The organism is Nostoc sp. PCC 9305 (assembly GCF_963920915.1).
In the GTDB taxonomy this organism is placed as follows: Bacteria; Cyanobacteriota; Cyanobacteriia; order Cyanobacteriales; family Nostocaceae; genus Nostoc.
The window spans coordinates 57,672-115,342 of sequence record NZ_CAWUDN010000006.1; the positions used below are offsets into that span (position 1 = coordinate 57,672).

Below are 57,671 nucleotides of genomic sequence, written 5' to 3' on the forward strand. Positions count from 1 at the left end.
CAGCAAAATCACCACAGATCAAAAATCAAGCGATGATTTAGCCGTATAAATACGTAATTAAAGGCTATTAACTTCAAAAATTGAGTAAAAAATATACTTCAGACTACTCGCTACAGTCTGTAAATTTGATACACTTTATTTAGTAACTGCCAGATTACTACTGCTGTTTGCTAGCGGAGTTTATTTATACATCCGCATTACTTTGCGGCGTAAACAGGCAGTAGCTGATCGGAGCTTGTTTAAAAAGTTGTAAAGTATACTCAAAACCCCTATCCAAACTTCTCCCTGAATGGGAGAGAGGCTTTGAAATGCCCATTCTCTTCTAGGGAAGGGGCTGGGAAAGTTAGGTTTATAAGGCTACGAAAATACTTGTCAAACATCCTTTAAAAATCGCTTTTAACAGACTTTCCCGAACAGTCAAAGGTGAGAAAAAGATTAAGAATTATTAATAAAATTTAAGCTATTCTTGAGATAATCACGCTGCTGACTGGATATCACATTTAGATTTATTAAAAAAAGTTAATGAAACCTAGACATATTGATACAGAAGTAGCGAGGTTAGAAGCCCTCCGCCAGTATCAAATTCTTGACACAGAACCCGAAGAAGCCTATGACAATCTTGCTCAGTTAGCGGCCTTTATTTGTGGCACTCCCATATCCTTGGTAAATTTTATTGATGAAAACCGTCAATGGTTTAAGGCAAAAATAGGTTTAGACGTATCAGAAATGCCCCGGAGTGTTGGATTATCTTATCTTTGCCAAGAGCAGCGTAATGTTGTGGTGGTTCCTGATACCCTAGCTGATGAAAAGTTGGCAAGTAATCCGGTAGTAACTGGCTATCCATATATACGTTTTTATGCAGGTGTACCCTTAATTACTCCGAAGGGAGATATGTTGGGAACTCTGTGTGCAATTGACCAAGTTCCACGGCAACTAAGCCAAAAACAAGTGGAGGCGTTTGTGGGTTTGAGTCGCCTGGTAATCGACCAACTCGAACTCAGGCGTCATGTAAGTGAGGTATCTAAAGTAACTGAGAAACTAGTGGCGCACGAGCAAGCAGCCCGCGCCCAATCTGAAGCCGCCAAAACCCGCATCACCAATCTTCTCGAAAGTATCACTGATGGTTTTTTTGCCCTAGATCAAAAGTGGCAATTCACCTATATTAATGGTCAAGCAGAAAGGCTGTTGCAAAAAACTCACAATGAGCTTTTAGGTAAAAACATCTGGGAGGTGTTTCCAGAAATTATCGGCACAACATTTGATTGCGAATATCGCAGGGCAATCTTAGAACAGGTTAGTGTCGAATTTGAGGAGTTGTATCTGCCACAGCAGCAGTGGCTTAAAGTCCATGCCTATCCGGCAAAAGACGGCTTGTCTGTTTATTTTCAAAACGTTACTGAACGACGGAAAACAGCAGACGCACTACGAGAAAGTGAAGAACGTTGGCAATTAGCATTACATGGTAATAATGATGGTATTTGGGATTGGAACCTCAAGACTAATGAAGTGTTCTTCTCAACTCGATGGAAGGAAATGCTCGGCTATAAAGACTACGAAGTTTCCAACCATTGGGATGAATGGACAAAACGAATCCATCCCGATGAGCGAGATTTGGTACTTCAGGCTTTCCAAGACCACTTTGCCAAGAAAACACCGTTTTACGTCTGTGAATATCGAGTCCAGTGCCAAGATGGCAGCTATAAATGGATTCTAGATCGAGGACAGGCACTTTGGGACGCATTGGGTGATATAGTACGGATGGTTGGTTCTTATACTGATATCACAAATCGCAAGCGGGCAGATGAAGAATTAAAACGGCAAAATCTGCGATCGCAACTATTTGCCGAAATCACCCTAAAAATTCGAGAATCTTTACAAATAGATGAAATTCTTCAAACCACTGTCACAGAGGTACAAAAATTACTGCAAGCTGACCGGGTGTTAATTTTTCGACTGGAACCTGACGGTTCGGGAACAGTGGTACAAGAAGCAGTGCTGCCTGGTTGGCCGGTAATTCTAGGAGAAAATCTTTTTGACCCCTGCTTTAAAGAAGAATATATAGAAAGATATCGCCACGGAAGAGTAAGTGCCCTTGAAGACATTGAATCTGCTCATATCCAACCATGTCATCGAGAATTTCTTCAGCAGTTTGCTATCAGGGCTAATCTGGTAGTGCCGATTATTGTCAGGGACGATATTTGGGGCTTATTGCTAGCTCATCAGTGTGGCGCACCTCGACGGTGGAATCAGTTTGAGATGGATTTGTTACAGCAATTAGCGAACCAAATTGGAATTGCTTTATCTCAGGCAAAACTATTAGAAAAAGAAACCCAGCAAAGTCAGGAACTTGCTCGTTCTAATGCGGAATTAGAACAGTTTGCCTATGTGGCTTCCCATGATTTGCAAGAGCCATTGCGGATGGTAACTAGTTATTTACAACTGCTGGAGCGGAGATACAAAAACCAACTGGATGCCAATGCGGATCAGTTTATTGCCTACGCAGTAGATGGGGCCAGCCGGATGCAGACCCTAATCAATGATTTGTTAAACTATTCCCGCATCAGCACCCGTGGACAGCCTTTTGTGCCCGTTGATTGTAGTGTTGTCTTAGAACAGGTGCTTACTAATCTTCAAGTTGCGATCGCAGATCGAAAGGCAGTTGTCACCTACGATACTCTACCTCAAGTGATGGCTGATGCTACCCAATTGACACAAGTATTTCAAAACCTGATTGCCAACGCGATCAAATTTTGCGATCGTCAACAGTCATTAATTCACATTGGAGTAAGTAAGAGAGATGCAGATATATTAGATGGAAAAAATTTAAATTTTATCCCCTCGGAGGATGAATGGTTGTTCTGGGTGCGTGATAATGGGATTGGTTTAGAATCCCAGTATACCGAGCGTATATTTATAATTTTTCAGCGCTTGCACGGTAGAGACAAGTATCCAGGTACTGGAATTGGTCTGGCAATTTGTAAGAAAATTATCGAACGCCACGGCGGCCGGATCTGGGTTGAGTCGAAGCTGGGTCAAGGCTCGACTTTCTACTTTACAATTCCAGATAGAGTAGGTAAGCAATGGTCAACACCATAACAGCGATTATGCCTCTTGAGGTTTTGTTAGTAGAGGATAACCCTGGCGATGTCCAACTTACACGCATCGCCCTAGAAGATAGTAAAATCTCAATTCACTTGAACGTAGTCGAGGATGGTGTAGAGGCAATGGCTTTCTTGCGAAAACAGGGAAAATATGCTAAATTACCTCATCCAGATATTGTACTGCTCGATTTTAACCTTCCGAAAAAAGATGGACGAGAGGTATTAGCAGAAATAAAAGGAGATGAAAACCTCAAACGAATTCCTGTAGTAGTTTTGACGACTTCCCAAGCTGAAGAGGATATCCTCAAAGCCTATAACCTTTTTGCCAACTGTTATATAACCAAGCCAGTAGATTTCGATCAATTCGTGAAAATTGTCCAATCAATAGAAAATTTTTGGTTTGCGATCGTAAAACTGCCACCGGAGTAGGGGAAATGGCAGGTGAAAATATTATTAAAGTCTTGTTAGTAGAAGACAACCCTGGTGATGTCTTATTGTTACAAGAGTTATTTAAGGAAGTTAGCACAGTTGTAGTTGAGTTGATGCCCGTTGAACGGCTTTATGAAGCAGTCAACCACCTAACAAACGAAACTTTTGATGTTATTTTATTAGACCTCTCGCTGCCAGATAGCCAGGGATTACAAACCTTTGTCATTGCTCACAATCAGGCAAAAGCAACTCCAATCATTGTGCTGACGGGTATAAATGATGAAACCCTGGCAACTAGCGCAATGCAACAAGGAGCGCAAGATTATTTAGTGAAGGGGCAAGTAACTGGTGACTTACTGGTGCGATCTATGCGTTATGCCATCGAACGCCAACGGGCAGACAACGCACTGCGGCAGAGTGAGGAGCGATTTCGGGTTGCTCTCAAAAACTCTCCAATCTTTGTCTACAACCAGGATAAAGATTTACGGTACACCTGGGTTTACAATCCCCCATCTGGATTGACAGTTGAGAAAATATTAGGCAAACAAGACTTAGATATCATTCCAGTAGAAGATGCTCAACATCTGATCGCAATTAAACGTGGAGTCCTGACTACAGGCATAGGAACGCGAGAGGAAGTATCAATTACCCTCAAAGATACAACGCGATATTACGATTTAACTGTCGAGCCACTACGGAATGAAACCCAAGAAATTGTCGGGGTGACATGTGCCAGTATAGATATTAGCGAACGACAAGCTGCGCTACGCGAACGCAAATTGGCAGAAGAAAAAATTCGCGAACAAGCAGCATTACTAGATGTCACCACAGATGCCATTTGCGTCCGAGATTTAAACAATCAAATTATCTTCTGGAACAAAGGTGCAGAAACACTTTATGGCTGGCAAGCTACAGAGGCTTGGGGTAAAAATGCTAGCGAACTTTTGTATGACGAACCTTCACCGGAAATTGAAGCGGCTCTATTGCAAGCTATTAGTAAAGGTAAGTGGCAGGGCGAGTTAACAAAACTTACTAAAATGAACAAAGAAGTCCTTGTGGCTAGTCGCTGGACTCTGGTATGCGATGAACAAGGAAAACCCAAATCAATTCTCACCGTTGACACAGATATTACCGAGAAAAAGCACCTAGAAGCCCAATTATTTCGCGCTCAACGCCTGGAAAGTATTGGTACTTTAGCTAGTGGTATTGCTCACGACCTCAACAACATCCTGACACCGATTTTGGCAGGAGCGCAACTGCTACCGCTAAAATTTCCTAATGCAGATGAGCGAACTCGTCATCTCCTAGAAATTTTAGAAATTAACGCTAGACGCGGTGCTGATTTAGTCAAACAGGTACTGTCCTTTGCACGAGGTGTAGAAGGGAAGCACATCACTTTGCAACTCAGACATATAATTGTGGAAATTGCCAAGATTCTTAAAGAGACATTTCCCAAATCGATAGAAATCAGCACTAATGTACCGCAAGATTTGTGGATGGTTGCTGGAGATAGTACCCAACTGCATCAAGTGCTGATGAACCTCTGCGTTAACGCCCGTGATGCTATGTCCAATGGTGGTACTTTGAGTATCTCTGCCGAAAATATGTTGATTGACGCAAATTATGCCCGCATGAACCTAGAAGCCAAAGAGGGGCCTTACATAGTGATTACTGTCTCCGATAGTGGAGTTGGGATTCCTAAAGAAATGCTAGATAGAATTTTCGAGCCATTCTTTACTACAAAAGATGTCGGACAGGGCACGGGTTTAGGACTTTCCACAGTATTGGGAATCGTTAAAAGTCACGGAGGTTTTGTGAACGTGTATAGTGAACCGGAAAGTGGCACTAGCTTTAAGGTTTACTTGCCAGCAGTGGGGGGAATAGAAACACGTAGCCCCGAAAATTTGCCACCACAGACAGGACATGGAGAATTGATTTTGGTTGTGGATGATGAAGCCGCCATTCAAGAGATTACGACAACATCATTAGAAGCTCACAACTACAAAATCTTAGTTGCCAGTGATGGCATTGAAGCGATCGCGCTATATGCTCAAAATAGAGATAAAATTAGTGTCGTCCTCATGGATATTATGCTGCCCTCACTGGATGGTTTAACAGCCATGCGTACCTTGCAAAAAATCAACCCCCAAGTCAGAATTATCGCCAGCAGTGGACTCATGTCTGACAATAAGCTCAGTGCAGTAGCAGCTATTGGTGTCAATACATTTTTGTCGAAGCCCTATACTGTCAACGAATTATTGCTTTCTTTACAGAAAGTACTGTCGGAAGTAAACTAATTACGTAAATATACTGTCAAAGATGAGTGCAAAAAGCTGCCTTGACGAGAATTTGGGTTCTTATCTGTATATTGTGGGTGGAAGTAGCTACTAGATTTTGAGGATTGCTGGTTTATTTGCGATCGCCTTGCATATTTTTAAGCTCATTATAGAATATTTGTCAATTTATTTGGTGCGATGCCTACGGTGGGCAAAGCCTACGCAACTTAGTGTAGGTTGACCATTATCTTATCGATAACGGCCACCCATTAATTACCCCTACACATTAAATCGGAACAACATTACATCCCCTTCCTGCACAACATACTCTTTCCCTTCACTGCGAACCAATCCTTTTTCCTTCGCCGCATTCATCGAACCAGTTGTTACCAAATCTTTATAAGCAACAGTTTCAGCGCGAATAAATCCCCGCTCAAAATCACTGTGGATTACACCAGCAGCTTGAGGTGCAGACATTCCCGCATTAATTGTCCAAGCGCGGGTTTCTTTGGGGCCGCAGGTGAAATATGTCCGCAAGCCTAAAAGCGTGTAAGTTGCCCGAATCAATGATTTCAAACCGCCTTCTTCCACACCTAAAGATTCGAGGAAATCAGCTTTATCTGACTCTGGTAATTCCACTAATTCAGCTTCAACTTGAGCCGAAACTATCACAACTTGGGCATTTTCTGTCGATGCAATTTGCCGCACTGTTTCCACAAAATGATTACCCGTTGCCAACTCATCCTCAGAGACATTTGCAGCGTAGATAATCGGTTTATAAGTGAGCAGTTCTAATCCTTTAATAATTTCTGTTTCTTCTTCATTCAAGCTCACCTGACGCACCGACTTACCTTCATTTAAAGCCGCAGCTAATTTTTCTAAAACTGTGATTTCAAACTGTGCATCTTTGCTGGTACGAGCTAGTTTACGAGTACGGTCAATTCGCCGCTCAATTTGTGCTAAATCTGATAAACCCAGTTCTATATTAATGATTTCAATATCTCGTGCTGGGTCAACAGAACCAGCAACATGGATAATATCGTCATTTTCAAAACAACGTACCACATGGACGATCGCATCAACTTCCCGGATGTGGGACAGGAATTGATTCCCTAGTCCCTCACCCTGACTTGCACCTTTAACTAAACCGGCAATATCTACAAATTCAACCCGCGCCGGGATAATTTGTACCGAACTGGCAATCTTAGCAAGAACATTTAACCGTTCATCCGGTACTGCGACAACGCCGACATTCGGTTCAATCGTGCAAAAAGGGAAGTTAGCTGCTTCAGCTTTAGCATTAGCAACTACAGCATTAAATAAAGTAGATTTTCCGACGTTGGGAAGTCCGACAATTCCGGCTCTTAGCATTTTGGATTTTAGATTTGAGATTTTGGATTACATTACCAAGGTAATCTAAACAGGTTCCGGTATGGTTTGGGGAATCGGCCCTGGAACTGTTTGAGGAATGGGAGCAGGTACAGGTTCTGGTACAGGCCCCGGCAAGGGCTGAGGAATTGCTGGCCCCGGTACAGGTTCGGGACTAGGTAGCGGATTCGGCTCAGGATTGGGACTAGGTAGCGGACTGGGCCCAGGAGTAGGAATTTGTGGTTCTGGTATAGAAATCGCAGTAAGATTAATCATCGTAAGTCCAAATTAAATTATTCAACCTCCCCACGCTAGATGACAACCTCATCTGTTGACATCTCCCCAAATAGCTATACCCACGAACACATCCTTTAATAATTTACCCCTCTTCTCATACTCTGCGTCCCTCTGCGCTTCCCTCAGCGTCCCTTTGCGTTTAAACTCCAACCTCAATCCCCCCCATTTGCACAAAACTACTCCTCCTTCACCTTTTCCACCACCTCTGGCACTGGATCGTAACCACCTGGATGAAACGGATGACAGCGTAAAATTCGCCGAGTTGCCATCCAGGTACCACGTAACACTCCAAATCGTTCAATAGCTTCAATAGCATACATCGAACAAGTTGGTTGAAAGCGGCAAGTCGGGAGAAACAACGGCGAGATAAACATTCGGTAGCCCCGAATCAGCCAAATAAATAATAATTTCATTGCAGCTACCCAAATCTTATAAATTAGTAACAAGGGTAAAACTTTTCATTTTGTCGCATCTTTGTTAATTACATTTTCTGACTTCACCTCAATTCCGGTTTTATGGCTGCAAATTGCGTCGGCTGCAATTTGGGTGTTACTCATTCTCCTGATTGCATGGGTGGTAAACCGCTTTGCCGACAAGCCAGAAATCGTGCGGAAGATAGTTCATATTGGCACTGGTAACGTGATTTTAATCGCTTGGTGGCTAGATATTCCCGCCAGCGTAGGGATTACAGCTTCTATTTTAGCGAGTGCAATCACCTTATTATCCTACCGATTACCAATTCTTCCTGGTATTAATAGCGTCGGACGCCAAAGCTTAGGAACATTTTTTTACTCCGTCAGTTTCGGTATTTTAGTTGCCTGGTTCTGGTACTTACAACAACCTCAATACGCAGCACTTGGAATTTTGGTAATGACTTGGGGAGATGGATTAGCAGCCTTAATTGGGCAACGTTTTGGTAAACATAAGTATAAAGTTTTTGGTACGCAAAAAAGTTGGGAAGGCTCCCTAACTATGATGCTCGTTAGCTATGTCGTCAGTAGTTTGATTTTAGTTGGAACTCAAGGAAACAGTTGGCAAACTTGGGCGATATCGCTGATAGTGGCAGTTATAGCTACTGCTTTAGAGGCTGTTTCATTTTTGGGTATTGACAATTTGACAGTTCCTTTGGGCAGTGCAGCACTTGCCTTCTTTTTAAGTCAGTTAGTTTTGAATTTGTAATTGCCTTGAGTGCTGTTTCTAATTGAGCAAACAAGAGATAGTGCCAAAAATTCATCGTTAGTTAACAAATATAATGCTTCTCATCTGATTCCAATACGGGTAATACCAATTCTGTATAAAGATGCTCCAAATCAGATGAGGAACGAACCGCAAAGGGCGCAAAGTACACAAAGAAAGAAATAAAAAATATATGTGTTAGTTAATGTGAGGGTTGGGTTATGGATGCTGAAGAGTTGTACAGGCGCTATGCTGCTGGGGAGAGAGATTTCTCTGGTGTTGACTTGAGCGATGTCAACCTTAACATTGCTAGACTCGATGAATACGACCCCACTAGGAATAATCTTAGCGGCATTAATTTGAGTAGTGCTAATTTGACTAGAACCAACATGATATGCGTAAACTTGAGTGGTGCTAATCTCAGTGGTGCTTATCTGGGACGTGCTACCTTGACTTCTGCTAACCTCACTAATGCTGATTTGAGGGATGCCGATTTTGATTGTACTGATCTCGAAGGCGCTAAACTAATCAATGCCAATCTGCGTAGTGCCCATCTTGGTTCCGTCATATTGTATGGAGCTGACTTGACTAATGCCGACTTGACTGGTGGTAGTCTTACTGGTAACGTCAGATACCTGACTTTGTGCAACACTATCATGCCAGATGGTACTGTTAGAACTGAGTTCCTTGATACCGAGTGAGTAAGCTAATGATTCTGTATCAGCTAGGAGAGATGAACTGATTGGTATTGGAACAGGACTCGAATAATCTTCAATATGTTCTTGAATCTCTTCAGTAATATTTGAAAATAAATCTATTCCTGTCGAATTTTCAAGTTTATTCACAGTCAACCGCCAATTTTTCGTATCGGCTCAATTAACAAAAAATAAATCTTTTGAAATATATTTAATACCACCCATTACGTGAAAATTGAGCCGAGTCTATTACCGCGATCGCTCCAAAATCCAATCGAGTAAAATCGGATTGACTAACTCCGGTGCTTCATCCTGCGGACAATGCCCCACTCCCTCTAAAGGAATAAACTTTTCTACTTGCCCAAAGTTAGCTAATTCTCTCCCTAATTTAATTGGTTCCCACGGATCGGCCGTTCCCCACAAGATAATCGCCGGACACTGTAACAGTGGTAAAAGCTCTTCTGGTAATGGCCCTGTAGAATAAGAAGTAAAAGCAAGAAACACAGCACCAGCCCCCGGATCGCTCGCTGGTGAAGTGAGAATATCTACCAACTCATCTGTCACCATCTCAGCATTGGCATAAGCTTGCAGCAGAATTTTCCGCACAGTTTTCGGTTTGGCGAGTTGATTGAAAAAGAAATCGCCAACTGGTTTGATAGATAACAGGCGTTGCAGTAAAGGCGCTCCGAAACGACGAGACCAAGGTAAAGTTACCCGTTTGCGATCGTGTAACAGCCGTAAAGAACAGTTGAGCAAAGCAACTCCCAAGGCAATATCTGGGTTACTTACTGCTGCTTGCATCGCGACAATACAGCCAATGGAATTTCCCACTAAAAAAGCTGGCTCACCCACTACTTCACGGCAAAAATCTGCTACTTGCTGTCCCCAGGTTTCTAATGTGTAGGTAATTTTTTCACCAGGTTGAGGTTTTGCAGAAGCGCCAAAACCAATCAAATCAATAGTATAAACACGGCAATTTTCCGCTAATACAGGAATATTTTTTCGCCAGTGCCACCAAGAAGCACCAAATCCATGTACCAGGACAACAGCTGGCCCAGTGGTTCCTTGGGTTTGGTAACAGATCGGAAAATCTTGCCAAATCCAGGTTTTTGTAGAGTTAAGTGCTGTTTTTGAACTTGAGGTTGTCATGATAAATTTGATGTAAAGAATGCTAAAAGCTTTTTAGCAGCAAGGCACAAGTAAAATTGTTTTGAATTTGCATAAAATTTATCAGATTTTCAAAATAAATCCTTGACTCTAGTGATAGCCTATACATATACCACAAAAGCTTATAGGCCGATAATACTAGCATTAAGCTGATAAATTTATCCAGTGTAGAGAGTTTTCGTCTTCTTTATAGAGATAATTTACTCACAACTGAGATTATGTCAGTATTAGAAATCATAACTTCTCTAATGTGAGTAATATTTGGGCTATTTTTTAGATTTGAGTGAATTAGCATCAGTGCTAGATTCAGTAGTTTCACAATTTACGATCGCAAATTTGGTCTATAAGATTGGCGAATATGAGGCATCGGCTAAGGGGTGGTTTGCAACTGGAAACTGACGCTGAATTTAACAATATTTTTCTTGTTCCTAGTTCTGCGGGCCAGAAATCATGAATCTACTAGAAACAATTGATACTCCCGTTGGGAGCTACGCACCAGATTTTGAATTGCCAGGAATTGATGGTCAAGTACACCATCTCAGGCGTTATCTTGAGAAGTTCCGAGCAGTTGGCGTTATTTCCATGTGTAACCACTGCCCTTATGTCGATCGGTATTTAGGCAGACTAAAAAACATTCAAGCCGAATTTGCCCCAAAAGGCTTCACACTAATTGGACTGAATGGTAGTAATGTTGACTACGACACTAGGTCAAGCTTTGAAAATATGAAAGCTTTTGCCCTACGTCACCAGTTGAACTTCCCCTACCTGTGGGACTCAACGCAAGATGTGACCGGTAGTTTCGGCGCAACAAAAACACCAACGGCTTTTCTCATAGATACTAACGGTATAGTCCGCTATAAAGGTAAAATTGATAATCATCCCCAAGAGCCATTTTCAGTGGGAGAGGATTATTTGAGAAGTGCGATCGCTTCTCTGTTTAAAGGTGAAGAAATAGCCATACCACAAACAGAACCAGTAGGTACTACATTGATTTGGCGTAACTAGACATAGATAGTCCCTGTAACTGTTATCTTAAATTGGAGGCAATTGCAACTTTTTTGATAAAGCGTAACTTCATGGGAACGAATTACCGACGGGTTTTACTCAAACTGAGCGGTGAAGCCTTAATGGGCAACATGGGCTATGGCATTGATCCCGAAGTGGTCAAAGGCATAGCACAAGAATTAGCAGAGGTGATAGCCACTGGTACTCAAATCGCCATAGTTGTTGGCGGCGGCAATATTTTTCGTGGCGTCAAAGCAGCGTCGGCGGGGATGGACAGGGCAACCGCTGACTATATCGGGATGATTGCCACGGTAATGAATGCCATGACGCTGCAAGATTCGCTAGAACGCATAGGAGTACAGACGCGAGTGCAAACCGCGATCGCTATGCAAGAATTAGCAGAACCATATATTCGTCGTCGTGCCATCCGTCATCTTGAAAAAGGACGGGTGGTAATTTTTGGTGCTGGTTCTGGAAATCCCTTTTTTACTACAGATACGACTGCGGCATTAAGAGCAGCAGAAATCGATGCTGAGGTGATTTTTAAAGCCACCAAAGTAGATGGAGTATATGATGCCGATCCTCATATTTATCCTGACGCCAAGCGTTACAATAGCTTAACCTACGCGCACGTTTTAGCCCAAGATTTGCGGGTGATGGATAGTACTGCGATCGCCTTGTGTAAAGAAAATAATATCCCAATTCTGGTATTTGACCTAACGGTGCGAGGAAACATCCACCGAGCAGTCTTGGGAGAATCCATCGGCACCCTTGTGGGAGGTTCTTGTGAAATTAGCTGAAGCTGAAAGTACGATGCAAAAAACCGTTGAGGCAACTCAACGAGCTTTTAACTCGATTCGCACTGGTCGCGCCAATGCGAGTCTATTAGATAAGGTATTGGTGGACTATTACGGTTCGCCTACTTCCTTGAAATCACTGGCAAATATTAGCACGCCAGATGCTACGACAATCTTAATTCAACCCTACGAGCGCAACACCCTAAACATCGTTGAGAAGGCTATTTCCCTCTCAGATGTGGGTTTAACACCCAGTAACGACGGTTCTGTAATCCGGTTAAATATTCCGCCCTTAACCAGCGAACGCCGTAAAGAATTTGTCAAAATGGCATCCAAATATGCTGAAGAGGGTCGTGTTGCTATTCGTAACATTCGCCGCGATGCCATAGACGCCATTCGCAAACAGGAAAAAGCCTCTGAAATCTCCAAAGATGAATCAAAAGACCAACAAGACAACTTGCAAAAATTGACAAATGAGTATACTGCCAAAATAGACTCGCTGTTGGCAGAAAAAGAAAAAGACATCACGACTGTTTAAAGTCTCAAGTCTTAAGCATAAAGGCTGAAGGATAATGGATAAATTCTTCAGCCTTTATCATTTCTTAACTTATTGCATAAATCCTAGAAACATTGATCGAGTAAGTAAGTAGACATGAATAATTAAAGTAGGAACAATTCATAAATTGCCCCTACTCAATAGAAAATAAACTAATTTTGGAGCAAAAATTCAATATGTACGACTGCATCATCGTCGGCGCTGGGCCAGCTGGTGGAACAGCTGCATATCATTTAGCCAAACAAGGTCGCTCAGTATTAGTGTTGGAAAAAGAGTCTCTGCCAAGATATAAACCTTGTGGTGGTGGTGTATCTCCAGCGATCGCTCAATGGTTTGACTTTGATTTTAGCCCAGTAATTTCTGTAAAAGCCGACTCCCTTCGCTTTACCTGGAAATTAGGCGACCCTGTGGAGGCAAAAATCGCCACCAAAGAACCAGTCTGGATGGTGCGACGAGATATTTTTGACCATTTCCTAGTGCAGCAAGGACAGAAGCAAGGGGCTGAACTACGAGATAATACGGAAGTAACGGGTATTGAATTTAAAAGCGACTATTGGCAAGTTAACACAACTAATGGCCCAGTTACAAGTCGCTACTTAATTGCGGCTGATGGTGTTAAAGGGCCAATGGCAAAATGGCTCGGCTTCAAAGACCGCAAACGGCGTTTAGCAGCAGCTTTGGAAGCAGAAATTCCCGCAACTGTCAAGGACAAATCTACAATTCACTTCGAGTTTGGCTTGGTAAAAAATGGCTACATTTGGAACTTCCCGAAGGCAGACGGTTATTCCATTGGTGTTGGTACGTTTATTGGTGGTCAACCCCAGGACTTTAAGAAAATTTTAGATGAGTACGCGCGATCGTTTAATGTAGATATCAAAACTGGTAAGCAGTATGGTTATCCCCTTTGCTTGTGGGATGGCAACCAAAAGTTGCATACTCAAAATGCGGTTTTAGCTGGGGAAGCTGCTTGTATAGTCGATCCCATGACAGCAGAAGGTATTCGTCCGTCAATTTTTAGCGGTTTGATTGCAGCAGGAGCCATTAATGAGGCTCTTTCTGGTGATATCAACGCTTTAGAAAAATATAGCGAAGCTATTAATGAACAATGGGGTACTGAAATGGCTTGGGCGCAAAAATTAGGTGGAGCATTTTATCGCTTTCCTGGCATTGGCTACAAAGTTGGTGTTAAGCGTCCTTCTGGTGCGAAAATCATGGGTAAGATTCTGTGTGGAGAACTGCGCTATGGCGACGTTGCAGGTCGTGCCCTCAAGCGTTTAATTCCTGGTTTTGGGACTTGAGCAATTTGTTAAAGTAAGCAAACTTCCGCCGCAGTTTACTAGATATTTCTCAATATGGCAATTTACTTGACAAAACGGCTATCTGTGTTCGCTAATATTCTTGCTCTTGTCCTCTTCATGCCGGGAATTGCCTTAGCTGCACCCGTTCAAATCAATACTACTTCTGGTGTTCTTTTCGCCCAAACTACCAAAACTGCAAGCTACCCCACTTCGTCGGAGATTAACCTGACTCCCTTACAACGCCAGGAACTCCAGGCTGTGCGTCAGAGAAGAAATAGGGAAATTGCGGCAGTATTAAACTCATCTCAGCGTGACCAACTTAATCACAATCTCCGGGCTGGTAATAATATCAAGCAAGCCCTAGAAAAACTAAATTTGCAACCAGAACAGCAAGATTTGGTAAGGGCGATCGTGCAATTTACTAACTTGAAAATGAAGGCTGTTTCATCTAGACATTTGCTCAAAATAGGAAATAAGTAAAAGTTTGATTTGTAAAACTTATGAAAACATTTGATTAATCTAGACTTCATTTCTGGAAAGGCAATTAAGGATAACGTTGCATCCTCCTGCAAAAAAAATCCAAGATTGTAACCTTCCAAACCTAGTTCGCGGAAAACATACATCTGACGTTGATTCACATCCCAAATCCAGTAGTCAGCAATTCCTGCTGTAGCATATACAGTATTTACGATGCCTGCGGCGGGCTACGCCTACGCACCTGCGGACTGTGGGTTGAATAGTCAAAATCATTAACCAATCGAAAACCCTCTGAGAGGTGGTTACAGAATAGATGGTAGGTTATTACTAACAAGAATGTGTGATATAGAGGATAGCAAAGTGTCACTAAGGGGCAAATAAAGGCAAATCCCTCAATAGTTGCCTAGAGAGGGATTTAGTGTGGGCTAGAGAGAGATTTTGGGGTGAGTGTGGCGTTGATTTTTTGACTGCTAGTTTAAATTATTTGCTTTCTCAACTGCTTTCTTTAACTCTTCAAAGGTAATACTACCGTCTTTGTCTGAATCATAATTTACTAGTAATTCCTGGGGACTAGTGGTATTTGTTTCTGATGAGATGATTGCACTTAAGCCAGGACTTAAAAAAAGATCATTAATGGATACTTTGCCGTCTCGATCGCTATCTAAGGTATTAAAAAGAGATTGAAGCTCTTGCTCGGTTGCCATAAGTTTCTATCTGAATTGATTTTTCAATTTAATATCTCAAAATCTTGACAAACACGCAAGGATACTTAATAAAAAGATTTTATTGGGTGCGGGATGGCGATCGATATACTTTCGCAAATCGATGCGGACAACAGCGATATTTGGCTCAGGTTCGGAGTATTGGCTCAACTGAATGAGATTTTGCACCCGAAGTAAGGCAACTTCTACTAGCGATACCTACGGTGGGCTATGCCTACGCACATCACTTTTAGGCGATTATCTCTTACTCTCAACTTTGGCAGCATCTATAATTAATCTTGCCCTATTTAGTTCGTTACCATGTCGGAAGAAGATATCCGAGCCGCCAGGCTGGAGAAAGTAGAACAACTCAAGCAGCTAGGGACTAACCCTTATGCCTATCGTTGGGAATCTACCCATCATGCAGCACAGTTGCAAGAAAAATTTGCCGATTTATCCAGTGGCGAAGAAGTTGATTTGGAAGTTGCCATAGCCGGACGCATTATGGCGCGTCGCGTTTTTGGTAAATTGGCTTTCTTCACCTTGCAAGACGAAACCGGTACAATTCAGCTTTATCTAGATAAAAATCGCATTCAAGAAGGTATGGCAGATATTGATGCCGATGCCTTCAATCACCTGAAGCAACTTACAGATGCAGGCGACATTTTAGGAGCCAAAGGTACTATTAAACGGACTGAAAAGGGCGAGTTATCTGTCTACGTTAAACAATATACTATCCTCACGAAATCCCTGTTGCCCCTACCCGACAAGTGGCATGGATTAACGGATGTTGCCAAGCGCTATCGTCAGCGCTACGTTGACTTGATTGTTAACCCGGAAGTGCGGCAAACTTTCCGCCGTCGCGCTCAAATTACTGCCGGTATTCGCCGCTATTTGGAACAGCGAGATTTTCTGGAAATTGAAACGCCAGTTTTGCAAAGTGAGACTGGGGGTGCAGATGCGCGTCCATTTATCACCTACCACAACACTTTAGAAATGGAATTGTATCTGCGAATTGCTACAGAACTCCATCTCAAGCGGTTGATTGTGGGTGGTTTTGAAAAGGTGTTTGAATTGGGACGGGTTTTCCGCAATGAGGGAATTTCGACTCGACACAATCCCGAATTTACGACGATTGAAGTTTACCAAGCCTACGCCGACTACAACGATATGATGGCGTTGACTGAGGGGATTATTACTACTGTTGCCCAAGAGGTACTCGGCACGTTGGAAATCACCTACCAAGGGGAACCGATAAATTTGACACCACCTTGGCGACGGGTGACAATGCACGATTTAGTTAAAGAATTTACAGGCTTGGATTTTAATTCGTTCCAAAGTTTAGAAGAAGCAAAAACAGCAAGTAAAAATGCTGTTATCCCTGGTATAGATGAAGCCCAATCAATTGGTAAGTTACTAAATTTAGCCTTTGAAGAGAAAGTAGAAGCTAATTTAATTCAACCTACCTTTGTAATTGATTACCCTGTAGAAATTTCGCCCCTAGCAAAACCTCACCGTTCTGTGCCTGGTTTGGTAGAACGATTTGAGTTATTTATAGTCGGGCGAGAAACTGGGAATAGCTTCTCAGAACTTACCGATCCCATCGATCAAAGAGAACGTTTAGAAGCACAAGCGGCGCGGAAAGCTGCTGGTGACTTAGAAGCCCAAGGTGTGGATGAGGACTTTCTGACAGCTTTGGAATACGGGATGCCGCCTACAGGTGGTTTAGGGATTGGGATCGATCGATTGGTGATGTTATTAACCGATTGTGCCAGTATTCGGGATGCGATCGCCTTCCCTTTACTCAAACCTCCCAGCAGCCTGATTAAAGAATTTCGTTATGATCCAACAACTCAAACACTAACTATTGAATTTGACAATGGAAGTGTTTATGAGTATTTCAAAGTACCCCTTAGTGTAAAGGAAGGCTTAGAAAATGCACCGTCTGATGGTCAATACTTTAACAAGTTTATTAAAGGGAAATTTAAGTTTGAACAATTGAGTTGAGTTAGTAAAAATAAATGGGGCGATGACTTGCCCCATTCATCAACTTGATTCGGATTTGGTGAGAGTTTCGCCTGGAGTGTCTCTCGTTCCCATGCAGAGCATGGAAGTGACTGATTAGAGGACTCTGCTCTGCCTCCAATCAGACATTTTTAGGGCTTGTGCGTACACCGTAGACTAGAGAAGGAGGAGAATTCAAAGCCTCTCAAGAGCAGCAGCGAAAAGTCTGAGTGCGGACTTGTCTCCTCTTCTCCCTAATCCCCAATCTCTACACCACTACCTTTTCTAGGATCAGCTTAGAACGCTTGACTTGCTCAGGAATCGTCACGGGGTAATCTCCAGTGAAGCAGGCAGAACAGAAAGTATTGGTGTCTTCTCGTGTCGCTTCTAGCATTCCTTCCCAACTCAGATAGGCGAGGCTGTCTACTTCCAGTTGCTTGGCAATTTCTTCCACTGACTTGGTAGCAGCAATTAGCTGATCCTGAGAATCGGTATCGATACCATAGAAGCAGGGATGAGTTACAGGCGGAGAAGAAATTCGCATGTGTACCTCTACTGCACCTGCGTCACGTAAGGTTTTGACTAGTTTACGACTGGTAGTACCCCGTACAATCGAGTCATCTACAATAATTACTCGTTTACCTACCAGCACATCTTTGAGGGGGTTGAGTTTCATCCGCAGACCCGATTCCCGCATGGTTTGGGTTGGTTGAATGAAGGTTCGCCCAACATAGCGATTTTTAATCAATCCTTCGCCGTAAGTGACACCAGACGCTTGAGAAAATCCAATAGCAGCAGGTATACCAGAATCAGGAACACCAAAGACAATATCGGCATCTACAAAAGATTCTTTAGCGAGCTGGTGTCCTAATCGCATGCGATAGCTGTACAAACTCTCGTTGTGCATAACGCTATCAGGGCGGGCAAAGTAAATCATTTCAAAAATACACAATTTCCGCTCAGATTTTTGACTCCAATGATAAGAAGCTAAACCTTCTTCAGTAATCCAAACTAATTCACCTGGCTCTACGTCTCGCAGGTACTCGGCTCCAATGATGTCTAAACCACAAGTCTCGGAAGCCAAAACGTAACGGACTGGATTACCAGCCAAAGTGCCGATTACTAAGGGGCGGATTCCATTAGGGTCGCGGACACCCATAACGCCGACGGGAGTGCCAATAACTAAACTAAAGGCTCCTTGGCAACGTTGAAATGCCTGAATTCCACCTTCTAGCCAATCAGCGCCCGTATCTATGGCTTCGGCGATCGCAAAAGCGATCATTTCTGAGTCTGTTGTTGTAACTAAGTTACATTTATTCTCAAGCAACTCTTGACGTAGTTGCACAGTATTGACTAAATTACCATTGTGTGCAAGAGCTAATGAACCTAAACGGGTTTCTAGTACTGCGGGTTGGGCATTAACTTTGCGGCTAGAACCTGTGGTGGAATAACGAGTGTGACCAACAGCAAGACTACCGGGCAATTGATCCAAGACAGATTCATTGAAAACTTGAGACACCAAGCCCATGTCTTTGTGGAGATGTACTTGGGTTCCCTCAAAGGTGGCAATACCAGCTGATTCTTGACCCCGATGCTGGAGGGCATACAATCCAAAGTAGGTCAGTTTAGCAACGTTTTCTCCTGGGGCGTAGATCCCAAAAACACCGCAAGCTTCTTCTGGCTTGTCAGACTGATTTTCATGACTATTGATTGGGTTGTTGGTCTGGTCGGGGTATTCATCCGAAGTGACAGAATGAATAGAAATCATGCTAGCTTTGCTCCTGGTGGGGGGTCAATCAATTTTGGATTTGAGACTTCGGCTACGCTCACTCGAACGATTGACGATTTTGGATTGTTCGCACCGTAGTAAGGGTGCGGCTTGGGATTTGAGAATGGCGATTTTAGATTTTTTGCCCAGTAAGAGCAAGATATGAACTAGAAGCAACGCCCCTAATTCAAAATCTAAAATTCAAAATCTAAAATCGGTAGTCAAGTTACTGGGATTATATAAATGGTTGAGGATTTCTTAACAAATCTTTAACCATCCATTAAAACAGTACCGTAATTTTGCTCAGAGACGCTAACAAAAGAGTGAGGAATTAGGAGTGAGGGGTTAGGAGTTATACTTTTTATTCCTAACTCCTCACTTTCAACTCCTAACTTCTTCAGGGGTAGTGGTATGGATGGCGAGACGTTTTGCGATCGCATAGGAATAGCGATCGTTCATATCTTCGATACTAACTTTGATTAAGGTTTGGTTATCAGTGGTGAAAACCCCCAAACCCGTCTCAAAATTACCAACTACACCCAGTTGTTGCCAATCTTGACCCAAATGTTCCTGTAAATATGATTCCCAAATTTCTTGTTGTGCTGATGCTACAGAAACTAAAATTCTGGCACCACCTTCGGCAAACAACACCTCGTCTAAGCGGTTTAACTGTGTTGGTGCTATTTCTAAATTAATTTCGGCACCAAGGTTGCCAGCAAGACAACATTCGGCTATGGCGATCGCCACTCCTCCCTCAGCAGAATCGTGGGCTGAACGTACCCAACCATTACGAATTCCTTCACGACAAACTTTCTGGACGCGGCGTTCCAAGTCAAAATCTACCCGTGGTGGTTTTCCGGCAACAGTATCGTGGATAGTGGCTAAATACTCAGATGCTCCCAAACTGATTTCGGATGCTAGAGGCAATCCGAGAAGATAAATCACATCGTTGGCTGCTTGCCAACCTTGACCACAAATTTTGGTTATATCAGGAATTAAGCCCACCATTCCGACAACAGGAGTGGGATAAATAGGTTGTGGGATGCCTTGAGAATCAAAAGTTTCATTGTACAAAGAGACATTTCCGCCTGTGACTGGTGTTGCTAATTCTCGGCAACCTTCCGCCAAACCGCGACAAGCTTCTGCCAATTGCCAGTAACCAATGGGTTTTTCTGGAGAGCCAAAATTTAGATTATCCGTCACCGCCAGAGGTTCAGCACCCACACAGCTAAGATTGCGTGCAGCTTCTGCCACCACTGCCTTAGCTCCTTCGTAGGGGTCAAGATAAACATAACGAGGATTGCAATCTACCGTGGCAGCAACACCGGGTTGGACATTGGGAATTCTTCTCTGCTCCTCTGCTCCCCCGCTCCCCCGCTCCCTATCCTCTTCCAGGGGGCGCAAACGGATAACAGCCGCATCTGCGCCACCTGGAAGCATTACTGTATTATTTTGTACTTGATGGTCATACTGACGATATACCCAATTTTTAGAAGCGATCGTGGGTGTATCGAGCAAAGTTAAGAGAATATCATTCCAACTTTGTAGTCCTCCTGGAAGTTCTATTCCAGCAGTTGTGGAAGCAGGTAAAGAATCAGGTGTCCATTCCCAAGCTTGACGCGCATATTCTGGTGCTTCTGCCAATAACTCTCGGTTATACAGTGGGGTATTCTCCGCCAAAGCCTCAGCAGGAATTTCTGCTGCTACTTCACCCTGAAAAAGAATTCGCACAATGGGTTCAGCAATAACTGTCCCAGCCACAACAGCTTGAAGTCCCCACCGATGGAAAATGTCAATTAATTCTTGCTCGCGCCCTTTATGAGCAACAAACAGCATTCGTTCTTGAGATTCCGAAAGCAGATATTCATAAGGAACCATTCCCATTTCTCTGACGGGAATCTTATCTAAATCTAGTTCAATTCCCACACCGCCTTTTGCTGCCATCTCTGAGGTAGAACAGGTGATTCCCGCAGCTCCCATATCTTGGGCAGCGACAACTGCACCCGTTTTAAACGCCTCCAGACAAGCTTCAATCAACGACTTTTCCAAAAAGGGATCGCCCACTTGCACAGCAGGGCGATCGTCTATGGATTGATCGCTCAATTCTGCACTCGCAAAACTCGCGCCTCCCATACCGTCGCGCCCAGTGGTGGAACCAACATACAGCACGGGGTTGCCTAAACCAGATGCTCCAGATTTGACGATTTCTGAGGTTTCCATCAACCCCAATGCCATAACGTTCACTAGAGGATTACCAGAGTAAGCAGAGTCAAAGTAAACTTCGCCGCCAACGGTGGGTACTCCCACACAGTTACCATAATGAGAGATTCCTGCCACCACACCGCTAAACAGTCGTTGGGTTTTGGGATCTTCTAAGGAACCAAAGCGTAACGAGTTTAATAGGGCAATGGGACGCGCACCCATTGTAAAAATATCTCTGAGAATACCTCCGACTCCCGTTGCGGCTCCTTGAAAGGGTTCGACTGCTGAGGGATGGTTGTGAGATTCAATCTTAAAAGCTAGTTGGAGTCCGTCACCCAAGTCTACAACACCAGCATTTTCACCAGGCCCCACCAGGATGCGGGGGCCATCGGTGGGAAATTGTTTGAGTAGAGGTCGAGAATTTTTGTAACAACAATGCTCAGACCACATGACGCCAAACATTCCCAGTTCAGCTTTGTTGGGATGACGGCCTAGCCGACGGACAATTTCTGCGTATTCTTCTGGTTTAAGACCTTCAGCAGCAATTTCTTGGGGGGAAAAGGCTGGTTTTGAGGTTGCAGTCATGGAAGTAATGCACTCTGGGGGGACAGAGCATTATTCTATCGATTTACTTGCCCTGTAAGTGCAGTTCTTAATTGAAGCGCGATCGCTCTTTAATTTAAACTCTAACTAAATACTTATATTTCCATCTTGGTAAATATTGGCAGTAGACGCTGATGCAGTCTTTCTAACCAAACTTGTTTCTTGGATAGAGGGGTAGTACAACCTCAGAATGCACTCAACAGGATTATTCCGACCATGAGCTAGACAAGATGAAGATCCATAGCATACAAAATGCTTTAATATTTAAAAATAACTTTATTTTTTAATCTTGGTGAAATTTCTAGCACGTTTACCTACGTGAATCTAGGGTCACTCAGAGATTATTCGGGTATATGCAGTTTAGATGTAACAATCAAGTGACGAGAATCACACATATCGATGATTAGGATCGTCTCCTTCATCTCGCTAACTAGGCATAATTAATGACAACTGAACTCTAGCCGAGTCATTAATAGGGAACACACTTAATAGCCGACAGCCTTAATAAAGGACTGTCGGTTTTTTGTATTTGTCATTTGTCATTTGTCATTTGTCATCAGTTAAATGCCCAATGCCCACTTGCCCTGAGCGAATGCAAGTGCCCCATATGCATAAAATTTCCCCACAACTGGTTGGTAACTTGACAAAGATTTTGCCACAGCCACTACCAAATGTGGGGAGGGTATGATCAAATTGGGAATCTTATGCCTATTGAGTGCTAATATCTTGCACTCACTCTAGTAGACCGGAAGTATATTCCTAGAACCAGCACACACTTTGTATTAAGACATCGCTTGAATGATGTAATCAAAGTAAGGTGCTGCTTCAGCAGCGTCTTCCGCACTCAGTAAGCTAAGGGAAGCTGTTTTGAGGGAATTAATCGCTTCTACCATTCCAGGCACGGGAACGCCCAATGAATTGTACATTTCTCGCACACCAATCAAACCGATTTTTTCAATTGGCTCTTTGTCACCGGCAAGTACACCATAAGTAATTAGGCGTAAGTACCAGCCAAAATCACGGATACATAGAGAGCGTTGGCGTTCACCGTAAGCATTACCTCCAGGGGAGATAAAGTCAGGACGCTTCTGCCAAAGTTGTTTGGTTGCTTCTTGAACTATCTTCTTTTCGTTTTCGGCTAAGGTAGCCGCAATCCGCGTCCGTTGTACGCCGGTTTGCAAAAAGTCTTTGATATTTTTAAGTTCGCCACTGCTGGGATAACGCAGTTCGTCGTCGGCTTTGAGAATAACTTGGCTAATTACAGTCATGATTATTGAAATCACCTGAAATATTATCTGTTAGTTTAGCGAGTTGGAGGTACACAAGTGAAGGGATAGGAGCTACTTATGTATTGAATTTATCTATTTGAGGAGAGTGGGGAGTGAAGAAAGGAATAGGTAACAGGTTACAGGGTATAGATTATTCCCTGTCACCTGTCACCTATTACCTCTCCTCTCGTTCCAATGACCAATGACCAACGACCAATGACAAATGACTAAAATGATTTGGCAACAGGGTGAATTAATTGAAGTGACGATCGCTAACCTGAGCGATACAGGCGATGGTGTGGGACGCGCTGATGAACGTGTAGTGTTTGTCCCAGATACCGTACCAGGCGATCGCGCCATTGTCCGCTTAGTTCATGTTAAACCTAAATATGCCCACGGTAAGCTCCAACAGCTATTGTCTCCATCCGCCCACCGTATCCGACCCAATTGTATTGTGGCTGACAAATGCGGTGGTTGCCAGTGGCAGCATATTAATTATGATTACCAGCTAGTAGCCAAGCAAAATCAAGTCATCCAAGCAATGGAGCGCATTGGCGGTTTTATCCAACCACCAGTAGATCCGGTACTTGCTGCCACTTCTGCTTTCGGCTACCGTAACAAATCTACATATCCTCTCTCGCTATCGGCAACAGGACAAGTACAAGCTGGTTACTATCAAAAAGGTAGTCACCAATTAATTAATTTAAATCAATGTCCAGTCCAAGATGCGAGATTGAATCCCTTACTTGCCGAAGTTAAGCAGGATATTCAACAGCAAGGTTGGCAAATTTACGACGAACAGCGCCACCAAGGAAAAATTCGCCATCTCGGTTTACGCATTGGCCGACACACTGGAGAAATATTGCTGACTTTGGTGGTGAAGGACTGGAATTTATCAGGAATTGAAACCCAAGCCCAGGAATGGTTAAAGCGCTATCCGCAATTAGTGGGAGTGTCGCTCAATCGCAATAGCGATCGCACAAATGCTATCTTTGGATCGGAAACCCGTTGCATCGCTGGAGTACCCCACCTGCGTGAAAATTTTGCTGGACTGGAATTTCAAGTACGCCCAGATACATTTTTCCAAGTGTATACCGAAACAGCAGAGGCACTATTACAGATAATTCAATCAGAACTCAATCTTCAAGGGCATGAGTTCCTAGTTGATGCCTACTGTGGTATTGGGACTTTAACTTTACCCCTCGCCAAAAAAGTACGTATTGCTACAGGATTAGAAGTGCAACCAGCAGCAGTAGAACAAGCTATTTTAAATGCCCACCGCAACGGAATTGATAATGCAACATTCCAAGTCGGGGCAGTAGAGAAATTGCTTCCCCAAATGGGCACAATACCAGAAGTAGTAATACTCGATCCGCCACGTAAGGGGTGCGATCGCGCAGTCATAGATACTTTACGGCAATTGAAACCATCTCGGATCGTTTACGTCAGCTGTAAAGTAGCTACCCTCGCCCGCGACCTGAAATTGCTTTGTCAAGATGGGCAATATACCATCACACGGGTACAACCTGCTGATTTTTTTCCTCAAACTGCTCATGTTGAAACTGCCGCCTTTCTTGTGCTATCACATTTTGACAAGGGTAGTAATTCCTTCAAAAAAACTGAAATTTGAAAGTTTTAGTCTAGTGCATACTAAAGATGCTAAAATTGAATTAAGTCAAAAATAAAAATTCATTTTGTTTAAATAAATTCAAGTTGCATAGGTTCTTAAAAACATGAAGAAGATTGTGTAAATTATAAATCGGCAACTAACTAGGGTATGCCAATACTCTCTAGAATTAACAGCATATTCTTAATTTGCTGACTTCGTTATCAAAATTATTCCAGCCGATATATACCTAAACAATCCCAATTCATAGTTATAGAGCCAATGCTCCCTAGCATTTTCAAAATTTAGTTTTAAAGACGCAAGTTTGAAGGCAGCATGACCACCTCAAGTTTTATCAGGGTGACTGTAATAGCAAACTGATGTCTAGCTAACTGAAAGCTATGGGGTTTCTCTTGTGATTACTATTTCACTCCGTCCAGTTGGACGTTATTGGGGCACTATTAGTTTTGCCTCAACCCTCTACCTTTGTCCCATATTAGACTTATTGTTGGCAGAAATTCCAGCAAGATTACAAGCAGAACTGCGGCTAGGACTTCAAGAAGCCCTAGTCAACGCCGCTAAACATGGTAATAATCTCGATCCGAGTAAGACAGTTGTAGTTCGTTTTTCCGTAATAGATAATCAATATTGGTGGATAATATCAGACCAGGGTAGTGGCTTTACTCCTTCATCTACTATTAATGAAGAACCAACAGACTATCTTCCACCAGATGAGTCAGAAAATGGTCGTGGTTTATGTCTTCTACATCAAATTTTTGATCAAGTAGAGTGGAACCGTAAAGGCACAGAATTGAGGCTTTGTAAACAAATGCAAAATCGTCGGGGATTATCTCTGCGACGGTAGGGTAGTTAGGAGTTAAAAGTTAGGGGTTGAATAATAATTCATAACTCCTAACTCTTAACTTCTAACTTTTTCCGTGAGTCGGACAGGGAGGGGCAGAAATAGAGCGATCTAACCAACCAATTGCCTGTTCTAATCTAGCTTGAGCTTCTTGTGGCTGATTCTTTAAAAGATACACAATCGCTGCTGCCACTTGTTCATTAGCGCGGGAATTGCGGTTAGACTTGAGGCGATGCCAATCGTTAGGGGAAATGCTCAGTCTTTCCATGAGGGCTTGAGCTAGTTCCAGAGTACTAAGTTCATTCAGTTGACTGGTTTTAGGCAGCTGAGTAGATTGAGACATAATTATGAGTGCTGAGTGCTGAATATTGAGTGCTGAGTCAAAAACTCATAGTTTTAATTTTGACTATTGGCAGACTCGCCTTTAATCTTAGTTTACTACTTGTACATGAAGCCGTCTAAACAATCACAACCGCCAGGGGAAACTCCAGAACCAGATTTTGAACAAGAACTAGAGGAAGTAGAGCGATCGCTCCTATCCTTAAAAGAACGTTACGATCAAGTGCAACGCGATCGCCAACAACAGGCACAATGGCAACAGCGCCGCGATCAACTAAAGCACAATAAATCTCAGACACCAGAAATCAAAGCAGAGTTACGGCAAATTCAACGGCAGTTGGAAATGCTACAACTAAACTTAGAAAGCCAGTTATTTTCTTGGCGTAGCCTCAAAAAACCTTTCTGGCAAGTCGTCCGCTTTGGTGGAATGGGCGTTATCATAGGCTGGATATTAAAGTCTTATGCTGGGTAAATATGGTAAATCGACGGATTGCAGAAATATTGCGAAGTGGCCAACCTGATGAGTCCCTCCAAGTGCAAGGCTGGGTGCGGACGAAGCGTGAATCCAAAGGGTTTGCTTTTATTGAAGTCAATGACGGCTCATCGCTAGCTAATTTGCAAGTCGTCATTAATCAGGATTTGCCAGATTATGAAGCTATATTGAAAAAATTGAATACGGGTGCTGCTGTCGAAGCGACAGGGTTACTAGTGGCTTCTCTTGGGAAAGGACAGCGGATTGAGTTGAAAGCCGAGACAGTGAAAGTCTACGGTGAAGCTGATCCCGATACATATCCCCTGCAAAAGAAACGCCATTCCTTTGAGTTTCTGCGAACCATTGGACATTTGCGATCGCGTACTAATTCTTTTGGTGCAGTCTTCCGCGTCAGAAATGCTTGTTCGACAGCAATTCACCAATTTTTCCAAGAAAGAGGCTTTTTGTGGGTACACACCCCCATCATTACCGCTAGCGATTGCGAAGGCGCGGGTGAACTGTTTAGCGTTACCAGTTTAGATTTAAAGAATATTCCCCGCACACAAAACCAAGCAGTAGATTACAGCCAAGATTTTTTTGCTAAACCCACATATTTAACAGTTAGCGGCCAGTTGGAAGCGGAAGTGATGGCGATGGCGTTTTCTAACGTCTACACCTTTGGCCCTACCTTCCGTGCAGAAAACTCCAACACCTCGCGCCACCTAGCAGAATTTTGGATGGTTGAGCCAGAAATGGCTTTTTGCGATCTAGAAGGCGATATGGATTTAGCTGAGGCGTTTCTCAAGCACATTTTTAAATATGTGTTGGAAACTTGTCCAGAAGACATGGAATTTTTCAATGAACGCATTGATAAATCTGTGTTGGCAACAGCCGAAAATATTATTAATAATCAGTTTGAACGCTTAACTTATACAGAAGCCATCAAACTTTTAGAAAAAGCTGATGTCAAATTTGAATATCCTGTGAGTTGGGGTTTAGATTTACAATCAGAACACGAACGCTACCTAGCTGAACAACAGTTTAAAAAGCCAGTAATTGTTACAGATTATCCAGCGCAAATCAAAGCTTTTTATATGCGCTTGAATGACGATGAAAAAACCGTCCGGGCAATGGATATTCTCGCACCCAAAATTGGCGAAATCGTCGGTGGTTCCCAGCGTGAAGAACGTTTAGAAGTTCTAGAACGCCGTGTATTAGCTCAAGGGTTAAACCCAGAAGACTTGTGGTGGTATCTAGATTTGCGTCGTTACGGTACTGTCCCACATGCCGGTTTTGGACTAGGTTTTGAACGATTAGTGCAATTTATAACGGGTATGGGAAATATTCGTGATGTGATTCCCTTTCCGCGTACACCCCAAAGTGCTGAGTTTTAGCATGATGTCAGCTTTGAAGAAGCCAAAACTGTCTTCAGCAATTCTCTGGCAGTCATTTTTGATGATGAAGCGCACTCTTTGACAAACTACATACCGACGTAGAACGCCGATATGTAGTTTGTCACGAAAAACATGACATGAGCGCCTAATGCACCGCTAAATAATATAGTCTGTGGCTATTTGCTAAAGCTGTAAATTTGTTGTGTCTCCAAGCGATCGCTAATTGATGAAGGCAGTGTACCATCCGCGAATGTCTGGCGATCTAATTGGACTTGTAAATTACTCAAAGGATCGCAACCAGAGGAAATTAGAAATTCTAATTTCTGGATGTATGGCAAAGTTGCTAGGTTGTCCAGAATTTGGAAGATTGCCTGTATATAAGGATGACCACTCTGCTGATACCAATCACAGCTAGCAACTTTTGCCTGATCGAAACCCAAGTGTACTGTTAAAGATGGCTCGTCAAATATAGCGATCGCTAAGGGACGCGCTTCTTCTTGCAACAATAGATCGTTAGTTTTCGCTAAGTGTCGCAGTTTCTCTAAGCGTTCATAACGTTCCGTCACAGCTTCCGGGTCATCTTGCCAGTGGATTGCTACTGTTACTAGATAAGTTTGTAACAGCATGTGACCCAGCTTTTTCGCCTTTGTTGCTAGATAATAGGAATTGTAGTCGTTTGCCTCAATTAACAATGGCACGCGATCGACTACTTCCAACCCATAGCCCTTAACTCCAGCAATTTTGCGGGGATTGTTAGTAATTAAACGAATCTTTTTAATGCCCAAATCCATGAGCATTTGTGCCCCCATACCGTAGTCTCGCAAGTCAGCTGGAAATCCCAAACGCTCATTTGCTTCTACTGTATCTAGTCCCATATCCTGCAACGAGTAGGCTTTCAGCTTGTTAATCAAGCCAATTCCCCGCCCTTCTTGACGCAGGTATACAACTACACCTTGACCAGCAGATTCAATCATTTTGAGTGCGGCTTGCAACTGCATCCGACAGTCGCAGCGCAAAGAACCCAAAGCGTCACCAGTTAAGCATTCTGAGTGCATCCGCACCATCACTGGCTCATCTTTAAAATTAGCTGGGTCGCCCTTGACAATTGCAACGTGTTCTGTATTATCCAGAGTATGGCGATAGGCGTAAATTTCAAACTGACCGAATTGACTAGGCAATTTAGTAATAACTTCACGATAGACTAGGCGATCGTGTTTTAGGCGGTAACTGATTAAATCCGCAATACTAATAATTTTTAAATTGTGACGTTTCGCGTATTCAATTAACTGCTGCAACCGTGCCATTGAACCATCGGAGTTTTGAATCTCACAAATTACCCCCGCAGGGTATAGCCCTGCTAGCCGAGCTAAGTCCACAGCAGCTTCCGTATGTCCTGCGCGTTTGAGTACGCCTCCAGCCTTAGCCCGAATGGGAAAAATATGACCAGGACGACGTAAATCGGTGGGTTTTGTCGCTGGATTGAGAGTAACCTGGATAGTTCGGGCGCGGTCTTCTGCTGAAATGCCTGTGGAGACACCTAATTCTGGCCCGGCATCAATACTGACAGTAAAGGCAGTTTGGTTAGTATCTGTAATATTGCTTACCATCAAGGGTAAGTCTAGCTCGTCTAGGCGATCGCCTGTCATTGCCAAACAAATTAGTCCTCTTGCTTCCACCGCCATAAAATTAATCATGTCGGGTGTGGCAAATTGGGCAGCACAAATTAAGTCGCCTTCATTTTCTCTATTTTCATCATCTACCACTACAATGACGCGACCTGCTTTTAGGTCTGCTAAGGCGGCATCAATCGAATCAAAATTAAAAGCTTGGGTAGGATTAGGCTGTGACACAGAAAGATTTCCAGCTATAAACGTAAATTTTTTTAACAATTTCTTCTTTTAGATTGTAGCTCCTTTATAAGGCAGAGAAGTAGACTAGCAATGATTTGATAACGGGGCAAAAATTTTTGCCATAAAAAGTGGCGATCGAGTGGAGCGACAGTAAAAGATGAAGGATGATGAGGAAGAATAATAATCGTTTGTTTGCTCGCCCATCTTCCCAGAACAAAATAGAGGGGTTTAAGACGTTTTGTGCGCTGTGCGTCTGGTCGCTGATATTGTTGATAGCTGAGAACGAATTAACCATTCATGGGATAAGGATTTCAGATCATGGGCAAATTTAGACGCGTACCGGTTGGGATTGTTGGCGCGTCGGGCTATGGTGGAGTGCAGTTAGTACGACTACTGATGGATCACCCAGAAGTCGAAATGGTTTATTTAGGAGGTGAGAGTAGTATCGGGAAATCCTTTGGGGATCTCTACCCACATCTGGCTCATGCAACTAACCTGCTAATAGAAGCGGTAGACCCAGAAATAATTGCTCACCGCTGTGAAGTAGTTTTCCTGTCTTTACCAAATGGTCTGGCTTGCCAAATCGCACCCAAACTGTTGGAAAAAGGATGTAAAGTACTAGATTTAAGTGCAGACTATCGATTCAGTGATTTGACAACTTATACCAATTGGTATGGTACAGAGAGAAGCGATCGCACAATTGCAGCTACAGCAGTTTATGGATTACCAGAACTTTACCGCGATCGCATTGCCGAAGCTCAACTCGTTGGCTGTCCTGGTTCCTATCCCACTGCTAGTCTCCTTGCACTTTCGCCACTCTTAAAGCAAGGTTTAATCGTACCAGAAACAGCTATTATCGATGCCAAGTCTGGCACATCTAGCAGCGGACGACAGCCTCAAACCAACTTATTACTAGCTGAAGCAGACAACTCCATAGCAGCTTTCAACGTCGGTTGTCACCGTCATACCCCAGAAATTGAGCAAATTTGCAGTGACTTAGCTGGTCACGAACTCATGATCCAATTTACGCCACATCTTATCCCAATGGTACGGGGTATTTTGGCAACGGTATATGCCAAAATGAGCGACCCCGGTTTAGTGCGAGATGACTTAATCACAATTTTCTCAGCCTTCTACCGCAACTCTCCTTGGGTAAGAGTCTGCGGTAGCGGCGTTTACCCGCAAACAAAATGGGCTAACGGTAGCAATCTTTGTTACATCGGTGTAGAAGTTGACCCACGGACAGGTCGCGTAATTGTCATGTCAGCAATTGACAATCTAATTAAAGGACAGGCGGGCCAAGCTATTCAGTGTCTAAACCTGATGATGGGCTGGGATGAAACCTTGGGGTTGCCCAAGTTGGGGTTTTATCCATAATTAGGGGAAAGGGTACAGGGTACAGCGTAGAGAAAATACCTATTCCCTATTCCCTATTCCCTATTCCCTATTCCCTATTCCCTACTTCGGCCCTAACCCTACAGCACCAGCATAAACGGCGCGATCGCCTAGTTCATCTTCAATTCGCAGCAAGCGATTATATTTTGCTACGCGTTCGCTGCGACACAGAGAACCTGTTTTAATTTGACCGGCACGGGTTGCTACAGCTAAATCAGCGATCGTTGTATCTTCTGTTTCACCAGAACGATGGCTAATTACTGAACGGATACTATTGCGAGTTGCCAAATCAATTGTTTCCAAGGTTTCGGTGAGTGAACCAATTTGATTGAGTTTAATCAAAATGGCATTAGCGGCTTTTTCTTGAATGCCTCTTTGCAAGCGAGTGGCGTTAGTTACAAACAAGTCATCCCCTACCAACTGCACCCGCGAACCTAACTTCTGAGTCAGCAATTGCCAACTTTGCCAATCTTCTTCGTGTAAGCCATCCTCAATTGACACAATAGGGTATTGGTCAACTAGTTGTCCTAAATAATCAATAAATTCAGCTGGAGCGTGAGGTTTACCATCGTAAACATACTGACCATCCTTGTAAAATTCGCTAGCCGCCACATCCAACGCCAAAGCGACTTGTTCCCCTGGTTTGTAACCAGCTTTCTTAATGGCAGCAACCAGCAATTCCAAAGCGACCTGATTTGACTCTAAGTTAGGGGCAAAACCACCTTCATCGCCCACACCAGTAAGCAAACCCTTCTCATCTAATACTTGACTGAGGGTAGCAAACACCTCTGCACCCCAGCGCAATGCTTCCCGGAAGGAAGTTGCGCCAATTGGGACAATCATAAACTCTTGAAAATCCACGTTATTTGAGGCGTGTGCGCCACCGTTAATCACGTTCATCAACGGCACTGGGAGCAAATTCGCTAAAGGGCCACCCAAATAGCGATATAGAGGAATATCTAGAGATTCAGCACCTGCTTTCGCCGCTGCTAAGGAAACCCCCAAAATTGCATTAGCCCCCAAACTGGATTTGTTAGGAGAACCATCTATGGCGATCATCGTGCGGTCTAGGAGTTCTTGGTTGAGGGCATCTAAGCCTAGTAATTTTGGTGCAAGTGCTTCTCTGACGTTTTGTACTGCCTTGAGTACACCTTTGCCCCCATAACGGCTTTTATCGCCATCACGAAGTTCGTGGGCTTCAAAAGTGCCAGTAGAGGCACCACTGGGAACTTGCGCCAGTCCGACAACACCGTTAGCTAAATGCACTTCGGCTTCAATTGTCGGTCTACCGCGAGAATCAAGAATTTCACGGGCTGCGATCGCCTCAATGGCAGTATCTAGAAATTTACTCATCTGTACTTTATCCTTTATTCGAGTGTGTTACGCATCCAGTCCAGTTGCCTAACCCAATCGCTAGCATAGGCGGTTAAGAGACTTTCTCGGCTGAGATTAAAGAAGATTTCCATTATAGAGATAGTGAACAATGCCAAAAATGGGTAATTGTTTATTCTGTCCTTTCGGCTTTTAATTCTTTCTGTGACGGCATTTTTACCTTAAGACTTTGAGCTAGGTAAAATGTTTGCAGAGAATAACACTAGATCGATTACAGAGAAAAGGTCAATATGCGATTACTACACACAATGCTGCGGGTGGGCAACCTTGAAGAATCCTTAAAGTTCTACTGTGAAATTCTAGGAATGAAACTGCTGCGCCGAAAAGATTATCCGGGCGGAGAATTTACCCTGGCTTTTGTTGGCTATGGCGACGAAAGCGACAACTCGGCGATCGAACTAACCTACAACTGGGGCGTGGAAAAGTACGAATTGGGTAATGCTTACGGTCACATTGCCCTTGGCGTTGATGATATTTACGCTACGTGTGAAGAAATTCGCAATCAGGGCGGTAAAGTCGTGCGCGAACCAGGGGCGATGAAACATGGTTCGACGGTAATTGCTTTTGTGGAAGATCCAGATGGGTATAAAATTGAACTAATTCAACTGGGAACCCAAGGATCGGCAGTCAAACAGGAATTACAAGAGCAACTTGTGAGTCAGTAATTTTTATCAGGGATTTCCGAAAAATTAGTTATCCGGTAGGGTGGAATGTCATTTATTTAAGCTAGATTCAGATCCTCGACTTCTGCAAAGAAGCCGGGAATCTGAGTAGCAACTTGTGCTTAAGAGCCATAGGAAAATCCACACAGATGTCTTAAAAAGTTGAGCTAGAAAGAGATTGATTCTTCTGGCACACTGTCATATGGTGTCAGTAAACACAGAAGACGCGCTAGACTTTTCCCTTTTTGAGCGGGTTAGGGGATCTCCTCTACGTAAATCCTATTAGTATTACCCCAATACTGTCTTTGATGAACAACATTAATAGCGAAGTCGAATAGCCCGTCGTAGATATGGCTCCAATAACACCATTGGGGAAAGTCTGCTCATAACAGTGTTTTCGTTTTAAATTAGGAAATAGGCAATGGATTAAACTATCATCAATTGCCAATCCAAAATTGCCACTGGAGATACACGCGGATATACGCTGAGAATGTTTGGATAATTATCTGGGTATTAAGGAGTAGGGTTACAACCACTCCCCACTCCCTACTCCCTTTAATAATCCCCAATCCTTAAACTAAAAATCCAAATTCCAAAATTATAAAGATGCAACCTACAGATCCAAATAAATTTACTGATAAAGCCTGGGAAGCAATTGTTAAATCTCAGGATATAGTCCGTGCTTATCAACAACAGCAACTAGATGTTGAACATTTAATTATTGCCCTGTTAGAAGAACCCACTAGTCTAGCAATACGTATCCTGGCTCGATCTGAGGTCGATCCAGTCCGCTTGCAGCAGCAGCTAGAAGCCTTTACCCAACGCCAGCCCAAAGTTGGTAAAAGCGATCAGCTTTACCTTAGCCGCAATTTAGATATTTTACTAGACCGAGCCGAGGAAGCTAGAGCTAGGATGAAAGATTCCTACATTTCCGTGGAACACATACTTTTGGCCTTTGCTGAAGACGATCGCATTGGACGAAAAATTCTCAAAGGCTTTAGCGCGGATGCACCTAAACTCGAAGCTACGATCAAAACTATTCGCGGTAGCCAAAAGGTGACAGATCAAACCCCAGAATCCCGCTATGACGCCTTACAAAAATTTGGCAGAGATTTGACAGAACAGGCAAAAGCTGGAAAACTTGACCCGGTAATTGGACGGGATGACGAAATTCGGCGGGTAATTCAAGTATTATCTCGTCGTAGCAAAAATAACCCCGTACTCATTGGTGAACCTGGGGTAGGTAAAACTGCGATCGCAGAAGCATTAGCACAACGGATGGTAAACGGTGATGTTCCTGAATCTCTGAAAAACCGCAAGTTGATCTCGTTAGATATCGGCAGTTTAATTGCTGGAGCAAAATTACGAGGTGAATTTGAAGAACGCCTAAAAGCGGTTCTCAAGGAAGTTACTGAATCTAACGGTGACATTGTTCTGTTTATTGACGAACTGCACACCGTAGTCGGCGCAGGCTCTACTCAACAAGGGGCAATGGATGCGGGAAATCTGCTCAAACCAATGCTGGCGCGGGGAGAATTGCGTTGTATTGGCGCAACTACCCTCGACGAGTTCCGCAAACACATTGAGAAAGACGCTGCTTTAGAACGTCGCTTTCAGCAAGTATTTGTGGATCAGCCAAGTGTGGAAAATACTATTTCCATTCTGCGGGGATTGAAAGAACGCTACGAAGTGCATCACAACGTCAAAATTTCTGATTCGGCTTTGGTAGCAGCAGCAACCTTGTCAGCACGTTATATTAGCGATCGCTTCTTACCAGATAAAGCTATTGATTTAGTAGATGAAGCGGCAGCACAGTTGAAAATGGAGATTACCTCCAAACCAGCCGAATTGGAAACCATCGATCGCCGCCTCATGCAGTTAGAAATGGAAAAGCTGTCATTAGCTGGCGAAGAAAAGGGTACTCCCCAAACGAAAGAACGTTTAGAGCGCATTGAACAAGAAATTGCCAATTTAACGGTAAAGCAGCAAATATTTAATGAGCAATGGCAAGGTGAAAAGCAGATATTGGAGGCTATAAGCGCCTTAAAGAAAGAAGAAGATGCGCTGCGAGTGCAAATTGAACAAGCAGAACGCGCCTACGATCTAAATAAAGCTGCCCAACTCAAGTATGGCAAATTGGAGGGAGTGCAGCACGAGCGCGAAGCCAAAGAAGCGAGCCTTTTAGAAATTCAAAACCAAGGTTCCACGTTGCTAAGAGAACAAGTTACTGAATCCGACATTGCCGAAATCGTCGCAAAGTGGACAGGAATTCCCGTCAATCGCTTGTTGGAATCGGAACGACAAAAATTACTGCAATTAGAAAGTCATTTGCATCAACGAGTCATTGGGCAAGAAGAGGCTGTAGAAGCAGTAGCAGCCGCAATTCGCCGCGCCCGTGCGGGGATGAAAGATCCCTCTCGTCCCATTGGTTCATTTCTGTTCATGGGCCCCACAGGCGTAGGTAAAACCGAACTCGCTCGTGCTTTAGCTCAGTTTCTCTTTGATTCTGATAATGCATTGGTGCGCTTGGATATGTCTGAGTATATGGAAAAACACTCAGTTTCTCGGTTAGTGGGAGCGCCTCCAGGATACGTAGGCTATGAAGAAGGCGGCCAACTTTCCGAGGCGGTTCGCCGCCGTCCTTACTCAGTGGTGCTGTTGGATGAAGTGGAAAAGGCGCATCCCGATGTGTTCAATATTTTATTGCAGGTGTTAGATGATGGGAGAGTTACTGACTCTCAGGGGAGGACGGTAGATTTTCGTAACAGCGTTATTGTGATGACCAGTAACATTGGTAGCGAACATATCTTGGATGTATCTGGTGATGATTCCAAGTATGAAACAATGCGGAAGCGAGTAATGGATGCTTTGCGATCGCATTTCCGCCCGGAATTTATCACCCGCGTCGATGATATTATTCTCTTCCATACCCTCAATCGTACGGAAATGCGGCATATCATCCGTATTCAACTCAAGCGGGTAGAAAATCTCCTCCGCGAGCAAAAAATCTTCTTTGAGATATCCCAATCTGCTTGTGATTATCTTGTCGAATCAGGCTATGACCCAGTTTACGGTGCCCGCCCACTCAAACGGGCAATTCAGCGAGAAGTAGAAAACCCCCTTGCCACCAAATTATTGGAAAATACTTTTATCTCTGGAGACACCATAATCATTGATAAAAATGAAACCGGTCTGTCTTTTAGCAAAAAAGTGCTGGTAAAGGTGTCATTACCACAGATTGCTACATAGCACCTGGCGTCTCCCCTTCACTCAACGGGACGTACGCAAAGGGCTGTAGGGAGAAGACCAAACTAGCTTGGATACACAAACGAAGTCTAAGAATAATTGAGGGTTTGAAACCCACAGATGTGAGTAAACCCCGTAAGTTGGGGTTTACTCACATCCTTGTAACATTAATGTAACTGCGTCTTACATATATGATGCCTAGTAGCTTCTGCCAGAAGGTACGCAAAATTAGTACCTTCTGGCAGAAGCTTGCTTGCCGTTAAAGGTGGTAATGGGATTTACGCCAAGGTGTACTAATGAGTAATTAGTAATTAATCAAAGCAATGTGAACAACAAGATTCCTGACTTTTTAATTAAAGAAGTCAGGAATCTAAGCTGCACATCTGATTATTTTGCATCTAACTGATATCTTTCCTTTAACATATGGGTATTATAAGCCTACTCTGCTAATAACATCTTCATAAATTTGCCTTACAATAAAACACATTTACGCAAATATACTGTGAGGTAATGCTCTTATTATTTACCAGACTCAAACTAAATAATTCTGAAAAAATCAGTGTTTTCCGGATAAAATGAACAATCCATAAATGATATAACTTTAATAAATTATCTTTTTTATAACTACTTTATTTGGAAGTTATTCAAGCCAAATAAAATAATTAGATAAATATCATCTGATTTAATGCCTGTAAGAATACTTTATAGGCATGAGTGAAAACTTTGAATAAATAGAAAATTCGCTATAATCCACTTGATCGGGAAGCAGATATGTCTAGAAAACGTCAGATATTCAAGGTAATTCAAAAAACCTTCAGACAAATTAGCAAGCAGATTTTATCTGCAATTAATAAGCAACTTATTTGGCTTTTACGAACTATCTCTGGTACTCAAAAAAGACGCGGTTCGGTTAACTCTGGCTTTGTCTTGCCAACGGTAGCGATGGTAATTTTGGTAGTCGTACTATTAACAACTGCAATTTTATTTCGGTCTTTTGAGCGTTCTAAAAATGCTAGTAATGTCCGCGTGAATGAAGCGACAATGCAAGCTGCTACCCCTGCGTTAGATAGGGCTAAAGCCAAAATAAGTGCACTGTTTGCCGACCCGACTTTACCACGTTCTGTACCATCAAATCTAACCCTATACAATACCTTAGTTAATAAACTTTCTGTCTATACATTTGGTGATGAAACTCCTATAACTCTGGCTTATAACCTTAATGGTAATACTACAATTGAAGCAACTAGTAGTATGGCTTTAGAAAATCAAGAAAACATACAAACAGCCTGGAAATTTCCTGCCGATACAGATAATAACGGTAAATTTGATAGCTTTATTCTCTATGGTATCTACTTCCGCACTCCCCCCCAAACTGTTCCACTCCGAAAGAGAAGTCCACTAGATGCTAGAACCCCTCCTATGCTACCAGCTAAGGCAGGTGGAGCTTGTGACGTAGCTGGTGATACTAGCGCCAGCTTAGTAGGTAGTTCGGGTTGGTATAAGCTACCAACTGGCGAATTGAAAAAAAGCTTTTTCGTATATGCAGTCACGGTTCCCATTAGTGATATTGCTCAAGCGACTTCTCTCGATACAACCAAATATGAGAAGTATCGAGGTAATAAGGGCTTCTCGGCATTAGAAATGCAACAAGATCGTAGTCAAGTTTCTATTACTAATAATGCCGTTGTCTATGAAGATGACTTAGATATTACGCCAGGGCCTAGATTCCGTCTAAATGGACGCATTTTTACCAACAGTAACTTATTTACTGCTAAAACTAGTGAAAATATAACTCTATTTCAGGTCAGTAGTAGATATTCATGTTACTACGAACGAGAAAATAGCAAGATAGTTGTTGGTGGTAATATTGCAACTAGTGGCCCAATCAGCACAAGTAATACAGGTGGAACATATGTAGATTTATTTGTAGAAAATGGTGCGCCTACTACAAATAAAACTTTAGCATCTACTAATAAAACCACTTCAAATAACTCGAATGACATTGCCTATAACACTCAGGCTTATGCTCAACGTATAGACTTATTAGTGAAGGCACAACTTAACAATGCTGCTACTACTGACCCTCAAGAAATCAGAACTAATATAACCAACCGGATTCTAAACGATCCAAGTTTAGATGCGACTAAAGTACGTAAGGAAGAATTAGAAAACTGGTTTCGTAAGCGGACTAGGCGTGTACCATTTAAAGAAGTTCTTTATGGTAATTCTGCTATTGAAAAATCTACTGGTGTCGATTACACCACAGCAGATGCAACAACCTTTATGAAAGGTTCTGTTAATACGCTACGTCCAATGGATGCCTGGATTTATCCAACAGATACTAATACAACATTAACACTAGATACAGCGCAACTACCTACCAGAGATCCAGATGTTGTAGATAATACTCCCGTAATAGAAACAGAGTTAGGCGATCGCATCGTAGTAGGCAACAACCTGCCTGAACTTATATGGGATGCCACAAAAGGAGACTTTGTAGGAGAGAATGATCCCCAAACCATCAGTCCTGCTGTGAAGTGGACAGGTAGTACTACCAAAGATCGAACTCGTAGCACTCGCGTCAGACAGTTATCAGATTTAGGGGTAACAGGACGTGATGGTTTTTGGGAAATTTCAGCCGCTTCACCCCGGTCTAATCCCCTTGATGTGGTCGGTGGACTGAGGGTAATTACAGGTGCAGGAATATATACACCTACAGGTTCTGGACTAAGAACAGCACTCATCCAACCTACTCTTCCAACACGAGGAGGAAAGCCTGAACTGGTTGACGATCCAAGCACGTCGGCAGTCAACGAAAGTTATGGCACTGTAGTCTGGCCTGATACTATGCCTATGGTTGTACCCGATCCGACCGATCCTCTGAATGCAAGTAAACAAAAACGTGGTGATTTAGTAATGCGTGCCACGGTGGTGTATCACTACAATTTTAATTCCTACAATCCTCAGGCGAGTACACCAGACGATTATCAAACACCGATGGCCTGTGTAAGTAGCTACTACAATCCTACCAATCAGGCAACAGCAACTACAAACACCTATAATCCCCTTGATTCGACAACAGTAGCAGCATCCAACAATGGGATTGTTTATGCTGCTCCTGCTACTGCATCTGATGGTATAACTAGAGGACAAGCAGTAGATGCCAATGGTTTTTTTACACTTGGGGCTAATGCTGATGATGTGACTAACACTGGTGTAACTTTGCTAAATCGTTTGAAATATCAAGCTAACTTGGTATTTCCCAATGGCCGCCTTGTGAATCCTCTACTACGGCAAGCACTGGCAAAAGCAACTACCACTAAACTCACTCTCTCTGAGCAATCAGCAATTGACTCTACTATCTGTGCAATACAGATTGCTGATGGCACTCTGTCTCGGAGTACTACCTACATTCCTGATGGCGCAATCAAAGAAACTGCATTTCTTGATGCCCGACAAATTAAGGCTATAGATAAAGGTGGTACATTAACTGGAAACTACAATCTGGAAGTTGAACAGCGTCAGCCTCTAGAAATTCGTGCTACTAGTATAAATTTAGGTCAGCTTCGCACACAAGCAATCGGCGCTGCATCGGATAACGAATATCTATTGCCCAATAGCGGCATTATCTATGCCTCTCGTGACGATGCTCAAAAAGATCGCAGTAACCCAACTAGTGAAAATATCAGCGCTAGTGACTACAATCTCGATCCAGAACGGCGACCTAACGCCATTATGTTGATTAATGGCAGTAACTTGAGTCGCCAGACTAATTACAGAGCAGAAGAAAAAGGCTTAATTTTAGCAACTGAGCTACCAGTGTATGTTAAAGGCGATTTTAATCTGCACACTAAACAAGAATTCAAAACCCCGGATCTTTTACCTGCTCCCAGCGCTGCTACCTACGATACTAAATTTTACACTCGTGCTGCGGCAAATCGCGATCCTGACTTTGCTTGTCGGCCTAGCGACCCTAGACTACCAAATTGCACAACAGGCGAAACTTGGCGACCAGCATCAGTAATTGCCGATGCTGTTACCTTGCTCTCTGGTAACTTCCGTGAAGGTTTCCGCAATGAGGGTGATTACGACTTGCGAAATAACCAAGGGAGCGATCCTAACGTCGTACTCAGCCGACTGAAGGTAGGTTTCTGGAATAACAACTTTCTCACTTCATCTAAATTCTTGACTGACTCTGGTGGTGATACCTACTATACAGGTACTCCCACTTCTAGCGACTCAGTAAACAATAACAGTTCTTACGTGAACAACTTCGTCACGCCCATTCAGCGTCGAGGAAGTTTCCCAGAGTATGTAATGGAGATGTGTTTCAAAATACCAGTTTCAACGTGTCAACCGAGTGACTGGTATGTGGGTTTAGATAGTGATAGTAATACAGGCAATGCTCTAGACCTAAACACAGAAATCCTAAAAAGGTCTAGTGAAGTAGTTGGTGCAGATCCCAACAGACTCTTAGCTGGTACAACTGCGCGATCGGCAAGGACTGGTTTTGAAGGATTTGCTCGTAGGGTTGCGTTCAAAAGGAAATACACACCAACGAGCGATCCTGATTTCGGTAAGCTTGTTAATATTAGTAACGGTGCCATAAATTATACTACCGCTACTCCCATTCCACTAGGTATTGGAGCGGGTGCAGTAGCAGAATTTCCGGTACTTATCACAAGTGGTGCGGTAGACTCTGCAAGTCCCATGCCTGACATAGCGAGTAATGCCCTATGGTTTGCAACCACAATAAGTACTTCTCCTAGTCCACCACAGTCCACACTGAGCGAGATCAAATACAACAACAGCAATCGTGTATTTTACAGATACCCCAAACTACCAGCTTCTGGTTCTGTTAGAGATTTTCCTGGAGATACAAGCGCGTCATTATTCAACCCTGCTTCACCCGCCAGAGATGCGACATATCAGCCGCTATTTGAACCTGTATTGCAATTACAACTAACAACCGCAACACCTACAGCAACTACTACTCAAAATTACGCTGCTTTAGCAGGATCATCTAGTCTCGTTAAAAACACTAGATGGTTGTCTCAGGCAAGTGCAACAACTTTTAATCTAGTTGTTGCTGCTGGTGATACTCCGGCTCGTGTGGGTTCAACTACCTACGAAATCAATGGGGGTTTGCATAACTTTGTGCGTTTCTTAGAAAACTGGGATGTGGTTGATGCCAATATCAACGGTTCATTCATCCAATTTAAACGCAGTATCTATGCTAGCGCACCATTCCAAGTTCTCGTCAGATCAGGTCCAACAACTGCTCCTGCAACCACTTCTGACCCTAATGATACTAGCACTCTTAACCTTGCTAAGAATAACAGTATCTTTTACAGACTTCTAAATTCTACAAGACCAGGTTATACATCAGATAGTACTTCTATCGGTGTTAATGGTACTGGGGAAGCGCCTTATTATATGGCTCCTAACCGTAACTGGGGTTTTGATGTGGCGTTATTGGCGCAAAACCCTGACTTGTTTGCCCAGCGCTTTGTAACTCCAGCAGCAGATCCTCCGAATGAATACTTCAGAGAAGTAGGCCGCGATGACCTTTGGGTGAAAACTCTGTTGTGTGCTGTCCAAGATGAAAATGCGAATGCAGGGAATGGGTTTGAGGATGCGCCCAGCGCCTACTTTGGCACCATCGTCTCTACCCCTGTTACTACCCCTCCGGCCCCTGACCGCAAGTTCAAATTTGCGCTACCTGCAACTGAACGTCCTACTAGCTGCGAACTCCAACCATCCTAAAGTGTTTGAATGAGAGTTTTTACATCACTTTTCGGGTGAATAGACCACGTTAACAGACCTAACCCCCTAGCCCCCTTACCTAACCCTCTTCTGTCACTCTCCGGGAGGGCGATCGCTAGAAGCCTTATGAGGCAATCAATACAAGCTATACTATTAGAAAAAATGGGTCTTGTATTTACTATTAGAAAAGAATCGCGCAATCGCTTGCTATACAAAAGCTCTAGATTTTAGAAAAGGCAAATGTTTTCGGAGAGTGACAGAAGAGGGCTAATAGGGAAGGGGGAAAATTTAAAGCCTCTCCCCCATTAGGCTACGGTGTACACACAAGTTTGATTACCTTATTCCACGTCATTTCGATCCCCCCTCTAACCCCCCTTAAAAAGGGGGGAACTAGAATCAAAGTCCCCCTTTTTAAGGGGGATGTAGGGGGATCAAACCACATTCTGCACTTAGTCAAGAGATGTGTGTACACCGTAGCCCATTAGGGGAGAGGTTTGGACAGAGGTTAAGAATGTATTACACCCAATCGCAAATTGCTGTAAAACATAGCCTTCTTGAGGAATTGAGTATGAACCCACGCCAACTACAAGAATTATCTAGCCAGTCTAACGAGTCAGGTTTTACGATCATTGAGTCGCTTGTGGCGATCCTCGTGGTTGCCGTTTTGCTGGTAGCGATCGCACCTGTCCTAGTAATGTCAACAGCAACTCGCGTGCAAGCCAAACGGGTAGAATTGGCAACAGGAGCGGCTAAAGCCTTTATTGATGCTCTTAAGTCTAAAACAATCTCAGATCCGACAATCACCGTTACACTGGCTGCTAGCACAACTAGAAATGTATCCAGTTCAAGTAGTGACTATTTATTGAGTAGTACGTCAGCTCCTAGTGCTAGCACTGGTTTGTATTGCTTTAACAAAAATGGCAGCCTTGCTAATCCCAACTGTACTAGCGATCTATTTTACATTCAGGCTATTCGCGTTGCTGTCACAGATAGCGACGCTGATAAAGGTCAAGGCTATCGTTTGGGAGTCCGGGTATATCGTTCAGATGCTGAATTTGGTTCTTTAACTGCGGGTAGCAGTGGAAAAACAGCAGCAACATTCACAGGGGGACTAGGCAATCGCAAAGCACCACTAGTAGAAATGACAACTGAAATTGTCAGGGGTCAAAGTTCGTATAGCGCTTTGTGCGATCGCCTTGGTGGTTGTCAACCATAATTAACCCGTTAAACATAAATAATTTCATGACTCAGTATCAGTCATTAAGGAGAATCTGTAGCAAAATGAATATATTGAGGTGGCTGTTAAGTACTCAGCTAAAACCCTCTCACAAGCAAAACAAAAATAGTGGTTTTACCCTGATTGAATTATTGGTGGCTATGCTCATTGCATTTTTAGTAATTACGCCGTTACTAAGTTTTATGATCAGTATTTTAAATACTGATGGTCAGGAACAAGCCAAAGCAAACTCTGAGCAAGAAATTAAAGCTGCACTAGATTATATTACTCGCGATCTCCAACAAGCAATATATATATACGATGCTACTGGAATTGCTTGTCTAAGCGGTACTGTTGATGCTAGTACCAATAACACTTGCCCAAATGCAAGTACAACTGGGAATCAACTACCTAACGGAACAGATAAAGTTCCTGTGCTTGTTTTTTGGAAACGAGAATTAATTAATCAAGCAATTACAATTACAGGCACTCAAAAAGATGATACTTTTGTTTACTCATTAGTTGCCTACTATTTAATTAAAGATACCAGCACTACTTGGTCTAACGCTGCACGCATCGCTAGATGGGAAATTAAAGATGGCGTTCCAAATACTGCTGCTACAGTGACTTGCCCTGGATTTACTGCAACCGACAAATATCTCCCATGTCCAGATAAAGGCTTTAAACCATTTGACTTGTCACAAAAGGGCATAACGTTACAAGCAAAAATGAATAGTTGGACAGGAGGGGGGAGTTACACTCAAGATCCCTTAGTTTTAGTTGATTTTATAGATCAAACAACAATAGCACAGGGAGCGCCAGCAGCAACATGCTCTACTAACTTTAGTCAAGTTCCAGTAACAGCAACTAGTGTTAGAACAGGATTCTATGCTTGTATAAGTTCAGTTAGCACAGATAATAGAAGTGCTGCGGAAGTTTATTTAAGAGGTAATGCACAAGCTCGTTTAATACAAAATGATGAAACTAAAGTACGTTACGCGCAGAGCAAATCTAGTTATTTTCCGAGTGCAAACATTAAGGTTCAAGGAAGCAGCTTTATCTTTACCAAATAGCTCCTATCTTTGACAAATATTAATAAAAGCAGGATAGTATGCCGAATATTCCTAGTTTAAGAGTATTAAATTATTTCCAGTTGCACAGCCGAGAAACAAAGCTAAAGCAGCAATATTTAGCAAATAGACCCTTTACTGATGGCTACAAGCAACAAGATGCTGGATTTAGTCTTATAGAGTTAATAGTAGTACTGCTGTTAGTAGGAATTTTAGCAGCGATCGCAGCTCCTGGTTGGGCTGCCTTTGTAAATCGGCAACGGATAAATAAAGTTAACGACGCCGTTTTCGCTGCATTGCAAGAAGCACAACGCGAAGCTAAAATCAAAAAACTTAGCTACAGTGTCAGTTTTCAGAGAAATAGCACAACCCAAAATGTAGAGGTTGCTATTTATCGTACCGATGCTCTGAGCGGTACATGGACATGGAAACCTTTAGGGGCGGATGTAGGAGCCAATTCTGATAAATTTCTGCTAGGTGCAAATCTCAGTGATGAAAACATTGTCAATCCTACTGATTCTACTGTAAAGTACTACCCTACTTTAAGTACGCCAACAAAAATTACCTTTGACTATATGGGGACTTTACCAAAGGCAAACTTTGGAACAGTGCCAGCAGGTACAGAGCCACCTGGGATAAAAATAGTGGTAGCTGTACCAAGCTCTGCAAATCCTGCGTCGGCTAGTAGCGTAAAGCGATGTGTCATTGTAAAAACTCTCTTAGGCTCAATGGTGACAGCAAAAGATAATAATTGCAGTTAAGTAATTTAAATACCAATATTTGTTTAAAAATACGTAATATTGCTGAACATAAAACTGCACGTTGATAGCAAAATTGAAACATCATGTGCAGTTTTAATATTTTATAGAGTTATTTAAGAGCCATTGATAAATTAGCCATTGCCTGAACATAATAAAAAGCGTCATCATTAAAATATACTTTTCGGAAAATGACTGAGAACCTTGACTTTACTGTAGCTATCCCAACTTATAACGGTGAAAGTCGTTTGCCTGAACTACTAGAACGACTGCAAAACCAACTTAACACCGAAAATTTATCTTGGGAAATTATAGTTGTAGACAATAACAGCACTGATAATACAGCTAAAGTTGTTCAAACCTATCAAAAAGATTGGCGATGTCCTTACCCTTTAAAGTATTGCTTTGAATCAAAACAAGGCGCAGCTTATGCTCGAAAAAAGGCGGTTTTAGAAGCTAAAGGTAGATTCATAGGTTTTTTAGATGATGACAACTACCCAGTATCACATTGGGTAGTTGCAGCTTATGCTTTTGGTGAAAAATATCCCAAAGCTGGAGCTTATGGCAGCCAAATTCACCCAGACTGGGAAGTAGAACCACCGGAAAACTTTAAGCGAATTGCTCCATTCTTAGCAATTACAGAGCGGGGAAATCTACCGCTATTATATGAAGCATCTAAAAAATTGCTACCCCCTTCTGCCGGACTTGTTGTCCGTAAACAAGCATGGTTAGAAAGTGTACCAGATAAGTCTATTTTAACTGGTAGAGTTAAAGGCAATATGCTTACCAGTGAAGATTTAGAAATGTTGTCTTACATCCAAAAATCAGGATGGGAAATCTGGTACAACCCAGAAATGGAAATAGCACACAAAATACCAAAATTGCGTTTGCAAAAAGATTATTTGATTCCATTTTTTAGAGGGATTGGACTTAGCCGTTGTGTAACGAGAATGATAAATATAAAACAAATATATAGACCATTTGCTCTTTTATCTTATATGATAAATGACTTGCGTAAAATTACGTTACACTTACTCAAATATCGAACTAATCTGAAAGATGATTTGGTAGCTGCTTGCGAAATGGAACTTTTTTTAAGTAGTTTTATTAGTCCTTTTTATCTTTGGAAAAATGGATACTTTAAAAAATAAATTATTAAAATATTAGGCATTATGACTGAATTAAGATCTGAAAACTTAGATATTAGCGTAGCCATTCCTGCATACAATGGAGCAACCCGTTTACCTAAAATTTTGGATAAGCTATTAACCCAGACAGGAGTAGAACAACTTAGCTGGGAAATTATTATTGTGGATAATAATAGTTCTGATAACACGTATGAAATAATTCAAAATTACCAAAAAATATATGATGGAAACTGTAATTTAAGATATTTTTTAGAACCAGAACAGGGAGCAGCTTTTGCCAGATTGCGAGCAGTACGTGAAGCGAAAGGACAGCTAATCGCATTTTTAGATGATGATAACTTACCTGCTCCTAATTGGTTATCAGAAGCATATAGCTTTGGATTAGAACATCCTCAAGCAGGTGCTTGGAGTGGACAGATTCATGGTGATTTTGAAGTAAATCCACCAGAAAATTTTGAAAGAATTCAAGCTTTTTTAGCTATCAGAGAACATGGTTCAAATCCATATTTGTTTGACGCAGATAATTTAAGACTTCCTCCTGGTGCGGCGCTTGTTGTTCGGAAACAAGTATGGCGTGAAAATGTACCACAGCGGCCTAATTTAAGTGGAAAATTGCCTGGTATTTTGGTACAGGGTGATGACTATGAACCATTGCTTTATATACATTATGCAGGCTGGCAGATTTGGTATAATCCTACCATGCACACTTATCATCAAATACCACGCTGGCGACTTGAGAGAGATTATCTCTTAACTCTGGCACGCGGTTGTGGCTTGTGTATTTTCCAGTTAAGCTTGATAAATACTAAAAATTGGCAAAAACCAATAGTGTTTATAAAAACTATTTTAGGGAATTTACGCCGAGTATTAAAGCACCGTATTCACTATAGAGGGGAATTGAAAAATAATTTAATTGCACTTTTTGAAATGGAATTTTACTTAGCTAGTATGATGAGTCCTTTTTACTACTTAAAATCTAATTTGCGCAAAGGATTAAAAAATAAATTAGCCCTATAAAATGATTAATTATAGTCAACAGTTACCGAAAATTTCTGTAATTATCCCCGCCTATAATAGTGAAAATACTATTTATCATACAATTCAATCTGTTCTAAATCAAACTTTGAGCGATCTAGAATTAATTGTAATTAATGATGGTTCAGAAGACTCAACTTTAGATGTTGTTACACAAATTCAAGATCCCCGAATAAAAATATTTTCCTATACCAATGCTGGCGGAAACGTTAGTCGTAACCGAGGTTTACAGCTTGCAGTTGGAGAATTTGTTAGTTTCTTAGATGCGGATGATCTTTGGACAACTGATAAGCTTCAGTCTCACTTAAAGGCTCTGCAAGAAAATGCTACTGCGACAGTTGCTTACAGTTGGACTGATTATATCGATGAAAATGGTGAAATAGTACTCTCTGGTACACACGTTACAGCCAATGGAGACGTTTATGAAAAGTTATTGTTGACAAACTTTTTAGAGAATGGCTCCAATCCTTTGATTCGTAGAGAAGCTTTAATCAAATTAGGTGGATTTGATGAATCTCTAAGTGCTGCTCAAGATTGGGATATGTGGTTGCGATTAGCTTGCCAGTTTGATTTTGTATGCGTACCATCTGTACAAATATTGTACAGAATAAGTGCTAATTCCGTTTCTTCTAATCTTATAAGGCAAGAGCAAGCTTGCTTGCAGGTGCTTGAGAGAGCATATAAGAAAAGACCTTTAGCACTTAAGAGTACTTGGAATCTAAGTCTGACAAATTTATATAAATACCTGACATGCAAAGCCTTACAAAAGCCGTTTAATCGACAAAAAGCTTTAACTGCCGCTAAATTTTTATGGAATTATATTCTGAATAATTCTTCAAGACTTCAGCGGATAAATTTTACTTTAAAATTATTATTAAAAATTTTAATAATCATTTTAATGCCTACATTGCTCGAAAATATTACTAACCAGCGCGAAGTAAAAAGCTAAACCAATTGAAAATTTTTTAACGGCGAGGTAGCTGAAAAACTCTCAGAATAAAAATGGATAGCCTGGTGCATCTACCCTCTTTAGTTTATGTAAAAAATCTCTTAAAGAATAATCATTCTAACAGTGGTTTTACCTTACCAGAGATGTTAGTAGTTATTGTATTAATTGGTATATTAGCTACGATCGGAATATCCAATTGGCTGGCTTTTGTGGAGACTCGCCGTCTCAACACTACCCAAAATGAGGTTTATTATGCTTTGCGCCAAGCGCAAAGCCAAGCCACTAAAGATAAATTGACTAGGCAAACCAGTTTTCGCATACAAAATGGTGTTGTGCAATGGGCAGTTCATCAAGCAGAGGCAGGACAATTTATTTCTGATGCTGTTAAAAATAATAGCAACCTATGGCATAACCTTGAGCCAAATATTGGCATTGATGAAGAGGAAAATAATAAAGGAAAAAAGGAGACAACTTTACTAAAACATCCTTCACAGCAAATGTGGCGAGTTTTATTTAACTATCACGGTTGTCCGATCTCTGAAATTGGAAATCAGTGTACAGTAGGCGGATTAGGACAGATAACATTCTACAGCTTGAATGGTGGTAAAGCTAGACGTTGTGTCTATGTTTCTACAATTTTGGGGGCTATGCGGACGGGAAAAGATCATGCTAGAGCCAACGAAAACGACAAGTATTGCTATTAAGATATTTTTAGTTGTTAAACAAGGTATTGTGTGCTGAATTTACCAGCAAACTCAAAACAGCACCTGATTATTTTCACTCGCTATCCAGAACCAGGTAGGACAAAAACCCGATTGATACCTGCTTTGGGAAATGTTGGTGCTGCCAATCTTCAACGGGAAATGACTGAGCATACAATATTTCAGGTTCAAGAATTGCAAAAAGCCATTGACATATCTGTGGAAGTGCGTTTTGCAGGTGGCGATTCGCAACTTATGCAAGACTGGCTGGGGTTAGATTTAGTTTACCAGTCTCAAGATGAAGGGGATCTAGGTTTGCGGATGGCGCGATCGCTTTTTGATGCTTTTCAATCTGGTGCAGAAAAAGTAATTATCATTGGTACAGATTGTCCTGGAGTGAATGCCCAGATTTTAGCAACAGCCTTTGAGAAGTTACACGCTTTTGACCTCGTACTTGGCCCTGCGATCGATGGTGGATATTACTTAATTGGTTTGCGCCAATCCATCCCGGAGCTATTCGTTAACATCGAGTGGGGAACTGCTCAAGTATTTCAGAAAACCGTGGATATTGCCCAGAAACTTAATTTATCATACACGGACTTGTTGCCCTTAGCTGATGTTGACCGACCGGAGGATCTGCCAATTTGGGAACAAGCTCTTGCAGGAGAGATGGAGCGATCGCTTTAGGGAGCAAAATCAAGGGGCGAATTGAAAAAGTGCGTAGGCATCGCTTTTCCATAAAGATGTGAGCCGATGATCTTGGGATGAGAATTAAGAGACAGAAGCAATAAAATCCTGTGAAATATCAGCACTGCTGAAATAGCTCCTTAAAGCTTTTTGAGGCTGCTTCAGGTTTGGCAATAATTTCGACAATTTTATTGCGCGCATCTGCTTCAAACAGCGCCTCAACAGCAACTTGGGCGACTTTCTGTCTGGGAATACTACCATCAAACAGCGTATCTGCACTCTGCATCTCGATGCGGTCGGAGTTGTCTTCATTCTTCAACCCACCAGGCCGCACAATCGTATAAGTAAGACCACTTTTCTGAATATACTCTTCAGCTTGTTTTTTCCACAACAAAATTAGCCAAAACAAGTTCAGCGGATGGAAAAGCCGGGAAGTACACAAAGAAGAAACTAAGATGAGATGCTCAATTCCCTTTGCCTTAGCAGCATCTACTAAATTTTTAGTCCCTTCAAAATCCACTTTATAGGGGCCAGTTGGGTCAAAGCTAGGTTTTGCCCCAGTTGCAACCAACAGAACTGTGCTATCTCCCAACGCAGCAGTTAAACTTTCTGGTTGTAATACGTCGCCTACCACTAATTCGGCTTCAGGAGACAGAATACCCCTAGCTTTCTCTATATCCCGTACCAAGGCTCGGACGGGAATATTCCGCGCTATCAACTGTTGCACAATCCGGCGACCTGTTCCACCTGTTGCCCCTGCTACAAATGCTTTCATAATAAATGCTATCCTGGGAAACTATTGTGTGCTTGTTTAATTCTTTATTTTAGTAATTCTATGGAGTTACTCGCAGATTAATGAGGTTTCGGTCAAAATGGGATCTGAATGCGAAATGACCCAGGTATGTGGGGAATCATTAATATAGACCAACGCCAAAATATACAGTAATGCATTTATGCTTTCAAGAAAAGGCGAATATAAATCCTGGGAAATAACAGAAGCAGTTTTACCTGTAGCGTCCAGCCAAGAAGCCGAGGACACGTTAACAGAACCAAATGTAGCGACGCTGACAAAATTTTACGGTCGTTATCAAGATTTCATGGAAATGGCTGCTCCAGTAGAGAAGGTTGCTGAGTATCTCAATGCTCACCCCTCATGGTTTTCGCGCTGTGCTGAACCCATGAAGGTACAATCACTTGGGGAAAATGGCTATGCTTTAACAATTGGTCGTTTTGGTTCTTTCGGTTATGAAGTAGAACCGAAAATAGGTTTGGAATTGTTGCCCCCAGAGGAGGGTATTTACCGCATCCGTACAATTCCCATTCCTGACTACCAACCGCCTGGTTATGACGTAGATTATCGGGCATCTCTACAGTTAATAGGAAACGATGCTTGCAGTAGTATTGGCGAAGTTACAAAAGTTGAATGGGAATTGGATTTGATCGTTTATCTTCACTTTCCCCGATTTATTCAGCGATTACCTAAGTCTATAATTCAATCTACAGGCGATCGCTTACTTAATCAAATTGTTCGCCAAGTCTCCCGTCGCTTAACTCGCAAAGTTCAGGAAAATTTTCATAAATCTTTAGAAATACCTTTTCCTGCTAATGCTAAGAAAAAGCGTTAATTCCAGAGCAAAGCCGGAGACACTCTGCCTCCGGTCAAAAGCGGAGGTAAAAACACTCCGCCTCTGGTTAAGCAGTCAAGAAGCTCTAGATTCCTGAATACTTAACTATGCTTTAGTGAGAATTCTTTGGACGATTTGCACCCCAGTAACAGCCTGCCAAGCAAAAAGTCCCAAAAGTGTGAAATTTATTAAAATGTGAGTTGCACGCGCCCAATTTGCCCCTTTCTGCATATAAGGGGACAAAGCAGCAGAAAATGCGATTAGACTTGTCATGCCCAGTCCTGCTAACAGGTGAGGCTGCACAAATAACTTACCATTATTGATATAAGTGACGGCCATCCCACCGATCGCACCTGCCACCATCAAAGCTAGGAGTATAGATCCGATTTGGTAGTGTCTGACGTTATATCTACCTTTAATCAATTCTTTTTTTTCTTCCCCCTGAGCATTTCTGGTACGCTGCAATTGCAATCCTAAATAGGCAGCATAAATTGAGAGTACTAATAGCGCCCACATGAGCACCGGATGGAAGAAGTTCAGCCAATATTTCACCGACGTAGAAAGTTCCAGACTCATCGTGTTCTCGCCTAATGATTAAATCTTCATAAAAATTAGCATAACTCTATTTTCTGTGCTTAAAGTTGCACAAATTAAAAGAGACTCCCCCATCTCCCCCGACTATTTTGCTTCGCCCTCTTGCCAAAGTGGATAAACAATCTCAGACTAAATTTTGAGGGTAGACGAACAAAACCCCCTGCGTGGGATCTCATTCATGACTGAAAACAACGATATTTTGCTGCTAAAAGCTGCTAAAAGTGGTGATATCAAGGGGCTGTGTGCGCTACTATCTGCTGGTGCGAGGGTGGACGCGTGCGATCGCCAAGGTACCACGGCATTAATGTTTGCTGCCAATTTAGGCTACACCGAAATTGTGCGATCGCTGCTGGATGCTGGGGCAAATATCAACTTGCCCAGAAAAACCTATGGTTTGACGGCTTTGATGTTGGCGGCTAGTGCCAAACAGCTTGACATTTTGCAACTTTTACTATCTAAAGGTGCGGATGTCAATGCCACTAATGAAGATGGTAGTACAGCTTTAATGGCAGCAGTACTCAAAGGTTATATCGATGTAGTGCGAGTTTTATTGGCTGCTGGTGCCCAAGTTAATATCGCTGATAAAGATGATGATACGGCGTTGAAACTTGCCCTTAAGCAGGGAAAAATAGAAGTTTTACAAGCAATTCTCCAAACTGGTGTCGATGTCAATATCCCAGATGAAGAGGGTGAGACACTTTTAATGCTAGCGGCAGACTTGGGACATTTGGAGATTGTGGAAGCACTGCTAGCAGCGGGGGCTGATGTGAATGTGAAAAACGCTGATGGTGGAACTGCCCTATCGGCAGCAGCAGCGGCTGGACACAGTGCAATCGCAGCAGATTTACTAAATCGAGGTGCCCAGATTAATCGTCAAGATCGAGATGGTGAAACTGCCTTACACCTTGCCGTTGTAGAAGGCTACATTGATGTCGTGCAAATATTACTTAACAGGGGTGCAGATGTCCAAATTAGCAACCACCTCGGCGATACACCACTACTTGTAGCAGCATTACAGGGACATAGCCAAATTGTCGAGGCACTACTAGGTTCTGGCGGAGATATAAATGGGAAAAATCTTGGTGAAGTTCCTTTGACGTTGGCTGCATCGCAAGGACACACCCAAACGGTGCAAGTGTTGTTAGACTATGGTGCTGATGTCAACATTCCAGGGGATGATGGCAAAACTGCTTTGATTAAGGCAACCGAACGCCAACACAAAGAGATCGTACATTTGCTGCTAGCAAAGGGGGCAGATGTGAATTTTCAAGACTCAGCGAGGGCCACATCATTGATGTGGGCTGCTTCAGCAGGTTATGGCGAAATCGTGCAGTTATTACTCAAAGCTGGGGCAGATATGAATTTGAAAAACCGGGGCGGTTATACTGCTTTAATGATTGCAGAATTTAATGGTTATAAAAATGTGGTGCGGAGTCTGCAAAAAGCTGGGGCGCAAGAATAGCAATCTAAATTGTTCATCTAAAATATTTTCAGAAATATCTTGACAAATCATTAAATGAAGATTTTCAGATGAAATCTCAAGGAAGTTTAAAAAAGCAAATCTAGGACGAAGAAAGAAAGCAAAACTCCGTCGTAGCTGTTGTTAACTTGCTACGGCGGAGAAAGAAAAATTAAAACGCCAAAAGGGAGCAGACCAAATGCTCCCGTCACAAGGATAGAAAGAAAGCAAAAATGAAGAAGTAAATTTACCTTTTACTTTTTACCTTGTACATTTTACCTTTTACCTGCTCTCCCCCTTGGCGTTTCCTACTGTGCTAGATGTGCAAAATATATAATTTTTAATTGAACAGAAAAGTATTCTAACGATCATTTTTTATGTATTAACCTAAAGGTTAGATACAAACAAGTTCCCAAAAAGGTTGGTGTACAACCGTTTGAGAGATCGCTACGGAAATTCAAAGGAAAATAAATAAAAAATTAAATTTAGTGGAATCACTGTGGTGAATCCTCTGTCACCATAAACTCAAGCATTGACTCATGACTTGATCGAGTATAAATAGCCAATGATTATAAAATTTGTAGAACAACTAGTGTCATATCATCAGTGTTTTGTTTATCAGCACCGATGAATTGCTGAACTTGGTCAAATAGGTAATCCACAATCTCCTCTGGCCCATTGCAGTATTTACAAGCCGTATTGAAGCCAGTAACAAAATTGTCTTCATCGAAGCGATCGCCACCAGCAGCAGCGGCATCAGTCAAGCCATCTGTATAGTAAATAATTGTATCCCCAGGCTCTAACTGTGCCTGGGCATCTTCATATTGGCTGTTAGCATCCAAACCGATCAACATTCCCAAAGTATCTAAACGGGTGACAGTTTTTGTCGCTGCGTGCCACCACAAGGGAGGATTGTGTGCCGCATTGCTATAAGACAGAATTCGGCTGTGAGGGTTATATTCTGAGTAAAATAGCGTTACAAAGCGATGGGAATTTTCCAAATCCGCATACATAACTCTATTTAAGTTTTGTAGAATTCCGGCTGGGGAATTACCATGTAGCACTTCTCCTCGTAGCATTCCCCGCATCATCGTCATAATCAGCCCAGCGGGGACACCTTTGCCCATGACATCTCCAATAACCAAACCCCAGCGACTAGTTTCGGTGCCACCTTTGATCTTGGGCTGAATCTTATTATGATTGGTAGCAATAAAGTCGTAGTAGTCTCCGCCGACGCGATTGGCAGGTTTACACCGTGCCGCCAGGACTGCACCGGGAATTGTGGGGCATTGACGTGGTAGAAGTCGCCGTTGAATTTCTGCGCCAATTTCTAGTTCTTGGTCTAGGCGTTCTTTTTTTCTTAGTTCTACAGCTAGTTCATCGTTTTCGATCGCTACTGCTGTTTGGTCTGCCACTAACCTAACTAACTTTTGTCTGGTTTCTGTCCAACTATATTCTGGATCGCGGCTCAAGACATAGAGCCATCCCCGTTCTGTATGCTTTACCAGAATTGCCGTACCAAAGATTTGCACATCTGGCCCCAAATAGCGATGCATCTGGTCATCCAAAATCCCCGTGGCATTGGCTAAGGGGGCAGTATTGGGCAAAAGCGTGATTTGACTACTGGCTATTTCTAGCGCTTTGCGGATATTCTTGCGCTGACCACTATCTTGCCAATGTAACTGTTCTAACCTGACTTGACCATTAGGTTTGTAGAGAAACAGGGCGCTACCGTCTGCATCTGTCACTCTTGTTGCCATCAGCGGAATCAGTTCCAAAAACTGATTCAAATTATTGAAACTTCTCAGGGCAAATCCTAAAGAACTTAGCAAATCTTGAATTTTGTTCTGTTCCCGGTGCAACCTTGCCACGAGTTCTTTGAGTGCCACGACTGGTGTGACATCCGTCGTGGCGCTACTATTATTATCAGTGGGTTGAGAGGGCAGTTGAGACACAGGCACGGGTATTATTGCACTTTATATTGGCAGATTTTAGATGACTTATAAATCTTTTGGCTTTGGCATTGCTAAACCATATTTAGACAAGACTTGTCATTTTAGCAAGAGTATAAAGACGTAACAGGCAAATTTTATAAGTATTTTATTTGCTTATTGTATTTCTGATGGAATATTAATCATTTCAAATCATGTATTTTTAGTCCAAATTCTACCCGTAAAAATTACTACTTTTGCTGATATATCAGAAAGCTTTTCATTTTTTCATAACTTAATTACCAAAGCATACAGCACTTCCGGCAGCTATGAGGTACATCCTCAAATTTGAAAGCTTTGATAGGAGAGGGCAAGGAGAAAAACTGTATTGCATAATAGCCGGAAGCGCTGTATCTCTAAAGTCATAAAAATACTTTATTCAAAGAATAATTTATAACGCTCTCAGAGCGACTTTTTGGGCAGAAGCAACTAGAAGACTAGAAGTCTTTTGAGTAAAAACCTCTATAAGCGTTCAAATCGAGCTTGATTTGCTCAAAAACAGAACTATACTCGTTCCCAAACCTGAGAATATGTTAATAAGTTTTCAAATACTTAATTTGTATACCATAATTGCTGGGATAATCGCCAAGATTAAGCTTTTCCATTTTTAATTTCTAGTTTTGTGAATTTTGAGTTGCTGAATACGCAAAATTTAAACCCATCAAAACTGGATAAAAGTGAAGTAACTCTATCTTCTTAGTCAGAGGTAACAGAGTTAAACCATTAGCATGTAATTTATTCTAGGGGGTGAGTCATTTGGTAAGTGTAAGATATGAATAGAAGAGATGACACTAAAAATAGAAGAAATATCTTCTAAGAACTTTAAGTCAAAAGTCAGAAAGAGTGTTTTCATTTAACCATCAGAATTCCAACCTCTTGAGAGAAGTTGCACGAACAAGTCGCCATAGGCAACCCAGGCACCTATGGAGGGAAAACCTTTTGCGCTGGTTCCCCAACGCACTTCTCACCACTGAGACTGCTGTCCATCCCACAATAGAGTTGTATTTGTGGGCGTGAGCGTCTCGATTCCCTTTTCAATTGCTGCAAGACGAAAGTCTAGGGGATTTTGTATGTCGCAACTAACTACCGTGCTGCTACATTTAAAAAGCCCATTTCAGACTTCAAAAAGGGCATTAGCTAGAAATTTTAGCAAAAGTCACCTATTTATTGTGACAAATTCATAATTTTAGGACTTGAGCTGTTTCTAGTTAGTTCAAGTGATAATACCAGATCGGTCATCCCTAAATTTATCAGTTTTAAGACTTACGCAAAAATAGCTAAAAAGCCTAATTTATCGAACCTCCTTCTCTGTCAGAGGCTGACGCCAAAGCGCAGTGTCTCCCAGAGAAGAATAATACAGTATTGCGTAAGTCCTAAGTTTGGTAAGAAAAATTTTTCACTCGAAATTTTTCAACTAACCACTCAAGAGAGCTTCGACAAACTCATAGCTCGAAAAGGGGCGTAGGTCTTCAATTCCTTCGCCAGCACCAATAAAGCGAATGGGTAAACCTAGCTGCTGCACAACGGCTAGGGCAACGCCGCCTTTAGCAGTTCCATCTAGCTTAGTTAAGACAACACCACTGAGTTGCGCAGCTTGGGAAAAAACTTCGGCTTGCCGCAGTCCATTTTGCCCTAAAGTGGCATCTAGAACCAAAAGAGATTCTACTTTGGCATCTGGGGCTTTTTTGTCGATAATTCGCCGGATTTTACCGAGTTCATCCATTAAATTTTTCTTGTTTTGCAGTCGCCCAGCTGTATCTACGAGAAGTAATTCGGTTTGACGCGCTTGAGCGGCTGCGATCGCATCAAATACAACTGCTGCCGGATCTGTATTCTTTCCCGGATTGGCAATTACATCCACGCCACTTCTACTACCCCAAACCTTCACCTGTTCCACGGCGGCGGCACGGAAGGTGTCTGCTGCCCCAATCAAGCATTTATAGCCAGATTTTTGTCCCAAGTGGGCAATTTTGCCAATAGTGGTGGTTTTACCCGCACCATTTACCCCAGTAATTAACCAAATATTTAAGGTTTCTTTTTCTGGGGTAAAAGTAGTTTTGTGGGAGGTTTTGCTCGGTGCATCCAGCATATCTCGAAGGATTTTCTTCAAGAAAGCGATCGCTTCTTCAGGTGCAGTCACTTCTTCTCGCAGTTTTGTCTGTAGGGCATTGATAATAAAGTCTGTCGCCTCTACACCCACATCAGCTTGCAAAAGCAATGCCTCAATTTCCGTTACAGCAGCTTGGTTAAGCGGCCCTTGACCAAC

General features: G+C 42.4%; 44 protein-coding genes (1 of these 44 only partly in view). 29 read left to right on the forward strand and 15 right to left on the reverse strand.

The features are described from left to right. The first annotated feature begins 522 nt into the window (after positions 1-522). From ACM0OX_RS03980 to ACM0OX_RS03990, 3 genes are read left to right on the forward strand one after another with little or no spacing between them, the layout of a single operon-like run. Entirely contained in the window at positions 523-3,096 is a 2,574-nt protein-coding gene (locus ACM0OX_RS03980) for a GAF domain-containing protein (RefSeq protein ID WP_414513240.1), read from the forward strand. Next, positions 3,081-3,530, forward strand: a complete 450-nt coding sequence (locus ACM0OX_RS03985; RefSeq protein ID WP_414513242.1) for a response regulator — start codon at positions 3,081-3,083, stop codon at positions 3,528-3,530. Before ACM0OX_RS03980 ends, ACM0OX_RS03985 begins: the two co-directional genes overlap by 16 nt. 5 nt (positions 3,531-3,535) lie before the next feature. Then, complete coding sequence (locus tag ACM0OX_RS03990; protein ID WP_414513328.1) at positions 3,536-5,827, forward strand: response regulator; 2,292 nt, start codon at positions 3,536-3,538, stop codon at positions 5,825-5,827. A 258-nt stretch (positions 5,828-6,085) separates the two neighbouring features. On the opposite strand, the gene ychF is transcribed toward ACM0OX_RS03990, so the two are convergent. From ychF to yidD, 3 genes are all read right to left on the reverse strand, one after another. Next, positions 6,086-7,177, reverse strand: a complete 1,092-nt coding sequence (gene ychF, locus ACM0OX_RS03995; RefSeq protein ID WP_414513244.1) for a redox-regulated ATPase YchF — start codon at positions 7,175-7,177, stop codon at positions 6,086-6,088. Between the two features lie 45 nt (positions 7,178-7,222). Further along, positions 7,223-7,450 carry a hypothetical protein gene (locus ACM0OX_RS04000; protein WP_414513245.1) on the reverse strand — a complete coding sequence of 76 codons (228 nt, stop codon included), beginning with the start codon at positions 7,448-7,450 and terminating at the stop codon, positions 7,223-7,225. Between the two features lie 197 nt (positions 7,451-7,647). Continuing rightward, the gene (yidD, locus tag ACM0OX_RS04005) at positions 7,648-7,884 is read right to left on the reverse strand and encodes a membrane protein insertion efficiency factor YidD (protein WP_414513246.1); all 237 of its coding nucleotides are present in this window, start codon (positions 7,882-7,884) and stop codon (positions 7,648-7,650) included. Positions 7,885-7,945: 61 nt separating this feature from the next. Between yidD and ACM0OX_RS04010 the strand changes: the two genes are divergently transcribed. Together ACM0OX_RS04010 and ACM0OX_RS04015 are read left to right on the forward strand one after the other, a co-directional pair. Next, positions 7,946-8,650, forward strand: coding sequence for a diacylglycerol/polyprenol kinase family protein (locus ACM0OX_RS04010; protein WP_414513248.1), 705 nt, complete (start codon positions 7,946-7,948; stop codon positions 8,648-8,650). Between the two features lie 218 nt (positions 8,651-8,868). After that, positions 8,869-9,348: a pentapeptide repeat-containing protein gene (locus ACM0OX_RS04015; protein WP_335040472.1), complete on the forward strand. Its 480-nt coding sequence runs from the start codon at positions 8,869-8,871 to the stop codon at positions 9,346-9,348. 243 nt (positions 9,349-9,591) lie between these two features. Here ACM0OX_RS04015 and ACM0OX_RS04020 read toward each other — a convergent pair whose 3' ends face one another. Next, a complete protein-coding gene (locus tag ACM0OX_RS04020; protein ID WP_414513249.1) occupies positions 9,592-10,491 on the reverse strand; it encodes an alpha/beta fold hydrolase in 900 nt (299 codons plus the stop codon). A 468-nt stretch (positions 10,492-10,959) separates the two neighbouring features. Here ACM0OX_RS04020 and ACM0OX_RS04025 point away from each other — a divergent pair, with 468 nt between their 5' ends. From ACM0OX_RS04025 to ACM0OX_RS04045, 5 genes are all read left to right on the forward strand, one after another. After that, positions 10,960-11,514 (forward strand): thioredoxin family protein, encoded by a 555-nt coding sequence (locus tag ACM0OX_RS04025; protein ID WP_334836829.1) that lies wholly within the window; start codon positions 10,960-10,962, stop codon positions 11,512-11,514. A 71-nt stretch (positions 11,515-11,585) separates the two neighbouring features. After that, positions 11,586-12,314 (forward strand): UMP kinase, encoded by a 729-nt coding sequence (pyrH, locus tag ACM0OX_RS04030; protein ID WP_094348577.1) that lies wholly within the window; start codon positions 11,586-11,588, stop codon positions 12,312-12,314. Next, complete coding sequence (frr, locus tag ACM0OX_RS04035; RefSeq protein ID WP_292730245.1) at positions 12,301-12,849, forward strand: ribosome recycling factor; 549 nt, start codon at positions 12,301-12,303, stop codon at positions 12,847-12,849. Before pyrH ends, frr begins: the two co-directional genes overlap by 14 nt. A 194-nt stretch (positions 12,850-13,043) precedes the next feature. Next, positions 13,044-14,165, forward strand: a complete 1,122-nt coding sequence (locus tag ACM0OX_RS04040) for a geranylgeranyl reductase family protein (protein ID WP_414513252.1) — start codon at positions 13,044-13,046, stop codon at positions 14,163-14,165. Positions 14,166-14,219: 54 nt separating this feature from the next. Then, entirely contained in the window at positions 14,220-14,645 is a 426-nt protein-coding gene (locus ACM0OX_RS04045; RefSeq protein ID WP_414513254.1) for a hypothetical protein, read from the forward strand. Positions 14,646-15,112: 467 nt separating this feature from the next. Here ACM0OX_RS04045 and ACM0OX_RS04050 read toward each other — a convergent pair whose 3' ends face one another. Next, positions 15,113-15,346, reverse strand: coding sequence for an EF-hand domain-containing protein (locus tag ACM0OX_RS04050; protein ID WP_414513255.1), 234 nt, complete (start codon positions 15,344-15,346; stop codon positions 15,113-15,115). Positions 15,347-15,664: 318 nt separating this feature from the next. Here ACM0OX_RS04050 and lysS point away from each other — a divergent pair, with 318 nt between their 5' ends. After that, the gene (lysS, locus tag ACM0OX_RS04055; protein WP_414513257.1) at positions 15,665-17,350 is read left to right on the forward strand and encodes a lysine--tRNA ligase; all 1,686 of its coding nucleotides are present in this window, start codon (positions 15,665-15,667) and stop codon (positions 17,348-17,350) included. A gap of 265 nt (positions 17,351-17,615) precedes the next feature. On the opposite strand, the gene purF is transcribed toward lysS, so the two are convergent. The 3 genes from purF to ACM0OX_RS04070 form a co-directional block, all read right to left on the reverse strand. Continuing rightward, entirely contained in the window at positions 17,616-19,115 is a 1,500-nt protein-coding gene (purF, locus tag ACM0OX_RS04060; protein ID WP_414513259.1) for an amidophosphoribosyltransferase, read from the reverse strand. A gap of 381 nt (positions 19,116-19,496) precedes the next feature. Beyond that, on the reverse strand, positions 19,497-21,902 hold the full coding sequence (purL, locus tag ACM0OX_RS04065) for a phosphoribosylformylglycinamidine synthase subunit PurL (RefSeq protein ID WP_414513261.1): 2,406 nt from the start codon (positions 21,900-21,902) through the stop codon (positions 19,497-19,499). Positions 21,903-22,702: 800 nt separating this feature from the next. Further along, entirely contained in the window at positions 22,703-23,188 is a 486-nt protein-coding gene (locus tag ACM0OX_RS04070; RefSeq protein WP_094348587.1) for an allophycocyanin subunit alpha-B, read from the reverse strand. 223 nt (positions 23,189-23,411) lie between these two features. On the opposite strand from ACM0OX_RS04070, the gene rlmD reads away from it, so the two are divergent. Next, on the forward strand, positions 23,412-24,818 hold the full coding sequence (rlmD, locus tag ACM0OX_RS04075; RefSeq protein ID WP_414513263.1) for a 23S rRNA (uracil(1939)-C(5))-methyltransferase RlmD: 1,407 nt from the start codon (positions 23,412-23,414) through the stop codon (positions 24,816-24,818). A 391-nt stretch (positions 24,819-25,209) separates the two neighbouring features. After that, positions 25,210-25,659 carry an ATP-binding protein gene (locus ACM0OX_RS04080; protein ID WP_414513264.1) on the forward strand — a complete coding sequence of 150 codons (450 nt, stop codon included), beginning with the start codon at positions 25,210-25,212 and terminating at the stop codon, positions 25,657-25,659. A gap of 61 nt (positions 25,660-25,720) precedes the next feature. Here the strand turns inward: ACM0OX_RS04080 and ACM0OX_RS04085 are convergent, their stop codons facing one another. Then, positions 25,721-25,999, reverse strand: a complete 279-nt coding sequence (locus ACM0OX_RS04085) for a DUF6439 family protein (protein WP_094328229.1) — start codon at positions 25,997-25,999, stop codon at positions 25,721-25,723. 105 nt (positions 26,000-26,104) lie between these two features. Between ACM0OX_RS04085 and ACM0OX_RS04090 the strand changes: the two genes are divergently transcribed. Further along, positions 26,105-26,467, forward strand: a complete 363-nt coding sequence (locus tag ACM0OX_RS04090; protein ID WP_414513266.1) for a hypothetical protein — start codon at positions 26,105-26,107, stop codon at positions 26,465-26,467. A 2-nt stretch (positions 26,468-26,469) separates the two neighbouring features. Next, the gene (gene asnS / locus ACM0OX_RS04095) at positions 26,470-27,861 is read left to right on the forward strand and encodes an asparagine--tRNA ligase (RefSeq protein ID WP_414513267.1); all 1,392 of its coding nucleotides are present in this window, start codon (positions 26,470-26,472) and stop codon (positions 27,859-27,861) included. 176 nt (positions 27,862-28,037) lie between these two features. Here the strand turns inward: asnS and ribBA are convergent, their stop codons facing one another. Beyond that, complete coding sequence (gene ribBA / locus ACM0OX_RS04100; protein WP_414513269.1) at positions 28,038-29,711, reverse strand: bifunctional 3,4-dihydroxy-2-butanone-4-phosphate synthase/GTP cyclohydrolase II; 1,674 nt, start codon at positions 29,709-29,711, stop codon at positions 28,038-28,040. Between the two features lie 318 nt (positions 29,712-30,029). On the opposite strand from ribBA, the gene argC reads away from it, so the two are divergent. Further along, entirely contained in the window at positions 30,030-31,088 is a 1,059-nt protein-coding gene (gene argC, locus ACM0OX_RS04105; RefSeq protein WP_414513271.1) for an N-acetyl-gamma-glutamyl-phosphate reductase, read from the forward strand. Between the two features lie 81 nt (positions 31,089-31,169). On the opposite strand, the gene eno is transcribed toward argC, so the two are convergent. Next, entirely contained in the window at positions 31,170-32,459 is a 1,290-nt protein-coding gene (gene eno / locus ACM0OX_RS04110; protein WP_414513273.1) for a phosphopyruvate hydratase, read from the reverse strand. Between the two features lie 269 nt (positions 32,460-32,728). Here eno and gloA point away from each other — a divergent pair, with 269 nt between their 5' ends. The 11 genes from gloA to ACM0OX_RS04165 all read left to right on the forward strand — a co-directional run bounded on the left by gloA (position 32,729) and on the right by ACM0OX_RS04165 (position 49,736). Beyond that, on the forward strand, positions 32,729-33,163 hold the full coding sequence (gene gloA, locus ACM0OX_RS04115; protein WP_414513275.1) for a lactoylglutathione lyase: 435 nt from the start codon (positions 32,729-32,731) through the stop codon (positions 33,161-33,163). A gap of 603 nt (positions 33,164-33,766) precedes the next feature. Continuing rightward, positions 33,767-36,409 carry an ATP-dependent chaperone ClpB gene (gene clpB, locus ACM0OX_RS04120; RefSeq protein ID WP_414513277.1) on the forward strand — a complete coding sequence of 881 codons (2,643 nt, stop codon included), beginning with the start codon at positions 33,767-33,769 and terminating at the stop codon, positions 36,407-36,409. 768 nt (positions 36,410-37,177) lie between these two features. Further along, positions 37,178-42,172 (forward strand): hormogonium polysaccharide biosynthesis protein HpsA, encoded by a 4,995-nt coding sequence (gene hpsA / locus ACM0OX_RS04125; RefSeq protein ID WP_414513278.1) that lies wholly within the window; start codon positions 37,178-37,180, stop codon positions 42,170-42,172. Positions 42,173-42,683: 511 nt separating this feature from the next. Continuing rightward, on the forward strand, positions 42,684-43,388 hold the full coding sequence (gene hpsB / locus ACM0OX_RS04130; protein ID WP_414513280.1) for a hormogonium polysaccharide secretion pseudopilin HpsB: 705 nt from the start codon (positions 42,684-42,686) through the stop codon (positions 43,386-43,388). Positions 43,389-43,453: 65 nt separating this feature from the next. Then, complete coding sequence (hpsC, locus tag ACM0OX_RS04135) at positions 43,454-44,461, forward strand: hormogonium polysaccharide secretion pseudopilin HpsC (protein ID WP_414513282.1); 1,008 nt, start codon at positions 43,454-43,456, stop codon at positions 44,459-44,461. 38 nt (positions 44,462-44,499) lie between these two features. Next, entirely contained in the window at positions 44,500-45,219 is a 720-nt protein-coding gene (locus ACM0OX_RS04140; RefSeq protein ID WP_414513284.1) for a prepilin-type N-terminal cleavage/methylation domain-containing protein, read from the forward strand. Between the two features lie 188 nt (positions 45,220-45,407). After that, entirely contained in the window at positions 45,408-46,367 is a 960-nt protein-coding gene (gene hpsE, locus ACM0OX_RS04145) for a hormogonium polysaccharide biosynthesis glycosyltransferase HpsE (protein WP_414513286.1), read from the forward strand. 21 nt (positions 46,368-46,388) lie between these two features. After that, a complete protein-coding gene (hpsE, locus tag ACM0OX_RS04150; RefSeq protein ID WP_414513287.1) occupies positions 46,389-47,381 on the forward strand; it encodes a hormogonium polysaccharide biosynthesis glycosyltransferase HpsE in 993 nt (330 codons plus the stop codon). A gap of 1 nt (position 47,382) precedes the next feature. Continuing rightward, positions 47,383-48,348: a glycosyltransferase gene (locus ACM0OX_RS04155; RefSeq protein ID WP_414513289.1), complete on the forward strand. Its 966-nt coding sequence runs from the start codon at positions 47,383-47,385 to the stop codon at positions 48,346-48,348. 53 nt (positions 48,349-48,401) lie between these two features. Beyond that, a complete protein-coding gene (locus tag ACM0OX_RS04160) occupies positions 48,402-49,052 on the forward strand; it encodes a Tfp pilus assembly protein FimT/FimU (RefSeq protein ID WP_414513291.1) in 651 nt (216 codons plus the stop codon). A gap of 30 nt (positions 49,053-49,082) precedes the next feature. Next, positions 49,083-49,736 carry a TIGR04282 family arsenosugar biosynthesis glycosyltransferase gene (locus ACM0OX_RS04165; RefSeq protein WP_414513293.1) on the forward strand — a complete coding sequence of 218 codons (654 nt, stop codon included), beginning with the start codon at positions 49,083-49,085 and terminating at the stop codon, positions 49,734-49,736. Between the two features lie 118 nt (positions 49,737-49,854). Here ACM0OX_RS04165 and ACM0OX_RS04170 read toward each other — a convergent pair whose 3' ends face one another. Further along, complete coding sequence (locus ACM0OX_RS04170; RefSeq protein ID WP_414513295.1) at positions 49,855-50,511, reverse strand: NAD(P)H-binding protein; 657 nt, start codon at positions 50,509-50,511, stop codon at positions 49,855-49,857. A gap of 178 nt (positions 50,512-50,689) precedes the next feature. Between ACM0OX_RS04170 and ACM0OX_RS04175 the strand changes: the two genes are divergently transcribed. After that, complete coding sequence (locus ACM0OX_RS04175) at positions 50,690-51,361, forward strand: DUF1997 domain-containing protein (protein WP_414513296.1); 672 nt, start codon at positions 50,690-50,692, stop codon at positions 51,359-51,361. Between the two features lie 105 nt (positions 51,362-51,466). Here the strand turns inward: ACM0OX_RS04175 and ACM0OX_RS04180 are convergent, their stop codons facing one another. Then, complete coding sequence (locus ACM0OX_RS04180) at positions 51,467-51,937, reverse strand: DUF4079 domain-containing protein (RefSeq protein ID WP_414513298.1); 471 nt, start codon at positions 51,935-51,937, stop codon at positions 51,467-51,469. Between the two features lie 196 nt (positions 51,938-52,133). On the opposite strand from ACM0OX_RS04180, the gene ACM0OX_RS04185 reads away from it, so the two are divergent. Beyond that, complete coding sequence (locus ACM0OX_RS04185; protein ID WP_414513300.1) at positions 52,134-53,417, forward strand: ankyrin repeat domain-containing protein; 1,284 nt, start codon at positions 52,134-52,136, stop codon at positions 53,415-53,417. Between the two features lie 566 nt (positions 53,418-53,983). Here the strand turns inward: ACM0OX_RS04185 and ACM0OX_RS04190 are convergent. Together ACM0OX_RS04190 and ftsY are read right to left on the reverse strand one after the other, a co-directional pair. Further along, positions 53,984-55,375, reverse strand: coding sequence for a PP2C family protein-serine/threonine phosphatase (locus tag ACM0OX_RS04190; RefSeq protein WP_414513301.1), 1,392 nt, complete (start codon positions 55,373-55,375; stop codon positions 53,984-53,986). A gap of 1,444 nt (positions 55,376-56,819) precedes the next feature. Next, positions 56,820-57,671 carry the 3' portion of a signal recognition particle-docking protein FtsY gene (gene ftsY / locus ACM0OX_RS04195; protein WP_414513303.1) on the reverse strand. It continues 822 nt past the right edge of the window, so only the last 852 of its 1,674 coding nucleotides appear in the window; its start codon lies beyond the right edge, outside the window; the stop codon is at positions 56,820-56,822.

Excerpts from the sequence above, each read along its gene's own strand:
- ACM0OX_RS03980 (WP_414513240.1), top strand. The coding sequence starts at position 523 with ATGAAACCTAGACATATTGATACAGAAGTAGCGAGGTTAGAAGCCCTC.
- ACM0OX_RS03985 (WP_414513242.1), top strand. The coding sequence starts at position 3,081 with ATGGTCAACACCATAACAGCGATTATGCCTCTTGAGGTTTTGTTAGTA.
- ACM0OX_RS03990 (WP_414513328.1), top strand. The coding sequence starts at position 3,536 with ATGGCAGGTGAAAATATTATTAAAGTCTTGTTAGTAGAAGACAACCCT.
- ychF (WP_414513244.1), bottom strand. The coding sequence starts at position 7,177 with ATGCTAAGAGCCGGAATTGTCGGACTTCCCAACGTCGGAAAATCTACT.
- ACM0OX_RS04000 (WP_414513245.1), bottom strand. The coding sequence starts at position 7,450 with ATGATTAATCTTACTGCGATTTCTATACCAGAACCACAAATTCCTACT.
- yidD (WP_414513246.1), bottom strand. The coding sequence starts at position 7,884 with ATGAAATTATTATTTATTTGGCTGATTCGGGGCTACCGAATGTTTATC.
- ACM0OX_RS04015 (WP_335040472.1), top strand. The coding sequence starts at position 8,869 with ATGGATGCTGAAGAGTTGTACAGGCGCTATGCTGCTGGGGAGAGAGAT.
- ACM0OX_RS04020 (WP_414513249.1), bottom strand. The coding sequence starts at position 10,491 with ATGACAACCTCAAGTTCAAAAACAGCACTTAACTCTACAAAAACCTGG.
- ACM0OX_RS04025 (WP_334836829.1), top strand. The coding sequence starts at position 10,960 with ATGAATCTACTAGAAACAATTGATACTCCCGTTGGGAGCTACGCACCA.
- pyrH (WP_094348577.1), top strand. The coding sequence starts at position 11,586 with ATGGGAACGAATTACCGACGGGTTTTACTCAAACTGAGCGGTGAAGCC.
- ACM0OX_RS04040 (WP_414513252.1), top strand. The coding sequence starts at position 13,044 with ATGTACGACTGCATCATCGTCGGCGCTGGGCCAGCTGGTGGAACAGCT.
- ACM0OX_RS04045 (WP_414513254.1), top strand. The coding sequence starts at position 14,220 with ATGGCAATTTACTTGACAAAACGGCTATCTGTGTTCGCTAATATTCTT.
- ACM0OX_RS04050 (WP_414513255.1), bottom strand. The coding sequence starts at position 15,346 with ATGGCAACCGAGCAAGAGCTTCAATCTCTTTTTAATACCTTAGATAGC.
- lysS (WP_414513257.1), top strand. The coding sequence starts at position 15,665 with ATGTCGGAAGAAGATATCCGAGCCGCCAGGCTGGAGAAAGTAGAACAA.
- purF (WP_414513259.1), bottom strand. The coding sequence starts at position 19,115 with ATGATTTCTATTCATTCTGTCACTTCGGATGAATACCCCGACCAGACC.
- purL (WP_414513261.1), bottom strand. The coding sequence starts at position 21,902 with ATGACTGCAACCTCAAAACCAGCCTTTTCCCCCCAAGAAATTGCTGCT.
- ACM0OX_RS04070 (WP_094348587.1), bottom strand. The coding sequence starts at position 23,188 with ATGACTGTAATTAGCCAAGTTATTCTCAAAGCCGACGACGAACTGCGT.
- rlmD (WP_414513263.1), top strand. The coding sequence starts at position 23,412 with ATGACTAAAATGATTTGGCAACAGGGTGAATTAATTGAAGTGACGATC.
- ACM0OX_RS04085 (WP_094328229.1), bottom strand. The coding sequence starts at position 25,999 with ATGTCTCAATCTACTCAGCTGCCTAAAACCAGTCAACTGAATGAACTT.
- ACM0OX_RS04090 (WP_414513266.1), top strand. The coding sequence starts at position 26,105 with ATGAAGCCGTCTAAACAATCACAACCGCCAGGGGAAACTCCAGAACCA.
- asnS (WP_414513267.1), top strand. The coding sequence starts at position 26,470 with ATGGTAAATCGACGGATTGCAGAAATATTGCGAAGTGGCCAACCTGAT.
- argC (WP_414513271.1), top strand. The coding sequence starts at position 30,030 with ATGGGCAAATTTAGACGCGTACCGGTTGGGATTGTTGGCGCGTCGGGC.
- eno (WP_414513273.1), bottom strand. The coding sequence starts at position 32,459 with ATGAGTAAATTTCTAGATACTGCCATTGAGGCGATCGCAGCCCGTGAA.
- gloA (WP_414513275.1), top strand. The coding sequence starts at position 32,729 with ATGCGATTACTACACACAATGCTGCGGGTGGGCAACCTTGAAGAATCC.
- clpB (WP_414513277.1), top strand. The coding sequence starts at position 33,767 with ATGCAACCTACAGATCCAAATAAATTTACTGATAAAGCCTGGGAAGCA.
- hpsA (WP_414513278.1), top strand. The coding sequence starts at position 37,178 with ATGTCTAGAAAACGTCAGATATTCAAGGTAATTCAAAAAACCTTCAGA.
- hpsB (WP_414513280.1), top strand. The coding sequence starts at position 42,684 with ATGTATTACACCCAATCGCAAATTGCTGTAAAACATAGCCTTCTTGAG.
- hpsC (WP_414513282.1), top strand. The coding sequence starts at position 43,454 with ATGAATATATTGAGGTGGCTGTTAAGTACTCAGCTAAAACCCTCTCAC.
- ACM0OX_RS04140 (WP_414513284.1), top strand. The coding sequence starts at position 44,500 with ATGCCGAATATTCCTAGTTTAAGAGTATTAAATTATTTCCAGTTGCAC.
- hpsE (WP_414513286.1), top strand. The coding sequence starts at position 45,408 with ATGACTGAGAACCTTGACTTTACTGTAGCTATCCCAACTTATAACGGT.
- hpsE (WP_414513287.1), top strand. The coding sequence starts at position 46,389 with ATGACTGAATTAAGATCTGAAAACTTAGATATTAGCGTAGCCATTCCT.
- ACM0OX_RS04155 (WP_414513289.1), top strand. The coding sequence starts at position 47,383 with ATGATTAATTATAGTCAACAGTTACCGAAAATTTCTGTAATTATCCCC.
- ACM0OX_RS04160 (WP_414513291.1), top strand. The coding sequence starts at position 48,402 with ATGGATAGCCTGGTGCATCTACCCTCTTTAGTTTATGTAAAAAATCTC.
- ACM0OX_RS04170 (WP_414513295.1), bottom strand. The coding sequence starts at position 50,511 with ATGAAAGCATTTGTAGCAGGGGCAACAGGTGGAACAGGTCGCCGGATT.
- ACM0OX_RS04175 (WP_414513296.1), top strand. The coding sequence starts at position 50,690 with ATGCTTTCAAGAAAAGGCGAATATAAATCCTGGGAAATAACAGAAGCA.
- ACM0OX_RS04180 (WP_414513298.1), bottom strand. The coding sequence starts at position 51,937 with ATGAGTCTGGAACTTTCTACGTCGGTGAAATATTGGCTGAACTTCTTC.
- ACM0OX_RS04185 (WP_414513300.1), top strand. The coding sequence starts at position 52,134 with ATGACTGAAAACAACGATATTTTGCTGCTAAAAGCTGCTAAAAGTGGT.